General features: G+C 36.5%; 64 protein-coding genes and 1 pseudogene (1 of these 65 running past the window's edge). 18 read left to right on the top strand and 47 right to left on the bottom strand.

Annotated elements, in window-relative coordinates; translation table 11 throughout:
* Window positions 1–388: the 5' end (the start) of a zinc ABC transporter ATP-binding protein ZnuC gene (znuC, locus tag A1D26_RS02825; protein WP_157402580.1), read on the bottom strand. Its footprint begins 398 nt before the window's first position; the window shows 388 of its 786 coding nt (coding positions 1–388); its start codon is at window positions 386–388; the stop codon falls past the left edge of the window.
* Window positions 389–601: 213 nt separating this feature from the next.
* Here znuC and mepM point away from each other — a divergent pair, with 213 nt between their 5' ends.
* The 9 genes from mepM (at window position 602) to clpB (ending at window position 11862) form a co-directional block, all read left to right on the top strand.
* Window positions 602–2158 (top strand): murein DD-endopeptidase MepM, encoded by a 1557-nt coding sequence (mepM, locus tag A1D26_RS02820; RefSeq protein WP_198303071.1) that lies wholly within the window; start codon window positions 602–604, stop codon window positions 2156–2158.
* A gap of 11 nt (window positions 2159–2169) precedes the next feature.
* The gene (gene dsbC / locus A1D26_RS02815; protein ID WP_157402578.1) at window positions 2170–2856 is read left to right on the top strand and encodes a bifunctional protein-disulfide isomerase/oxidoreductase DsbC; all 687 of its coding nucleotides are present in this window, start codon (window positions 2170–2172) and stop codon (window positions 2854–2856) included.
* A 74-nt stretch (window positions 2857–2930) separates the two neighbouring features.
* On the top strand, window positions 2931–4646 hold the full coding sequence (recJ, locus tag A1D26_RS02810) for a single-stranded-DNA-specific exonuclease RecJ (RefSeq protein ID WP_157402577.1): 1716 nt from the start codon (window positions 2931–2933) through the stop codon (window positions 4644–4646).
* A gap of 138 nt (window positions 4647–4784) precedes the next feature.
* On the top strand, window positions 4785–5633 hold the full coding sequence (locus A1D26_RS02805; protein WP_157402576.1) for an OmpA family protein: 849 nt from the start codon (window positions 4785–4787) through the stop codon (window positions 5631–5633).
* A gap of 73 nt (window positions 5634–5706) precedes the next feature.
* A complete protein-coding gene (locus tag A1D26_RS02800; protein WP_157402575.1) occupies window positions 5707–6525 on the top strand; it encodes a pyridoxal phosphatase in 819 nt (272 codons plus the stop codon).
* A 12-nt stretch (window positions 6526–6537) separates the two neighbouring features.
* Entirely contained in the window at window positions 6538–7056 is a 519-nt protein-coding gene (locus A1D26_RS02795; protein WP_157402574.1) for a GNAT family N-acetyltransferase, read from the top strand.
* Window positions 7057–7169: 113 nt separating this feature from the next.
* On the top strand, window positions 7170–8057 hold the full coding sequence (gene dapA, locus A1D26_RS02790) for a 4-hydroxy-tetrahydrodipicolinate synthase (RefSeq protein ID WP_157402573.1): 888 nt from the start codon (window positions 7170–7172) through the stop codon (window positions 8055–8057).
* 350 nt (window positions 8058–8407) lie between these two features.
* Complete coding sequence (locus A1D26_RS02785) at window positions 8408–9160, top strand: TatD family hydrolase (RefSeq protein ID WP_157402572.1); 753 nt, start codon at window positions 8408–8410, stop codon at window positions 9158–9160.
* 128 nt (window positions 9161–9288) lie between these two features.
* Window positions 9289–11862 (top strand): ATP-dependent chaperone ClpB, encoded by a 2574-nt coding sequence (gene clpB / locus A1D26_RS02780; protein ID WP_157402571.1) that lies wholly within the window; start codon window positions 9289–9291, stop codon window positions 11860–11862.
* Window positions 11863–12389: 527 nt separating this feature from the next.
* On the opposite strand, the gene A1D26_RS09680 is transcribed toward clpB, so the two are convergent.
* Window positions 12390–13127, bottom strand: coding sequence for a tyrosine-type recombinase/integrase (locus A1D26_RS09680; protein ID WP_394370227.1), 738 nt, complete (start codon window positions 13125–13127; stop codon window positions 12390–12392).
* Between the two features lie 159 nt (window positions 13128–13286).
* Window positions 13287–15338, bottom strand: a complete 2052-nt coding sequence (gene mobH, locus A1D26_RS02770) for a MobH family relaxase (RefSeq protein ID WP_157402569.1) — start codon at window positions 15336–15338, stop codon at window positions 13287–13289.
* A gap of 130 nt (window positions 15339–15468) precedes the next feature.
* Here mobH and A1D26_RS02765 point away from each other — a divergent pair, with 130 nt between their 5' ends.
* Together A1D26_RS02765 and A1D26_RS02760 are read left to right on the top strand one after the other, a co-directional pair.
* Complete coding sequence (locus tag A1D26_RS02765; protein ID WP_157402568.1) at window positions 15469–16425, top strand: DUF6685 family protein; 957 nt, start codon at window positions 15469–15471, stop codon at window positions 16423–16425.
* Between the two features lie 147 nt (window positions 16426–16572).
* On the top strand, window positions 16573–17355 hold the full coding sequence (locus A1D26_RS02760; RefSeq protein ID WP_198303067.1) for an Abi family protein: 783 nt from the start codon (window positions 16573–16575) through the stop codon (window positions 17353–17355).
* Between the two features lie 105 nt (window positions 17356–17460).
* On the opposite strand, the gene A1D26_RS02755 is transcribed toward A1D26_RS02760, so the two are convergent.
* Window positions 17461–17751 carry a hypothetical protein gene (locus A1D26_RS02755; protein ID WP_198303058.1) on the bottom strand — a complete coding sequence of 97 codons (291 nt, stop codon included), beginning with the start codon at window positions 17749–17751 and terminating at the stop codon, window positions 17461–17463.
* A gap of 279 nt (window positions 17752–18030) precedes the next feature.
* Here A1D26_RS02755 and A1D26_RS02750 point away from each other — a divergent pair, with 279 nt between their 5' ends.
* Window positions 18031–18687 (top strand): recombinase family protein, encoded by a 657-nt coding sequence (locus A1D26_RS02750; protein ID WP_157402565.1) that lies wholly within the window; start codon window positions 18031–18033, stop codon window positions 18685–18687.
* Window positions 18688–19032: 345 nt separating this feature from the next.
* On the opposite strand, the gene A1D26_RS02745 is transcribed toward A1D26_RS02750, so the two are convergent.
* The 12 genes from A1D26_RS02745 to A1D26_RS02700 all read right to left on the bottom strand — a co-directional run bounded on the left by A1D26_RS02745 (window position 19033) and on the right by A1D26_RS02700 (window position 25844).
* Entirely contained in the window at window positions 19033–19617 is a 585-nt protein-coding gene (locus A1D26_RS02745; protein ID WP_157402564.1) for an HNH endonuclease family protein, read from the bottom strand.
* Window positions 19583–20926: an AAA family ATPase gene (locus A1D26_RS02740; protein WP_157402563.1), complete on the bottom strand. Its 1344-nt coding sequence runs from the start codon at window positions 20924–20926 to the stop codon at window positions 19583–19585. Before A1D26_RS02740 ends, A1D26_RS02745 begins: the two co-directional genes overlap by 35 nt.
* Before the next feature lie 324 nt (window positions 20927–21250).
* Window positions 21251–21895 carry a DUF1281 family ferredoxin-like fold protein gene (locus A1D26_RS02735; protein ID WP_232516789.1) on the bottom strand — a complete coding sequence of 215 codons (645 nt, stop codon included), beginning with the start codon at window positions 21893–21895 and terminating at the stop codon, window positions 21251–21253.
* 107 nt (window positions 21896–22002) lie between these two features.
* Entirely contained in the window at window positions 22003–22125 is a 123-nt protein-coding gene (locus A1D26_RS09670; protein ID WP_262508700.1) for a hypothetical protein, read from the bottom strand.
* Complete coding sequence (locus A1D26_RS02730) at window positions 22116–22358, bottom strand: hypothetical protein (RefSeq protein WP_157402562.1); 243 nt, start codon at window positions 22356–22358, stop codon at window positions 22116–22118. Before A1D26_RS02730 ends, A1D26_RS09670 begins: the two co-directional genes overlap by 10 nt.
* 74 nt (window positions 22359–22432) lie before the next feature.
* On the bottom strand, window positions 22433–22621 hold the full coding sequence (locus A1D26_RS02725; RefSeq protein ID WP_157402561.1) for a hypothetical protein: 189 nt from the start codon (window positions 22619–22621) through the stop codon (window positions 22433–22435).
* A gap of 82 nt (window positions 22622–22703) precedes the next feature.
* Entirely contained in the window at window positions 22704–23675 is a 972-nt protein-coding gene (locus tag A1D26_RS02720) for an ArdC family protein (RefSeq protein WP_157402560.1), read from the bottom strand.
* Between the two features lie 89 nt (window positions 23676–23764).
* Complete coding sequence (locus A1D26_RS02715) at window positions 23765–24649, bottom strand: hypothetical protein (RefSeq protein ID WP_198303056.1); 885 nt, start codon at window positions 24647–24649, stop codon at window positions 23765–23767.
* A gap of 122 nt (window positions 24650–24771) precedes the next feature.
* Entirely contained in the window at window positions 24772–24903 is a 132-nt protein-coding gene (locus A1D26_RS09665; protein ID WP_262508701.1) for a hypothetical protein, read from the bottom strand.
* Window positions 24904–24943: 40 nt separating this feature from the next.
* Window positions 24944–25180 carry a hypothetical protein gene (locus tag A1D26_RS02710; protein WP_157402559.1) on the bottom strand — a complete coding sequence of 79 codons (237 nt, stop codon included), beginning with the start codon at window positions 25178–25180 and terminating at the stop codon, window positions 24944–24946.
* Entirely contained in the window at window positions 25173–25427 is a 255-nt protein-coding gene (locus A1D26_RS02705; RefSeq protein WP_157402558.1) for a hemophilus-specific protein, read from the bottom strand. The genes A1D26_RS02710 and A1D26_RS02705 overlap by 8 nt, the downstream gene beginning before the upstream one ends.
* 72 nt (window positions 25428–25499) lie before the next feature.
* A complete protein-coding gene (locus tag A1D26_RS02700; RefSeq protein ID WP_157402557.1) occupies window positions 25500–25844 on the bottom strand; it encodes a hypothetical protein in 345 nt (114 codons plus the stop codon).
* Window positions 25845–26232: 388 nt separating this feature from the next.
* Between A1D26_RS02700 and A1D26_RS02695 the strand changes: the two genes are divergently transcribed.
* The 5 genes from A1D26_RS02695 (at window position 26233) to A1D26_RS02675 (ending at window position 30378) form a co-directional block, all read left to right on the top strand.
* Complete coding sequence (locus A1D26_RS02695) at window positions 26233–26658, top strand: TIGR03757 family integrating conjugative element protein (protein WP_157402556.1); 426 nt, start codon at window positions 26233–26235, stop codon at window positions 26656–26658.
* A 2-nt stretch (window positions 26659–26660) separates the two neighbouring features.
* The gene (locus A1D26_RS02690; RefSeq protein ID WP_157402555.1) at window positions 26661–27635 is read left to right on the top strand and encodes a TIGR03756 family integrating conjugative element protein; all 975 of its coding nucleotides are present in this window, start codon (window positions 26661–26663) and stop codon (window positions 27633–27635) included.
* An 18-nt stretch (window positions 27636–27653) separates the two neighbouring features.
* Window positions 27654–29624 carry an integrating conjugative element protein gene (locus A1D26_RS02685; RefSeq protein ID WP_157402554.1) on the top strand — a complete coding sequence of 657 codons (1971 nt, stop codon included), beginning with the start codon at window positions 27654–27656 and terminating at the stop codon, window positions 29622–29624.
* Between the two features lie 12 nt (window positions 29625–29636).
* A complete protein-coding gene (locus A1D26_RS02680) occupies window positions 29637–29990 on the top strand; it encodes a DUF4431 domain-containing protein (RefSeq protein WP_157402553.1) in 354 nt (117 codons plus the stop codon).
* A gap of 79 nt (window positions 29991–30069) precedes the next feature.
* A complete protein-coding gene (locus tag A1D26_RS02675; RefSeq protein ID WP_157402552.1) occupies window positions 30070–30378 on the top strand; it encodes a hypothetical protein in 309 nt (102 codons plus the stop codon).
* 53 nt (window positions 30379–30431) lie between these two features.
* On the opposite strand, the gene A1D26_RS02670 is transcribed toward A1D26_RS02675, so the two are convergent.
* The 26 genes and pseudogenes from A1D26_RS02670 to A1D26_RS02545 form a co-directional block, all read right to left on the bottom strand.
* Window positions 30432–31946 carry a conjugal transfer protein TraG N-terminal domain-containing protein gene (locus tag A1D26_RS02670; RefSeq protein ID WP_157402551.1) on the bottom strand — a complete coding sequence of 505 codons (1515 nt, stop codon included), beginning with the start codon at window positions 31944–31946 and terminating at the stop codon, window positions 30432–30434.
* Window positions 31946–32293: a hypothetical protein gene (locus A1D26_RS02665; RefSeq protein WP_157402550.1), complete on the bottom strand. Its 348-nt coding sequence runs from the start codon at window positions 32291–32293 to the stop codon at window positions 31946–31948. Before A1D26_RS02665 ends, A1D26_RS02670 begins: the two co-directional genes overlap by 1 nt.
* A gap of 54 nt (window positions 32294–32347) precedes the next feature.
* Window positions 32348–32722 carry a hypothetical protein gene (locus A1D26_RS02660; protein WP_157402549.1) on the bottom strand — a complete coding sequence of 125 codons (375 nt, stop codon included), beginning with the start codon at window positions 32720–32722 and terminating at the stop codon, window positions 32348–32350.
* Window positions 32723–32765: 43 nt separating this feature from the next.
* Entirely contained in the window at window positions 32766–35609 is a 2844-nt protein-coding gene (locus tag A1D26_RS02655; protein WP_232516788.1) for a conjugative transfer ATPase, read from the bottom strand.
* 12 nt (window positions 35610–35621) lie between these two features.
* Window positions 35622–36035 carry a TIGR03751 family conjugal transfer lipoprotein gene (locus tag A1D26_RS02650; protein ID WP_157402548.1) on the bottom strand — a complete coding sequence of 138 codons (414 nt, stop codon included), beginning with the start codon at window positions 36033–36035 and terminating at the stop codon, window positions 35622–35624.
* A 10-nt stretch (window positions 36036–36045) separates the two neighbouring features.
* Window positions 36046–37470 (bottom strand): TIGR03752 family integrating conjugative element protein, encoded by a 1425-nt coding sequence (locus A1D26_RS02645; protein ID WP_232516787.1) that lies wholly within the window; start codon window positions 37468–37470, stop codon window positions 36046–36048.
* A gap of 9 nt (window positions 37471–37479) precedes the next feature.
* Complete coding sequence (locus A1D26_RS02640) at window positions 37480–38319, bottom strand: TIGR03749 family integrating conjugative element protein (protein ID WP_157402547.1); 840 nt, start codon at window positions 38317–38319, stop codon at window positions 37480–37482.
* A gap of 6 nt (window positions 38320–38325) precedes the next feature.
* On the bottom strand, window positions 38326–38970 hold the full coding sequence (locus A1D26_RS02635; protein WP_157402546.1) for a PFL_4703 family integrating conjugative element protein: 645 nt from the start codon (window positions 38968–38970) through the stop codon (window positions 38326–38328).
* The gene (locus tag A1D26_RS02630) at window positions 38967–39344 is read right to left on the bottom strand and encodes a TIGR03750 family conjugal transfer protein (RefSeq protein ID WP_157402545.1); all 378 of its coding nucleotides are present in this window, start codon (window positions 39342–39344) and stop codon (window positions 38967–38969) included. Before A1D26_RS02630 ends, A1D26_RS02635 begins: the two co-directional genes overlap by 4 nt.
* Before the next feature lie 14 nt (window positions 39345–39358).
* Complete coding sequence (locus A1D26_RS02625; protein WP_198303054.1) at window positions 39359–39718, bottom strand: TIGR03745 family integrating conjugative element membrane protein; 360 nt, start codon at window positions 39716–39718, stop codon at window positions 39359–39361.
* Window positions 39719–39750: 32 nt separating this feature from the next.
* The gene (locus A1D26_RS09745) at window positions 39751–39987 is read right to left on the bottom strand and encodes a DUF3262 family protein (RefSeq protein WP_157402544.1); all 237 of its coding nucleotides are present in this window, start codon (window positions 39985–39987) and stop codon (window positions 39751–39753) included.
* A complete protein-coding gene (locus A1D26_RS02615; RefSeq protein ID WP_157402543.1) occupies window positions 39984–40310 on the bottom strand; it encodes an integrative conjugative element protein, RAQPRD family in 327 nt (108 codons plus the stop codon). The genes A1D26_RS09745 and A1D26_RS02615 overlap by 4 nt, the downstream gene beginning before the upstream one ends.
* A 326-nt stretch (window positions 40311–40636) precedes the next feature.
* Entirely contained in the window at window positions 40637–41377 is a 741-nt protein-coding gene (locus A1D26_RS02610; RefSeq protein WP_157402542.1) for a TIGR03747 family integrating conjugative element membrane protein, read from the bottom strand.
* Entirely contained in the window at window positions 41377–41712 is a 336-nt protein-coding gene (locus A1D26_RS02605) for a hypothetical protein (RefSeq protein ID WP_157402541.1), read from the bottom strand. Before A1D26_RS02605 ends, A1D26_RS02610 begins: the two co-directional genes overlap by 1 nt.
* Window positions 41693–43855, bottom strand: coding sequence for a type IV conjugative transfer system coupling protein TraD (gene traD / locus A1D26_RS02600; protein WP_157402540.1), 2163 nt, complete (start codon window positions 43853–43855; stop codon window positions 41693–41695). The genes A1D26_RS02605 and traD overlap by 20 nt, the downstream gene beginning before the upstream one ends.
* Complete coding sequence (locus A1D26_RS02595; protein ID WP_157402539.1) at window positions 43852–44358, bottom strand: integrating conjugative element protein; 507 nt, start codon at window positions 44356–44358, stop codon at window positions 43852–43854. The genes traD and A1D26_RS02595 overlap by 4 nt, the downstream gene beginning before the upstream one ends.
* Window positions 44359–44373: 15 nt before the next feature.
* Entirely contained in the window at window positions 44374–45210 is an 837-nt protein-coding gene (locus A1D26_RS02590) for a transglycosylase SLT domain-containing protein (protein ID WP_157402538.1), read from the bottom strand.
* Entirely contained in the window at window positions 45189–45938 is a 750-nt protein-coding gene (locus A1D26_RS02585) for a TIGR03759 family integrating conjugative element protein (RefSeq protein ID WP_157402537.1), read from the bottom strand. Before A1D26_RS02585 ends, A1D26_RS02590 begins: the two co-directional genes overlap by 22 nt.
* A 116-nt stretch (window positions 45939–46054) precedes the next feature.
* Window positions 46055–46633 (bottom strand): PFGI-1 class ICE element type IV pilus protein PilL2, encoded by a 579-nt coding sequence (pilL2, locus tag A1D26_RS02580; RefSeq protein WP_157402536.1) that lies wholly within the window; start codon window positions 46631–46633, stop codon window positions 46055–46057.
* A gap of 228 nt (window positions 46634–46861) precedes the next feature.
* Window positions 46862–47194: a type I restriction endonuclease subunit M gene (locus A1D26_RS02575; RefSeq protein WP_157402535.1), complete on the bottom strand. Its 333-nt coding sequence runs from the start codon at window positions 47192–47194 to the stop codon at window positions 46862–46864.
* A gap of 65 nt (window positions 47195–47259) precedes the next feature.
* A pseudogene (radC, locus tag A1D26_RS02570) lies at window positions 47260–47628 on the bottom strand (RadC family protein); the annotation flags it as partial.
* A gap of 483 nt (window positions 47629–48111) precedes the next feature.
* Window positions 48112–48450, bottom strand: coding sequence for a hypothetical protein (locus A1D26_RS02565; protein ID WP_157402533.1), 339 nt, complete (start codon window positions 48448–48450; stop codon window positions 48112–48114).
* A gap of 121 nt (window positions 48451–48571) precedes the next feature.
* The gene (locus A1D26_RS02560; protein WP_157402532.1) at window positions 48572–49189 is read right to left on the bottom strand and encodes a hypothetical protein; all 618 of its coding nucleotides are present in this window, start codon (window positions 49187–49189) and stop codon (window positions 48572–48574) included.
* A gap of 90 nt (window positions 49190–49279) precedes the next feature.
* Window positions 49280–49489, bottom strand: a complete 210-nt coding sequence (locus tag A1D26_RS02555; protein WP_198303052.1) for a hypothetical protein — start codon at window positions 49487–49489, stop codon at window positions 49280–49282.
* Window positions 49490–49540: 51 nt separating this feature from the next.
* Window positions 49541–49978, bottom strand: a complete 438-nt coding sequence (locus tag A1D26_RS02550) for an STY4534 family ICE replication protein (protein WP_157402531.1) — start codon at window positions 49976–49978, stop codon at window positions 49541–49543.
* Window positions 49979–51111: 1133 nt separating this feature from the next.
* Entirely contained in the window at window positions 51112–53142 is a 2031-nt protein-coding gene (locus A1D26_RS02545; RefSeq protein WP_157402530.1) for a DNA topoisomerase III, read from the bottom strand.
* 95 nt (window positions 53143–53237) lie between these two features.
* Between A1D26_RS02545 and A1D26_RS02540 the strand changes: the two genes are divergently transcribed.
* Window positions 53238–53474: a hypothetical protein gene (locus A1D26_RS02540; RefSeq protein ID WP_157402529.1), complete on the top strand. Its 237-nt coding sequence runs from the start codon at window positions 53238–53240 to the stop codon at window positions 53472–53474.
* Here A1D26_RS02540 and A1D26_RS02535 read toward each other — a convergent pair.
* From A1D26_RS02535 to A1D26_RS02515, 5 genes are all read right to left on the bottom strand, one after another.
* Entirely contained in the window at window positions 53449–54354 is a 906-nt protein-coding gene (locus A1D26_RS02535) for a hypothetical protein (RefSeq protein ID WP_157402528.1), read from the bottom strand. The genes A1D26_RS02540 and A1D26_RS02535 overlap by 26 nt on opposite strands.
* A 597-nt stretch (window positions 54355–54951) precedes the next feature.
* On the bottom strand, window positions 54952–55407 hold the full coding sequence (locus A1D26_RS02530; RefSeq protein WP_157402527.1) for a hypothetical protein: 456 nt from the start codon (window positions 55405–55407) through the stop codon (window positions 54952–54954).
* A gap of 70 nt (window positions 55408–55477) precedes the next feature.
* On the bottom strand, window positions 55478–55993 hold the full coding sequence (locus A1D26_RS02525) for a single-stranded DNA-binding protein (protein ID WP_157402526.1): 516 nt from the start codon (window positions 55991–55993) through the stop codon (window positions 55478–55480).
* Between the two features lie 327 nt (window positions 55994–56320).
* On the bottom strand, window positions 56321–56824 hold the full coding sequence (locus A1D26_RS02520; RefSeq protein WP_157402525.1) for a DUF3158 family protein: 504 nt from the start codon (window positions 56822–56824) through the stop codon (window positions 56321–56323).
* The gene (locus A1D26_RS02515; protein WP_157402524.1) at window positions 56817–57554 is read right to left on the bottom strand and encodes a PFL_4669 family integrating conjugative element protein; all 738 of its coding nucleotides are present in this window, start codon (window positions 57552–57554) and stop codon (window positions 56817–56819) included. The genes A1D26_RS02520 and A1D26_RS02515 overlap by 8 nt, the downstream gene beginning before the upstream one ends.
* Window positions 57555–57671 lie beyond the last annotated feature (117 nt).

The following is a 57671-nucleotide window of genomic DNA, read 5'->3' as shown; positions in this document are numbered from 1 at the left end:
TGCTATTTGTGGCTAAATGAGTAATTGAAAATAGGGCTAAAGCGTCATCTATTGATTGCTTTGTCGCATTTGGTTTGAGTGACAAAAATTTGTGTACGGTAATTGGGATTGAATGCTCTAAGTGCAATTTTTGTGGTACATAGCCAATTTTTAGGTTTTTATGATGAATGACTTCGCCACTGGTTGGCGGAAGGAGTTTGAGTAACACTTTCAATAAAGTGGATTTTCCCCCGCCATTAGGACCAACAATAGTGGTAATGGTATTGGGATAAATCTTCAAACTGACGTTTTGTAAGATAGATTGGCTGCCGAAGTTTATATTGATCGCTTTAAGAGTCACTAAAGCTTCAGTTGTATTCGAGAGCGATTTGATTTGTTTGATGTTCATTTTTACTGGGTTAAATAGAATAACCCGATAAAATTAACGGATTTTTTTTGCTTTGACAACAAGCAATAATGGAATTTTTATTTCGTTATTGAGTCTTAGCTAAATCATTGTGTAAATAAGTAATAAAGATAAGAAAAAACATAGGATAATATTTTGCAGTATGTTGTTTTTGCTCGTGATCGAAAGCGTAAAAAGAATCGAATAAAGTTTATTATGTTCTTAGCCGCTATGGCATCTATTTTTATAGGTATTGTTTTGATGTTAAAGCAACAAGAAATACCTAACAATCCTAGTAGCGTTAATGTGGTTACATCTGAGAACAATGGACAATCTATTATAGAACCCCAAAATACACTCGTGGCAGAATCGAGCACAGCTGAAGAAAAACCAAATTCTGCAGATGCTTCATTGGAAAAGCCAAATGTTACATCGGCATTAGAGCATATATCTCACTCTACTATTATGGCAAATGAAGAGCTTACTTATATTGATATTCAGGATGGAGAATTTGATGAGCCTGAATCAAATGAAACAACTGATGAGAATGCGACTTCTTATGAAGATGATTTTATTGCTCAAGATGACATTGATGATGAAACCATTGAACGTATTCAAAATGAAGCCGCTCAAAAAAATGCTCAACAAGAGAAATTAGACCCAGAAGCTGAATCTGCATTAGATAGTTTTTTAGATGTTGCTGATGAGGCGTTGCGTATTCAAAATCAATTTAGTTATACCGTCGCTCGTGGTGATAAATTGGCAGATGTGTTAGAACAGTCTGGGCTAAGCGCAAATACAGCAAAAGTTCTTGAGAAGAAATTTCCACAATTAGCCAATTTAAGCACAGGACAGCAATTTTATTGGGTACTAGATAAAGATGGCGAATTGGAATATATGAACTGGTTAGTCTCTGAAAAGGAGGAAAAGATTTTTGAGAGAAAGTCGAAAAATCAGTTTAGTGTACAAACGATACAAAAAGAAGGCGTTTGGAAACAGGATGTTGTAAAAGGCACTTTAAATGGTGATTTTACTTCAAGTTTGAAGGCTCAAGGCTTATCGAATCGTCAAATTAATCAGTTGGCTGCGGGTTTACAGTGGCAAATAGCAACGAATAAACTGAAAAAGGGCGATAAGTTTGTGATTTTGCTTAAACGTGAATACATCAATGGCAAAGTGACAGAGTTGGGTAATGTTGAGGCAATTCGAGTGGTAAGTGGTAAGAAGAGTTACTATGCTATTCAAGCGGATAATGGGCGTTATTACAGCTTACATGGTGAAACTTTAGGGCGTGGTTTTTCTCGCTACCCATTACAATTTACGCCGAGAGTATCTTCACCATTTAACCCAAGACGTTTGCACCCAGTTACTCGCCGAGTCGCACCACATAAAGGTGTCGATTTTGGTTTGCCTGTGGGTACTCCGATTATTGCACCCGCTGATGGCGTGGTCGAGCATGTTGCTTATCAAGCAAATGGGGCTGGGCGTTATATTAAATTACGCCACGGTGGGCAATATACAACCGTATATATGCACTTAAGTCGCCAGCTCGTTCGCCCTGGTCAAACAGTTAAAAAAGGGGAGCGTATTGGTTTATCAGGAAATACCGGTCGTTCAACAGGGCCACATTTACATTATGAATTTCATATCAATGGACGCCCAGTTAATCCAATGACTGTGAAATTACCTGGAACGGGTTCAGGAATGCCAGAGAAAGAGCGTAAAGCATTCTTGGTTAAAGCAAGAAAAATTGAAGCACAATTAAAACTTTAAGGAATATTAGAATGATTAAGAAAACAGCAATGGTGTTAGCAACATCACTTTTGGCTACTTCTGCATTAGCTGATAATGCGAACTTACAAAAACAATTAGAAAAAGTCGGTGCAACCAACGTCAAAATTTCAGACTCAGCCTTACCAGGCTTTAAAACAGCAACATCAGATCAAGGTATTGTACAAATTAGTCAAGATGGTCGTTTTATTATTCAAGGGAAAGTGTTTGAATTAAAAAATGGTCAAGTAGTTGATATTACAAATAATGCGTTACTTGCAGAATTAAATGCATTGAGTAATGAAATGATTGTATATCCAGCGAAAAATCCAAAGCATACAGTCACTGTATTTATGGATATTACTTGCCATTATTGCCATTTGTTGCACTCTAAAGTTAAAGAATATAATGATCTTGGTATTACCGTTCGTTATTTAGCTTTCCCGCGTGGTGGTATGGAAACACAAACAGCAAAACAAATGGAAGCGATTTGGACAGAAAAGGATAAAGCTTTCGCATTAAATGAAGCAGAAAAGGGCAATTTACCTAAAGAACTCAAAACGCCAAGCATTGTGAAAAAACATTATCAGCTAGGGTTAAAATTTGGAGTTAATGGTACGCCTAATATCGTGACTGAAACAGGAGAACTAATCCCTGGTTTTGTTGAGCCGAAAGAATTAGCAAAAATGTTAAGTGAATAGCATTAATTGTATTTTAAGCGGGTGGATTAGGTGAATTTTTTGCAAAATCTACCCGCTTTAATTTCTTATTGATTATGAAAAAATTGATTAAACGTCGTCCTATAACGACTACCGAAAAATTATCTGAACATCCATTACTAAATCGAATTTACCAAGCTCGTGGTGTTAGGTCTGCTCAGGAGTTAGATCTTTCACTTAAAGGAATACATCATCCAAATCAACTCGCTAATATTGAACAAGCGGTAGAATTGCTGTATCAAAGTTATCTCAAGCAAGATCGTATTATTATTGTTGGCGATTTTGATGCCGATGGCGCGACAAGTACTGCCTTAGCGATTTTAGCATTACGCCAATTTGGTTTTGAAAACGTGGACTATCTTATTCCAGATCGTTTTTCACAAGGTTATGGATTGAGTGTTGCCATAGCGGAAAATGTAATTGCTCAAGGAGCAGATTTAGTTGTCACTGTAGATAACGGTATTTCATCTTTTGATGGGATCAATCTTCTTAAGGCTCAAGGGATAAGGGTTTTAGTGACTGACCATCATTTACCCACAGAGAATTTGCCAAATGCAGATGCAATGATTAACCCTAATTTAGCTTTCTGTGGTTTTCCTTCTAAATCGCTTGCAGGTGTAGGTGTTATTTTTTATGTGATGGTAGCACTCAGAGCAAAATTAAGAGAGCATAATGCGTTTAATGGTAAAGAGCCAAATATTTCGGAATTGCTTGATTTAGTGGCATTAGGGACAGTCGCAGATGTTGTGCCTTTAGATCATAATAATCGTATTTTAGTCGCACAGGGATTAAAACGTATTAGAGCAGGGCAATGCCGAGTCGGTATTCAGGCATTGGCGGAAATTAGTAAAAGAGAATTATCTCGCCTACAAGCGGGTGATTTGGGCTTTGCTATTGCGCCACGTTTAAATGCGGCAGGGCGATTAGAAAATATGTCGTTAGGCGTAGATTTATTGATCTGTAATGATCTTGTTAAAGCAAGGCAACTCGCTCTGGAACTCGACTCTTTAAATCAGACCCGTAAAGAGTTTGAGCAAGAAATGAAAACAGAAGCTTTGGCTATTTGTGCTAAACTGCCTAACTTAGCGGATAACGAGCAAGTGGGTGGGATTGTGTTGTATCAAGCCGATTGGCACCAAGGCGTGATCGGTATTTTAGCTTCAAGAATCAAAGATCAATTTTACCGCCCTGTGATTGCTTTTGCACAAGATGATGAAGAAGGTAAATTATTACGTGGTTCAGCCCGCTCAATTTCAGGTTTACATATTCGTGATTTACTTGAGCGAATTGATTCACAATATCCAGATCTGATTGTTAAATTTGGTGGGCACGCAATGGCAGCTGGGCTTACTATTTATAGCGATAAATTTTTACAATTTCAGCAAGCATTTGATAAAACGATTAAAAAATTTATCCAACCAGAGCAATTACAAGGCATTGTTTACACGGATGGTGAATTATCTTCTGCGGAATTAACCTTACAAACCGCAGAATTATTGCAACAAGCGGGTCCTTGGGGGCAACATTTTACAGAACCTACTTTTGAAGGTGATTTTAATATTCTTCAACAACGTTTAGTGGGTGAAAAGCATTTAAAAATGTTAGTTGAAAATAATGATGGCATGTTATTTGATGCAATTTGGTTTAATGTAGATGTGAGACAATTCCCTGATATGTCTATAAAAAAGGCTAAGTTAGTCTATAAATTAGATATCAATGAATTTCGGGGTAATCGTAATATCCAATTATTTATCGAAGATTTATCGGTATAATTTATCGGTATAATTTGTATAAAAAACTAGAAGAATGTTATTTTATATTGTAGAATTCGCTAGAACTCTATGCCAATTTGGTTATCAGAGACATATCAATTATCTTTTAGATAAAATTTCACAAGGAATAACCTAAAAATGAAAGAAACTAAAATTTTTCGTGGCTTATTATTAACAAGTGTTGCATTAGCAGTTGCTGCTTGTGGTAACCTAAGCAAAGTATCTGATGAAGGTACAACAGAAAACCCAGTATTCCCCAAAATTTCTGAGTCAGAATTTAACCACGATGGTTCTCAATTTGGTTCTTGGCCAAACTGGGAAAATGTTCGTCAAATCGAACGTGGTATGAATAAAGACCAACTTTATAACCTAATCGGACGCCCACACTTTGAAGAAGGCTTATATGGCGTTCGTGAGTGGGATTATGCATTTAACTATCGTGAAAACGGCGTACACAAAATTTGTCAATACAAAATCTTATTTGACAAAAACATGAACGCACAAAGTTTCTTCTGGTATCCAAATGGTTGTAATGGTAACTCATCTTATAACTTAAGCGGTGACTTCTTATTTGATTTTGACAAAGATGTATTAACTGCAAAAGGTAAAGAAGTTGTTGATAGCGTTGCTGCACAATTAAAATCATCAGGTGCTCAACAAGCTAAAATTGCAGGTTATACAGACCGTTTAGGTTCAGAAGCATATAACTTAGATCTATCACAACGTCGTGCAAATACTGTAAAAGCGCGTTTAATTCAGCAAGGCGTAACAGCACAGTTAGATGCTGTTGGTTATGGTAAAGCAAGCCAAGTTAAAGCTTGTGATGGTGAGTCAGGCCAAGCGTTACGTGATTGCTTACGTCCAAACCGTCGTGTAGAAATTTCTGCAAATGGTGGCGTGTTAAAACAAAATGAAGGTGGTAATGTTGCGGGTCCAAATGGTCCAGCTCCACTTTATCAAACTCCTGCATACAACGGTAATAAATAATTACCGAAATTGGCAATGAAAGCGTAAAATAGAAAGGATGAGTAATCATCCTTTTTTATTTTGGGAGAATTATATGTCTTATCAAGCTATTGCTTTCGACTTAGATGGCACGTTGCTTTCTAGTCAAGGCACAATCTTAAACTCAAGCAAATTCGCAATCCAACAAGCTCAACAAAAAGGGCTTAAAGTTTTTATTGTAACAGGCAGACATCATACGGCAGTACGTCCTTATTATGCAGAGTTAGGATTAGATACGCCTGTTGTTTGTTGTAATGGTACTTACCTTTATGATTTCCAAAAAGACGAAGTGCTTGCTGCGAAACCATTAACAACAGAACAAGCTAGTTATCTTATTTCCTCTGCGAAGGCGGAGCATATTCATACTGCCGTTTATACTCGAGATAGTATGACTTATGAAGTACTAAATACCCATTTCAACAAATTACTCACTTGGGTAAATAGTTGTGATGAAAAGGTACGTCCTGATGTGCATCAGGTTTCTCGTTTTGAAGATTTTTTAGATGGAAATACACTTATTTGGAAGGTGTTGATTAGCGACCCAGATAGACAAAAAATGCAAAATTTTGTGGAAAAATTACCGCTTGATCAATTTAGTGCTGAGTGGTCTTGGGTGGATAGGGTAGATATTACAGCTCAAGGAAACAGTAAAGGTGCTTGTTTGGCAGAGTTGCTAAAACGAGAAGGTATTGATCCTAAAAATGTGATTGCATTTGGTGATAATTTTAATGATATCAGTATGTTGCAATTAGTGGGTATGGGAATTGCAATGGGTGAATCTGAATCAGAAGTTCAGCAAAGTGCGAAGAAAACGATTGGATCAAATAATGAAGACAGCATTGCTCGTGAATTAACTCAACTATTATCATTATAAGGATGATTTAACATGCAGATCCGTAAAGCCGTTCCATCGGATTTTGAAGCTATTTTAGCCATTTACAACCAGGCAATTCCCACTCATCAAGTCACTGCCGATCTCTATTTTGCGACAGTTGAAAGTCGCCAAGGATGGTTTGATTTTCATCTCAACAGCGAAAAATATCCACTTTGGACCGTAGTTGAAGATGAGAATGTCGTAGGTTGGTTTAGTTTTTCTCCTTTTTATGAACGCCCTGCGTTTGTGCATACATCTGAAATTAGTATTTACCTTGACCAAAGTGCCAAAGGCAAAGGCTACGGTTCTCAAATTATTCAGTATATGCAAGATCAGATGCTCTCTTGTGGCATCAATACCCTAATGGCTTATGTCTTTGAATTGAATCAAGTCAGTATGAATTTAATGAAGAAACATCAATTTGAGTGTTGGGGGCGTTTCCCAAATATTGCAAATATGGGGAAAGATGAACAAGGAAAAGATAAATGGCGAACGTTAGTGATGATGTCTTATCAAAAAGGGATTGAATAGCGGTAGAATTTGAGCAAAAATTCGCAAAAATCTAAGAAAATGCTTGCATATTTAAACTGAATTTTGCAAGCTACTCATAATTTTAAAACAATAAAAATATCCAGGAGCTACAAATGGCAAAACCACTTTTTTCAGGCAGTATTGTTGCACTGCTTACGCCAATGAATGAGGGTGAAATCAATTTCGATGAATTAAAAAATTTAATTGAATTTCATATTCAATCAGGCACTCACGCTATTGTTTCTGTCGGTACTACAGGGGAATCTACAACATTAAGTATTGATGAAAATGTTAAAGTGATTAAAAAAGCGGTGGAATATGCAGCAGGACGTATTCCGATTATTGCTGGGACAGGTTCTAATGCAACAAGCGAAGCGATTGTGATGACTAAATTATTAGCAGATAGTGGTGTTGCAGGCTGTTTAAGTGTAGTTCCTTATTACAATAAACCAACCCAAGAAGGAATGTACTTACACTATAAAGCAATTGCAGAAAGTACCGATTTACCACAACTCCTTTATAATGTTCCTAGTCGTACAGGAAGTGACTTAAAACCTGAAACAGTAGGGCGTTTGGCAAAAATTCCAAATATCGTTGGTATTAAAGAAGCAACGGGTGATTTAAGTCGCCTGCCGTTGATTAAACAGCTTGCAGGCGATGATTTTATTTTCTTAAGTGGCGATGATTCTACTGGGTTAGAGTCAATGAAACTTGGTGGACAAGGCGTTATTTCTGTTACAAATAATCTTGCAGCTGCGGATATGGCAAAAATGTGTAATTTAGCATTAGCAGGTGAGTTTGAAGAAGCAGAACAAATTAACCAGCGTTTAATGGCGTTACATCGCGATCTTTTTGTTGAAGCAAATCCAATTCCAGTGAAATGGGCTGCCTACAAAATGGGGCTAATTAGTCAGCCAACATTACGCTTACCATTAACTACGCTTTCTGAATCTGCTCAACCGAAAGTATTAGCAGCCTTACAGCAAGCAGGTTTAGTATAATTTCTAGTAATCGTATAAAGGCCGTTCAGTATCATACAGAACGGCCTTTATATTTGGATATTTATGTGACTAGTTTATGAAAAACTAAATTTTGTAAATTTGTGTGATTGTGTATTAAATAGATTATCATAACTAGCAATCGACATTAGCCACAAAATAATTCCTAAGCACAGTTCAATCGATTCAGGTGCTGTTATACCTGATTTATCGCTTACCGATAGCAGTGATGTGAATGATGATAAGCATTTAGAAAAATGTGATATAAATCAAAAATTTGAAAAGAAGTCTTAGAACAAATACGAATTAAATTTATACTAAGGATTACTTATTTTTAGAATGTAATTTAAACAATGTTTGATGGACATATTCATTTAGATCAATTTTCAGATGAACAAATTATTCAGATTTGTGCTAACCCCAATTTACAAGGGTTCATTGCTGTAGCAACGAATTTGGAAAGTAGCGAACGTTTGCTATCTTTAAAGAATCGTTTTCCACATATCTATTGCTGTGCTGGTTTTCACCCTGAACAAGATTTACCGACTGAAAATGAACAAAATCGCTTGTTCGATTGGATTGCGAAAAATCATCAATATCTGACCGCTTGTGGAGAAGTGGGGTTGCCTTACTATCTAAAACAAACACAACCAAATTTAGATTATCAGCCTTATATTGATTTATTTGAACAATTTATTCAGCTCAGTAAGCGGTATGATTTGCCACTAAATTTGCACATTGTATATGATGATACGGATATTGCTTTGTCCTTACTGAGTAAGTATCAAGTAAAGAAAGCTCATTTTCATTGGTTTAAAGCCAGTGATGAAATGTTAAATGAAGTTTTGCATACGCCGTATTACGTTAGCGTAACCCCAGATATTCTACATAATCCTAAAACACAAAGGGTGGTAAAGCAATTTCCCCTTTCTCGCCTAATGATTGAAACCGATGCGCCTTGGCTACATCAAGGTTTTGAGCCAATTGAAATTGAAAAACAGCTTAGGGCTGCTATTGAGCAAATTGCAAGATTAAAAGGTTTATCTGTTTTGTCTGTCATTAGCCAGACAAGATTGAATTTACTTGATTTTTATTCAATTAAATAAGATTTTGTGATCTTATTCACATTTTTACTTGAAATTGACTTGACAATCCCAATTTATTGTTTTGTTAAGAGAGGGTTCAATCTCTCAATGTCAGAATGTTCAACAACAGAAGAATTTTGAGGAAAAATATGAATATTGATAGATTTACCAGTAAATTCCAATCTGCGATTGCAGATGCACAGTCTATTGCAGTTGGAAAAGATAATGCCTACATTGAACCAGCACATTTATTGTTAGCATTATTAAAACAAAATGATGGTTCGGTTGCTCCGTTATTGAGTACATTAAATGTGGTACCAGCTAAATTGGCTCAAGAATTGGAAACGATTATACAGCGTTTTCCGCAAGTGGAAGGCACGAATATTCAGCCTTCACAGCAGCTTTTCCGCTTATTAAATCAATGCGATAAATTAGCTCAGCAATTTGGCGATAGTTTTGTATCGTCAGAGTTATTTGTCTTAGCTCTATTAGATGATAATGGCGAAGTAGGCAAATTATTCAAGCAGTATGGATTAACGAAAGAAAAAATTAGTTCGGCAATTAAACAAATTCGTGGGGGAGAAAACGTGAACAGTCAAAATGCAGAAGAAACTCGTCAAGCATTGCAAAAATATACAATTGATCTAACAGAAAGAGCAAAAAGTGGCAAGTTAGATCCTGTTATCGGACGCGATGAAGAAATTCGCCGAGCTGTTCAAGTTTTACAGCGTCGAACCAAAAATAATCCTGTGCTGATTGGTGAACCAGGGGTAGGTAAAACAGCGATTGTAGAAGGTTTGGCACAACGTATTGTGAATAATGAAGTGCCTGAAGGCTTAAAAAATAAACGAGTTCTCTCATTAGATATGGGCGCATTGATTGCAGGGGCAAAATATCGTGGTGAGTTTGAAGAGCGTCTAAAAGCGGTATTAAATGAATTAGCCAAAGAAGAAGGACAAGTTATTCTCTTTATTGATGAAATTCATACAATGGTGGGTGCAGGAAAAACCGATGGTGCAATGGACGCAGGCAATTTACTCAAGCCTTCTCTTGCTCGTGGAGAATTACACTGTGTTGGAGCGACAACACTTGATGAATATCGCCAATATATTGAGAAAGATGCGGCTCTTGAACGTCGTTTCCAGAAAGTGTTGGTTGATGAGCCGACAGTGGAAGATACCATCGCTATTTTGCGTGGATTAAAAGAACGCTATGAACTTCATCATCACGTTCAAATTACTGACCCTGCAATCGTAGCGGCTGCGACACTCTCGCATCGTTATATTTCAGATCGCCAGTTACCCGATAAAGCGATTGATTTAATTGATGAAGCGGCATCTAGCTTGCGTATGGAAATTGATTCTAAGCCTGAGCCATTAGATCGTTTGGAACGCCGTATTATCCAACTAAAATTAGAGCAACAAGCACTGCAAAAAGAAGATGATGAAGCCAGTCGCCAAAGACTTGCAAAATTAACCCAAGATCTCACCGCTCGTGAGCGTGAATATGCGGAATTAGAAGACGTTTGGAAAGCAGAAAAGTCTGCCTTATTAGGTACTCAGAATATTAAAGAGAAATTAGAAGATGCTCGTTTGAAAATGGAACAAGCTCGTCGTGAGAATAACTTTGAGAAAATGGCTGAACTGCAATATGGTGTTATTCCTGATTTGGAGAAACAGCTTGCAGAAGCACAAAAACGAGAAGATGAAAATGCGGAAAATCAGTTATTAAGAACCAAAGTAACTGATGAAGAAATTGCCGAAGTGCTTTCAAAAGCAACGGGTATTCCAGTCTCTAAAATGATGGAAGGAGAAAAAGAGAAACTGCTTAAAATGGAAGACGTTTTACATAAACGTGTGATTGGACAATCAGAAGCGGTAGATGCGGTAGCGAATGCGATTCGTCGTAGCCGAGCTGGACTGTCTGACCCAAATCGACCAATCGGATCTTTCTTATTCTTAGGGCCAACAGGTGTCGGTAAAACGGAACTCTGTAAAACCCTTGCTAACTTCTTATTTGATAGTGAAGATGCAATGGTGCGTATTGATATGTCAGAGTTTATGGAAAAGCATAGTGTATCTCGCTTAGTTGGAGCTCCACCAGGATATGTAGGTTATGAAGAAGGTGGATATTTAACTGAAGCTGTTCGTCGCCGTCCATATTCGGTTATCCTGCTTGATGAAGTAGAAAAAGCACACCCTGATGTATTTAACATTTTACTTCAGGTACTTGATGATGGGCGTTTAACCGATGGACAGGGTAGAACCGTTGATTTTCGCAATACTGTTGTCATTATGACATCAAATTTAGGGTCACATTTGATTCAAGAAAATGCAGAGAATATGAGCTATGACGAGATGAAAAATATCGTAATGAGTGTCGTCGGGCAACATTTCCGACCAGAGTTTATTAACCGTATTGATGAAACTGTGGTATTCCACCCACTAGATAAAGCGAATATTCGTGCAATTGCTCGAATTCAATTACAACGCTTAATTAAACGTATGGCGGAACGTGGTTATCACGTTACCGTAACAGATGCCGCAGTTGATCATATTGGTAATGCAGGCTTTGATCCTCTCTTTGGAGCAAGACCGCTTAAACGAGCTATTCAACAAGAAGTGGAAAACTCACTTGCACAGCAAATTCTATCAGGTAAATTGCTACCGAATAAAGATGTTGTAGTTGATTACCAAAATGGACAAATTATTGCGGTGCAGTAAGGGTTTAATATATAAGCTGTAGAGGATCGGTTCTGATCTTCTACAGATGAATTTTTTCATTATACTTAAATCAGCAGCTATTTTTTCCATTACACCACTAAAACACAAGTCAAAAATTTTGAAGGCTTTTGATTATTAGGAGATGTTATTTTTTACGAAAGGTCACGAAAAGCTAAAATAATGGGTTGGTGCCAGTGGTCGGACTCGAACCGACACGCTTTTAAGGGCGGCGGATTTTGAATCATCCGTCCAAGATACCAGGCTATATTAAAAAAAGGGATCGTGTTCAGAGTATTTTTCACTCTAAACAGGATCCATTCTACTCAGAAAAAACTTCGTGTAAAGCCTAGAAGACTAGAAAATTTTCGTTATGTGAATATTATCTCAATTTAATTACAAGACGCTTTGGTTTTGAAAATTTCTGTTGTGATTTTACAAGACTGGAAGAATGGTATAATTTTTATATAGATCAATAAAAATGTAGAAGGCTAACTCCAATTTAATCTCCTACATTTTGCTATAACCATCTATAATTTATCTACGCAAGATCTAAGCATATCACTATGATATTCAATATAGCTTAGCGTTACTTTGAGATCAGAATGCCCTAATAGTTGCTTTGTTATATATAAATTATCAGGATTCTTCATTAATTTAGTAGCTATGGTATGTCGAAAACGGTGAGATGAAACACGAAACCCTACTATCTTTGATATATGCCTGAAGATGTTTTCTAATTGATGCACTGACATATTTCGTTTACGGTTTAATGTTCTACGAGAAACAACATTTAAATTAAATAACTGATCTGTGCCAACCCGCTTACGTATTTTCATTTCATAAACCATTTTTTCCAAAAAAGGATATAAATGAGTGGATATAGGAATTTCGTGATAATTGTGATTTTTATTTGTTGTTGAGGAAATACAGATAACTCGTCTAGATAAGTCAATGTCTTGAATTTTTAAATTTACTAGCTGACTTTGACGCATACCTGTATATCGAAACACTTTGATTATTGCAGCTATAAACCACCTAGGGGAAAGATACCGATCAAGCCAGTACTCATTATCAAATAGACCGTCTATAACTTTTAATTCTGCATCAGTATACGTTTTCTTTTTCTCTTTACCCTCTCTCACAAAAAAGGCTTTGAAAGGATTCTTTCTAAATATCAATAGTTCATTTTCAATGCCAAAATTATAGATACTTCTCAGGTGACGAGCATAATTATTCCAACTAATGGGTTTTGCTTTCTGAAGCATAATATTTCGCCACTCAATGATATGTTCATCTGTAATTTCTTGCGGTTTTAAATTTGGATATTGATTCAATAATTGAGTAACTACATTTTTATAGCTTCTCACGGTATTAGGTCGCAAGTTCTTATATTTTAAAAAACATTTCTAGAAATTGGTCAAAAGTCATTTCAATTCTCCTCGTAATGTCAACCATTGGTTGTTTAAAAAAATCTTGTCCCCAATAAGTAATTTAGGATCCTGAATCAAAAAACCACTTAATTCTGATTTCTTATTAGGTCCAATCACTGAACATTTCCAAATATTTCGGCTATCCCCTTCAAGGTGCTGTCTACGGTGTATGCCTAGAGTTTGGAAACGCTTCTGTAGTAACTCCCATGATGCCGTATCAGTGCGCTTCACTACATCTCTCAAATATATCTTAAATATACTTGGCGTAACAAGAAATAGATGATCCTCTACCTTATGTATTACTGCATTTGGACGGTTCACAAAAAGACTACCTGAAATAATTCCAGCCTTTATCCAATCAATGAATTTTAGTGGATCTAACTCTGGGTTAGTATCATATTGCTCATTCGATATGTCTATATCTGTATTGGCTTTGGACACATTGGTTTTTGTTACTCTAGCTTTCTTTGAACTACCCTCTGATTTCAATTTTTGTTGTGGTCTTTGTTGCTCTGCTACTGTTTCATTATTAATAGTGGCAGCATCTATTACTGGCTCAATTATTACTGAAGTCTGATTTACTGACTCAGTATTTATACTTTCAATACCTGACACAGGGAACATATCTAGGACAAATTCTAAGGATGTATCTGTATTGATATTTTCTACTGGTTGTGATGTATGTTTAATCGCTATTCCACTCAACATCTCTACATTTTCTACTATAGGCGATTCAAAATCTGCCCCAGAGGATTCGGCTTGTGGAATATCTTCCATAATTGACACTGATTGATTAATATTTGGATCAATCTCACTATTGTTTTGTGTTGTTAAAGGTGGGGATGTTACATCCATATGAAGTAGTTCATTACCCCCTTGTGAGTCAACATTACCATTAAATTCAACTCTACCTTCAAATAGCGTTGGGCGATCATCAATACTTTCCCAAACTATATGGGCAGGTATTCTCAATAATGAAAAAGGCTTATCGTGTGTCCAGCCTTGATTAGAAGTTACTTTACAACTCCAAATCGCTTTTCCATCAGAAGTAATATCAATCAACTTATGCGTTTGTAACTCATCAAATAACTTCCCATTTTGACTAGGCACTGCAATGCCTTGTTTTATCAAAACAGCTCGAATATTATCAGCAGTGCTTTTACTCATTACCCATAGTCCATCATGCGTTAGCCAACCATCGCATCCTCCTTGTTGGGTATTGAATTTGTAGTTCTCAATAACCTGGCGTAAAGCAATTAATAATTGTTTGGCAAAAGACATTTGAGGTTTTTCTGCTAGCTTATTAGGATCACCGCCTAAAGCCATCGTAACACTAATTTGATCTGCTTTTTGTATAATTTCAGACAGAATCCCTGATTTATCAGTATGACCAGCAACAAAATACATTAGATCAGAGAAAGCCTTAGGAAACGGGGCAATCCAATCAAATGCTGATTTAGGGATAAGTAAGTTGGCAAAAAAACCACCTAACGCAGGGTGTAAATCATAATTTCTACCTTTTATATAACGAAAGTTATATGGCTGTTTTGGTATACCTTGCCAGGGAAACCATCTACTTCCATCCCTTAAAACAACTTCAATATCAACAGCACATTTGCCAATATCGTGTAGTAGTGCCGCATAAATAACAACTGCAGTCCACACATCTCGTTGCTTAGATTGTTCTTCAGGAATCGCATTCTGAGGCAGAATATAACTTTGTCTTAATTTTGCTGCTATAGATATGACTTCCAGACCGTGATCGAGCATTCCACCTATATGAGAATGATGGTGAGATTCTGATGCGGGCAATAACTGAACCATTTCAGCATACTTCTCTATTGGCTCCCTATAAAAAGTCTTAAACATTTCAGGCGTCATAGACACATTTTGCCAAATAGTCGATAAGTATTGCTGTCTAAGTGGTGTATTTAATAATTCTGCTGCAGGTAATGGTTGATGCCATCCTTCTGTAATTTCCTTAGTTTTAGACTCTGATATGTCTGATTTAGGTTTTTTGACAAGTTTTCTTATAATATTCAGCATAATATGTAATAGATGAAATAATCATTAATTCATTAAAACAAGTTTTAATGGGTGAAAAAAGAATAAATTAGTGAAACTAATTTATTAGTTCCTATAATACTGGTAATTCTCAAATATAGAGGTAAATCTGATGCGAAACTTTTTTAAACAAAGACCTTTTTTACGCAAAGTTTTAATACACTTCAAATATGAAGCCTTAGAAAGAGAAATGTTACAAGAATTACTCCAAACTGACTCCTTCAAGGTTAATATGAAAACTATTGGATTGGGATATAGGCGATTCTTTTGGAAACACTTGAGTAAACATTGCATTGAATGGCGTTTCCGTAAAAATGAAGGTATGGGTAGTTCATCTCGTAAAGATGAATTGGCACAGTTATTCAACAAATTAAGCTATGCACACACATATCCTAACCATAGGTTGGAATTACAAACTATCAACAACATTTCATCATCCAAATCTGATTTACTAGCAATAAATAGCCTAGATGAACTTGTTATTACCAATAGCCAAGATTTAATTCCTGAAATTACATTGGAGTGGCTCAACAAAAATTTATCTCATTACGAGAGTAAAATTTTCCACTGTAATGACCAAAATGTAACTTGTGATTTATGGAGCAGAGAATTCACTTGGCATAACGAGGGCGGTAGCCATCATTTCTGTGCTGCACGATATATTGCTAGATTGTTACAAAAACAAATTCCACTTACAGTTACATTAGAAGTGAATGGTATAGATGAGAAAGTTTATAACGAATTATTCAGCAAATATGAGGTTTTCTTAGTTTCTACCTCTGATGCAGATAAGAATAATCGCTTGCAGGATATACTTCTTAATCTAAGAATAACTTTTATATCAATTCCACTTGATTTCAATTACAACTCGGTAGATGAAACAGCAAGGAATTCAAAACTAATTGCTTTCTACAAAGATGATGTTAAAGCTAGAAGTATTGTTGAACTATTTAAACAATGTGAAATGCTAGACTGTAAAGAGTATTTCTCTGGGTTATTGGGTAAACAAACAGACAATCTCAATGATCTTAAAGAAATTTTGGAATTACAAGAAAAACAATTATACTAATAACATAAAGCATAAAGCCCCTAGTTGTGACACTAGAGGCTTTACTATCATCTTGTGCTAAAAGGGGTCCGAGCCTACTAATAAACATTAGTTTCTCATCTTCACATCCTTAAAGTCGGGGCTAATTCTATATCAATACCTAGATAGGTGCAACAAAAAAAAATGACAATTAAGTTAAATATTACGCATATTGAACCATTTATATCAACAGAACGTTGTGAAACATTCAAAGAACAGTATCCAAATCAATATACAGATAAAATGGATGCAGAAGATATCTTACGAATTGAGGAACACAATAAAGAGAAAGCATTACAGTTATATATCTGGAACAATCAGATGGCAGGTGCATTGCTATCACTCTTAGGTTTCTACGAAGTTGTCCTTAGAAATGCAATAATGAAAGTTATTGATTATAAGTATTACCCTTACAGTATCTTTAATAACCAGTTTATCTTTTCATTAAGTATGTCTACAGCTGAAAATTTCATCGAAACTATTAACTCATTGATTCCAAGTACACAAGAACCATATACATTAATAAATAACACAACGGGAACTCGAAATAATAAAGTCAATATTAGCGGTATTCCGAAAGGCAAAGTGGTTGCTAAAATGAATTTCGGCTTTTGGGAAGATCTACTTACAAAAAAACATAGCTCTCTATGGAAATATAATTACAAAAAGGCGTTTCCATATATGAATTCATCAGATACAATTGAAAAAGTGTACGATATAACTACATCATTAAGAAAACTTAGAAATCGGGTATGCCATAATGAGCCTATTTTTAAAAACAACATTGAACAAACAATAAAAGATATTAGGACTGTTTTGGGATATGTAGATCCAATATTAATCAATACTATCAATTTGTTAACTCCTTATCTATATAGTTTAGTACAAGAACGTTTTAAACAAGCCCTTTAGCCCTTTTTAAAGGCCCTTTCGGGTAGGGCCGCTCCGCCCTGCGGAGCGGTTTACCCTTGCCCCTTCTCCCCTTATAAAGCCTTTTCCCTTTATGAGTTTCCAGTTTTACTCATCGGATAAATCAGAGTCACCATAATCATAATATTCAATGACTTCATCAGTATCATTGTTTTCGGGTGTAATGTAAAAATCACTTTCTTCACTTTCTTCTGATCCGATTATTGTAGTTGGACGCTCATTTTCCCCATCTGGTAGAAATTGCCAAAAGTTACAAACCAACTCACCATCTTCATCACGCTCCCAAATACCTCCATAGTTATATTCAGAGTACATCGGATCAGCGTGACATAACGGCAACACATTTGCTTCAGCTAATGTTAAATCTGCCCATAACATTACAGAAAGTATACGTAGAATATTCCGAATCATTTTTTACAGCCATCAAGAAATTTTTTTCAGTGTTTTTAAATTTTTAGACTGCTTCAACCAAAAACTATAAATATTTTGCTAAGACTTAATTATTTTGAATTTCTGTGGGTTGTTGCAAAATGGGTACGGTCATTAGGGTATAGATAAATAACCCTATCAGATAAGTACTAAATGCTAGGGGTATATAGAAAGAATATAGACTTAAATGCCAGTGGCACAATTCACAGAGTTAAATGAAGGTAGTAAATGCTGACAGCAAGAATTTATATGAGAGTCTCTACGGATCAGCAAGATTTACAGCGACAGGAAAAACTTATCGAGGATACTCGAACTAAGGGATTTTATGTTGCAGCTGTTTATAGAGAAAAAATTTCTGGTGTGACTGAATGGGAGCAACGACCCGAATTGTATAGATTGATTGGTGATTTACAGCCAAACGATATTGTTGTTGCAGAAAGTATTGATCGACTAACAAGGTTGGAGCCGAAGAAAGCATTGGAGCTTATTGATGCTATTAGAGCTAAAGGGGCAAAAATACAAGTGCCAGAGGTATTTGATTTTGAAACAATATCAAAGGATTTAGGTCACTCATCGGAGAATTTTGACCCTGGCTTTCTTATGTCTGACTTATTCATAGCAATGCAAAATATGTTTTTTAAGTTGGCAGTTAGTATTGCACACGATGACTATCGCAAAAGAAAAATAAGGCAGCATCAAGGAATTGAATTAGCTAAACAGCAAGGGCGATATCGTGGTCGGCAGCCAAATGTAGAATTGCATAAGTCGATTATCCAGCATCGTAAGAATGGTATTTCAATAACTAAAACAGCAAAGGCTTTGAATGTTAGCGAAAGTACGGTTCAGCGTGTGTGGAGAAAGTTTAAAGATAACCAAAAGTATTAACTTTTGAATAAGGGGAAAATTATGGATATTTTGCTAATTGCCAAAATTTTTCTTTATATCGCTATTGGGAGTGCCTTATCATTTTTTTGATGGGAGATTTTGGGTGACTAAATCAGAAATACAACAACTGGAAGCGGAAATTCGCTGGGAGTTGAGATGAGATTATGGCGATATTTATTATGAAAGCCATGATGAAGAAATGAATATCCTTATTCAAGAAACTATCAGTGAATATTTATTGGAAAACACAGTTGAAAATATAAAATAATTTAGCCACCTTATTTCTAAGGTGGCTACTGTTTGTTAGTAAAATATTAGCTCATTATCATCAATAAGATAATGGGATTATATTAACTGCTGACGGACTGCTTCTTGATATACAAATGGGCTTCTAGCTCGTAATCCCGTGTCTGTAATTTCATTCCTTAAATATGCTGCATAGTGTTCCAGTCTTGCATTACATAAATCTTTATCATTTAATTTTAAGCGACTTATTGTCGAATCAAGCAAGCTCTTTATTGAAAGTGGATAGATATCATCGTAATAAAGTTCCCCTGTTGAAAAATCTAGCATAAATGTATTTATAGAGGGTAATTTTGTGGGGTCAATAACATCTAAATAATTGCCCTTTCTGCTATTTGCCTTAATAGATGAATATCTAAAATTTTCCCATTCATATGCTAAATGTGGGTATTTAGATTTAGGTAAATAATGATCTACAGTTTCTCCACCTGTAGCTCTTTCAATGAAAATTCCATAATAGCAACAAATGCCCTTATAAATCCTATTCAAGCCAGGTAAACATTTTACCCAATAGTCTCTATAATCTGCAGGTTTCGCATTTGGATGCTTTCTTAGCCATTGCTCTCCAGGTTGTCTAACTGTTATATCAAAATCAGTTGGTTCTTGAACTATAGATATCTTCAACACGCTTCAAGTATCCTTTCTTCTCGCAAATAGAACGCCAATAAAATAAAAACGGATCTGTGGGTTCTAGTGCATTGGCTAGCTTTTCTCTCATATTTTCTATTTGTTCGTTGGTTGGTCGCATATTTCTCCTAGAACTAATTAATTCTCTCGCCTCATCAATAAGTTGTTCATATTCTAGTGCATAACTCGATTGTAGGTTAAATGCTTCACTTTCTAACCAATTATTTACACTTCCTAATTTAGTAAATGGTTCTTGCCTTACTTCAATTTTTCCTTCCAGCAAATCAAAATCAATCCACAAATCTTGTGCTTTTTTAAATAAAGGCTCCAATGAAGCCATTATCAGAGGTGAATGTGTTGCCGTGACCAATTGGGTTGTTGCATTTTTAGATAAATCAGTCATTACTTTTAATATTGCAGGGATAATCTGCCTCTGCCATTTAGGGTGTAGATGGGCTTCTACTTCATCAATCAGAAAAGTAATTTGGTTAGTTGGTGTTTCTCCGATTAATTCAGCGTTCTCGCAGTGTTTTTTCCAAGCATGGACTAAAAAATAAGCTAAGGCGACTATTCGTTTTATTCCTGAGGAAGCGTGAGGAAGTAACACCTCCTGCCCATATGTTGTTTTTATAGTTGGATAAAGACGGTCGTCATCTAATGAAAATCGACGAAGTTTTCCTAGGACTAAGGGTTCTTCCCTAGTAGATAGTGATTTTAAGACAGATTGAAGCTGTAGAAAATACTCAGAGTTGCCAGATTGCCATAAAGCCCAATCGTACAATAATCCAGAGAAACGCTCTTTACCATTTTCACCAGCTGCACCTTCCCAAATCTCTAATTGAGAGTAAACATAGGCAGCAGGTCTAGATTTATCATTCATTCCCGAATCGTGATTAGATTCCCATATGTTGCGCCAATAATTTCTTGCTGGGTCCCATAAAGCAAAGCTTCCATCACTCATTGAGTAAATCACTAATCCAGGATTGATAGGTCTACCTGCTTTGCCAACCCAAATTTCATCTCTAGGAGAATAAGTTGCTTCGTAACTCTTTTCTCGTTGTGTTTTCCCTAAGAGAGAAAATCTAATTTCTGCGGGATTTTTTAAATCTATCGGTTTTGCTACATAACCATTTTGAATCTTTGGGTTGATATTTTGTGGCCAACTTCTTGTTAAAGACCACCACATAATATCAAGTAAAAATGACTTACCTAAACCATTATCTCCAGTAAGAATATTAAGACGGTTACCTAATTCCAAGTCTAGGTTAGGCATGGGTCCAACATTAACTAACTTTAACGATTTGATCATGTTTCCCTCAGTTTCTAATCAATAATTCTTGTAAAGCCTAGAAGTCAGTATATCAAAATATTTTGTGACAAAATAATAAATAATCAATAAGTTTTGACTTTTCAATTAGAAAAAAACGACACTTTGGTCGCTTTCTGTATAGTTAATAAAAAACACCATCTCTAAGGCTCATAAATACCGCACCAAGAAAATCATAGTATTTTTGCGTTAAGACACCACTGTTATTGATAGTAACCATCTAAGTTATTACCATAAGAATTCCTCATCAAAAACGTCCTCGGCAAATCTCTCAATATCATCCTCATCTATATAGATTTTGCTACATTAGCCATCTAAATTTGCAATATATTTACCTGCAAACCACATACCAGGCTCAAAAAATGAGAGGGTAAATTCAATATGAGGTAATGCTACACATAATGATTTAAACCAAGCGTGGGGAGGTTTCCACGGTGTATCAAATAAACAGAAAATGCTATCTTCTTCAAAAATAACTTCGCAGTTATCGGGATTAACATTACATTTACATCCCCAATTTCGAAGGGACCAGTCATACCAGTCCTTATAGCCATATTGTTTTATGTTTGATAAATACTGCTCTCCAAGCACTAAATCTAGCCACAACATTTGTTGCTCATCAGGACGTGTTTTAAGCCATTGAATAAAACTCCCAATGTTCCAACGTTGGCGTTTTACTTTGGCATAAATACGATCAACTTGTGATGGGTTAATGTAGTGTCTAAGCAACCAACGATCAATTCGCTTATTTTTTGAGAGCGTGAGAAAACGCATCGCTTTATCACAACTGCTACCACTTTCAATATAAAGAGAGCTAGGCATCGGCACAATGAGACTAAAATCTAATAACCATTGTCTATTATCACTTTGGGTAAATAGTTTGGTTTTAACTCGCTCAATCTGTTCTGGAGGGCAAGTGACCTGTAGTTTATTTTGACACCAATTTGGCATAATGTACTCCTAAATATAATGGGGGTACATTTGCCTTGGGGCAATGTACCCCAAGGGTTAAAAGATAATGCGACACTAATAACGTGCCACATTGAGTTTAAAAGGTGCTATTTTTTCGATTCTTTCAATGCTTTATGACGCTCTTCTTGCTCTTTTAATAAGCTATTAGCCCAAATAACAAGTGCAACACCGACAAAAGCAATAAACCAAAGACCTATTGTTAATCCCATTTTGTTTTCTCCTTATCAATAAATTGACGGATTTTTCTAGCTGCTAGTAAGAAGCCATAGGTTATCACCAATAAAGCGATAATATTCCCAACTTTGATACTAAGTGCGTAATTACTGTAAATCATCGGTGGAATTGCAATAAATGCAACTTTACCGACATCATCACAGAATTTAGACCAAGATTCAAGTGTTGAAAGCTCAATGGGTCGTCTAAACAAGTTTAAGTTAAACATTGTGTTCTCCATTTAAGTCAATAAAAGGGATACACAATGCCCACAGGGATTGAATATCCCTATGGGAAGACTGATTAATACCAGCCAAATTGTGGAATCACAGTTTCAATTGCTCCGTGTTTACCAACACATTTGTGTTTTTCCCGAAACAATCGAATGGCATTACGACGAGAATAGAATAAAAAACGTTCTTTATGTCGTATCCCATTACCATCTCTACCGATAATGAGCCAATTATTATGTCTGCGAGGTATAGTATTCATAGTATTCTCCAAAATGAGGGAGATACACTATGCCCTAGGGGAATAGGTATCCCCTAGGGAAATGCCTTTCGGCAATGATTAGTTATGCTGCATTAAGGCGTTCATATTGTTGCATCACTTTAAGTGTATCCAACATATAATCACACGCTTCACGAGCTTTACCCGATGCACGGAATATTGCTCGTTTATCCTCTTTTAATACCTTAATCCAGCTTTCAATATAACTTGCATTTTGTGGTACCGTATCAAAGCCAAGATAAGCACATAAAAATGCGCCGCCCATTTCAGCAACAAGTTCTTCAAATGCATAAATATCGTTACCGAATTTGGCTTTACCTGAAGTAATGCCTTCTCGATTGAGACGATCTTTATGCCCTGTCGAATGGGTCATCTCGTGTAAAAGGACACTGTAAAATCCCTCTTCTGAGTTGAATTGTTTCATCTCAGGCATCACTACAGTATCTACTTTGGGATGATAAAACGCTTTATTGCTCGGTTTCACCTCAACGGTTAAATTAATACCTTCAACAATTTGTCTAATCTCTGCAAATTTTTGATATTGCTGTTCAGGCTGAGATTGTGTTTCGTCAATTACATCATAATACTGAGCAGGTAAATTTTCACACTGTTCAATATTGAAGAGATAATGGTTTTTGATAAATGAAAAACGCACCATTTCTGGATTGCCTTGATCATCTAAGACAACATTACCATCTTCATCGAGTTTTTCTTTCTCAACAGGATTGTAATTAACTACTAGTGTAGCTTTCTCACCTTTGCGAATACGAGCCCCTAGATCGTTTGCCGCTTTCATCGTAATCCATTTAGATTGACGATATCCATTTTCAGCCGCAGCAAGCCACAGTAATAGCACATTTACACCATTATAATAACGGTTAGAAATCGCATTACGAGGTAAAGTTAATTTACTCTCTGTATTCGACCACGGTTTTAACCAAGGTGCAGTTCCTGTCTCAAGAGCCATAACGATTCTATCGGTTATGTTTTGGTATAGATCAAATTTAGTATTTTGTTGTGTAGTTTGATTATTCATAACGTGTTCTCCAAAGAAAAAGGGAACACGCATTCCCCATTAGGGACGGTATTCCCTATGGGGGTAGAAAACTGTTGCTTGGCAATCAGTTAGTTGACTGTATAAGGTTGTGAACTTTGAGTTTTTCTCATCAGCTGTGCTTGACGGCTAATTAAACCATCATCTGCTCTTGCTGCTTTAATAGCTTCTCGAATAAGAATTTGGCGATAACCTCTTAGAGATTTATCTTTAGGATCATATGTTAATGAACCAAAGTAATCCTCTCCTAAAGCAATTCCTGTTTTCTTATCCAATACCTGAGCATAAACATTAACGAAACGAACTCGTCCTTTTAAGGCTTCGCCACAAAGGGTTTCAATATTTTCAAAATCACAATCGTACATATGGGTTTCAAAATGATGATCGTAAAATGGAAGTGGATCAGTTATTAATTCGACTCGATAATTTTTCGTTTCAAATTTATAAGCTACCTCTGATTCATAAGGCGTAGCCTCAATAATTTGATACCCCTCGCTTTCTAAGCGTTTAGATAGGTCTCGAATATATTCTTCTAAATCAGTGATAAAATCATTCCATAGAGCTTGGTATTTATACACATTATCTGCAGAAAAATACCATTCCTTTTTAGCCTCTACATCATAAAAGAAACTGAGATTTTCAGCTTGTGGAGCATCAATCTCCATCGTGTTGAAATGGGCGTAACGATATCCAAATTGATTGCGATAGATTACAATCTTATGGTAATAATTTTCCCAATCTAAAATAGATTTCAATAGTCTCTCAAACATACGTTGTTTACGTTTTTGCTCTGGGTAGATTTTTTTAAATAAATCATTCCAATAGCTAGAATACAACGTACCATAAAATGCTACGCCATCACCTTGACAATAACTCAGAGACCAATTGATCTCAAGGTTATCAGGCAGGCCAGCATTAACTAATTGAGAGTTAAAATAAGTGGTTAAAATTTTCATTGTGTTTCTCCAAATAAAAATGGGGAAACACGTCCACGAGGAAATGTTTCCCCGTGGGATGATTAAAAACCTAATCAAATAATCCGATTGATTAGGTTTTTAGTGTAAAAATGAATGGTTGATTATCTTTTAGTCTCTTTTTTCCAGTCCCTAGTGATAATGTCCCAGTTTGCCCAATAGACAAGACCGACAAAGATCCCTGCAACTAAAGCTAATGAGCCTAATACAGCAATAACAAACTGTACTGGTGTCATAAGTTTTTCTCCTCTCCTATGTTATGTTCTTCTAGATGTATTACTGGTTAATACACTCAATCTTTTCTGCAGCATAGATACATAGATGTCCCATTATCCACATAAATAGACCTATTGCAATAATGACCCCACCTTCAGATGCCGAGACATCGTCAGATAAAATAATCATACCAGTCACACCTGCACCAACCAGTGATCCCCCTTGCCTTAAGTCATCACCAATACGTGATAGCACTTTGGGATTTAACTTATACAAAAAGTTCTTATATTTACCCATTATTGCCTCCTCTAGAAACTAATAATGAGCCATTTTCCTGCTCGGTAACTGTAAAGAATCGAAAATGTAAACCGTTCTGTTTTGGCATTTTATGCAAAAACCTTACCGTTTTTTCAAGCGGTTCACGATTTTTCCACGCATTTAATGCACTCTCTGTTAATTCAGATAAACAATCAGGTTTTTCTTTCCAGTTCTTTGGAAGAACATCTCCAATAGCGGAGAATAAAATGTTAATTTTTTTTGGCATTTTTCATTCCTTTAAATAAAAAAGGGGAAATGCCGCCCCATCGGGAAAAACATTTCCCCAATGGGTTAATAATTATTTTGTTAAAAGGAAGAACGCTCCCACAGCTCCGATACAAAATGATACCAGAGTGAGAATAAACGAAATCCAAAACCAACGTTTTTGACGTTGGCTAAGCTCTTGTTCAAATTCTTCCGCTTGTGCTTCAAGGTGAGAAAATATTTCAGCTTGAAGTTGTTCATCTTCTTCTGCAATACGTTGATTGATACCTTGGGTCATCTCTAGGTATTTTTTCGTTGCGAATTTTTTTGTCGAAACCGCAATACCGCCGAGTTTATTTCCCAATTTATTGAAGATAGATTTTGGTTGAGATTCAAATGGATCAAATAAATCCAAATTTTGAGTACGTGAATTGCTCATAAAGAGTTCTCCATTGATGTTAAAAAAACGTTCAAGGAGAAATTACCCACAGGGAATAATTTTTCCCTGAACAGGTTGGATGTGTAAAGTATGCGTTCCCGAATACTCGGAGTCCTTTTCAGAACGCTGAGGAACATTTGAGAGTTTGAGTCACTTTACCACCGTAAAGCGTAGTCTTGTAGACTCAGACTACCTGCTTTGCTATCCACGATAGCTAAAGTTAAGCCTATTATTATTGATTAGTATAAATGCACAATTAAAAAGTCTTTTCCCGCAATAGATAGTTTTTTCAAGCAAAAAATTATCCAAATTTTAAACAGATTTATCCCTACCATTTTTTCCATCAAATTTTTAAGGTAATGCTGAAAAATTCTCATTAGGAGAGATTATGCGTTACACCAAAACTCTTGCTCTGACATTATTCTCACCAATGATTTGGGCAACCCCACTACCATCTGATGTTAGTGTGACTGTGTTCACCACACAGAATTACCTTATTCAAGATTCTACGCTTGCTCATCACATTTATTATCTTGATGCCGTAGAAAATATTGAAGAAGGGCAAGGAGATGTATTTAGTACGATTCCTGAAAAAGCAGCTGAACAAGCTAAAAAATGGTTACATAGCCCCCAAGGTAAAAAATTTCAGAGCGATTTACAACAAGCATACATAGGTATTATTGAGGGATGGAAACTAGGGGTAATGAAAGTACCAGCTATAGTCTTTCAGCATAGTCGTAAAGAGCCAATGGTTGTATATGGAAGTACTGACATAAATAAAGCCATTCTGATTTATAAAAATGCTTCGGAGTAGATATGTTTTCTAAAAAGATTCATCACTTTTATTCTTATCTTATATTAAGTTGTTCACTCCCACTATATCTCACACCTAGTACTACGCAAGCCATCGGAAATGAGATAAATGGAGCAACGATAGCTAGTGCAATTGGTGATAACTCGTGTATGAACTATCAAGTGGTTGGAGTGTGTTTTTGGCTCAAATGTACCTATTGGAAATGTAGCGTAAAAACCTCGACTAAAATTTCTCACTTCATTCCTGAAGTGGTTGTGTCTACATATAATCACGATAATCATAGCCCCTGGACAGAAGTACAACAGCTAAATAAGGGAGCAATGGGGGGGCAACATCAAACACCAAGTAAGATGTATACACAATATACATTCAAAAATGGGGAGGCTATTGGTCATCCAGGCGGATTTGTTTTACAAGCAATTGGTAGTAGTGGATACACTTGTGAAAGTCAAACAACAGGATATGTACCTTATTTTCTGAGCAGCTTAGATTTCTTTGCTTGGAACCTCGGTATGCCAGAAATGTTTTATCCTGAATCAACTACTCCTACGATGAGGGAAGTTAAAGCAAATGGAGACTTATGGGGAAACATCTATCCAAGATCAGGTAGTGTTACTCAAACTCACGACTATAAAGCAGCGGCAGTCGTAGCACAACGCATCGCTGATATTATCAGTCGTAATGGTCAATTACATATTTACTACCCACTGACAAAGAAAAATAGTCGTGATGGTAAGTGGTATCCTAAAGAGGTTGAGGAAGGTAATAAAAAGACACATAGATGGCAAATGTTAAGCCCTAAAACAGAAAATAGTTGTTCTATTTTCCCTGATGGAGGCGCGTCTAGTACCTATAGTGACAAACTCTCAAGTAAAGAAAATTACAGCTGGGCACTATGGAGACCTTACGCTTGTTGTAAAAAACGTGGACAGGTCTTTCTAGGTAATACTGATTGGATTAGCACACATACTCAATAGATATAAACGAGGAATACTATGAAATTAAAGACAAAATTACATACGCTTACAGTTTGTCTGACAATTGGTTTTGCTTGTACATACAGCCAAGCTAATACAGATTACGTTCAAGGAACAGTTCTTTCTGACAAAGTATTTTATCAAATAGGTGGTGGTTCAGCTGTAATGCCCCCACCTAGTCGCAGACGTCCTAATGAGCTAGCCTTAGGCTTTGGTTGGAAATCAAATTTAACTTGCGGTAATTTCGATATTAAAACAACGGTAAAAAACCAATTAAATGGAATTACGGAGGGATTTAAAGATCTCTATAGCAACGTTATTCAATCAGCAACAGGAGCTGTAGCAAGCTTGCCAGCAATGATCATTCAACGGGCTAATCCCCAATTATATGATTTACTATCTAATGGTATGTACCAAGCCAAACTCGATTTTGACTCACTTAAAACTAGCTGTGAGGAAATGTCTGAAAAACTAGCTGACTATGTAATGGATAGTAAATGGGCTAAAGCTGCTGGTTTAGAAAACTACAAAGATATTACCGCTAATGAACCAGACGCTAAAAAAGCTAAAAAGCAGTTAGAAAAAGAACAGGGAGAAAAAGGGATTACTTGGATAGGTGGTGAAAAACATGGAGGTAAAGGGCAAAAGCCCATTGAGATTCTCAAAGATGTTATTAGTGCTGGATTTAATATGTCTGTTGGGCGTAAAGCAACCGAGAAAAGTGCCATCACGCAATGTGACGGACGTTTATGTACAGAATGGACATCACCAGAAGATGCTGCAGAATATGGGCGTAAAATTCTAGGTGATAGGACGCTAACCACCTGTGATGATTGCGGAGCCCCTACCAAATCTCAACCTGGTACAGGACTTGCTCCAGAGATAGAATCTAGAACCATTGAAAAAATGAAAAAACTGGAAGAAACCCTTAATGCTAATACTATTACCGCAGAACAACTAAACTCATTAAGTACATCAACTATTGCTGTAACTCGAGGTTTAATCGAATCGTTACGGGAATCTCCTGACGCTACAATTTTAGGTGCTCGTTTGGCACAAGAATTAGCCATATCACACGAGCTTGAAAAAGCCTTAGTTCTACGTCGAGTTATTCTAGTTGGGATGAAAGAACCAAATGTAGCATCTAATGAAGAAGCTCAAAAAGATCTTGAAGTCTCATTAAAAAGGCTTGATCAAGAGATTGAACAAATTAGAATGGAAATGGATCTGCAAAAATTTATTTCAACGAATACAGCTATTGCCATTATTAATAACCGTGTATCTGAGCAACAACAAGTACTAGATAGTAATGCCTCTGATAATGGAAAGCTGTTAGGTCATTTATCTGAGCTTGCAGGTAGTGATGCCCTAGATAATAGTAACCAAGGTGGATTTAGTGCGAAGGATACTTACATTTACTTACCAATTCCCGAATCGTCTGGTGGTCTAGGACATTTGAATGGCAAGTATTCCGTTGGAAATAATATATCTAATACAAGCTCTAATACAAACCTATCTCCATCATTACAAAAATTCCAATCTAAAGACGCATATGCCGATGGAAGAGCTACAATATACCGAACTTCAGATGGCAAACTTGTTAAAAGAGAAGGTGGTACTTTAGCTTGGAGAAATAATAACCCTGGTAATATCAGAATGAGTGATTGGGCAAAAGCTAATGGTGCTATTGGAGTTGGCCCTAGCGGTTTCGCTATATTCCCTACTCCCGAAATTGGTAAGCAAGCAATAGTTAATTTATTGAAAGAGGGCAAGTATTATCGTAATAATACTATTGAAGGAGCAATATCTAGATATGCACCTCCATCCGAAAATAATACCGCCGCTTATATTTCTTTTGTTACAAATAAATTAGGCTTGCCTGCTAGTACAAAAATGAGTAGTCTAACTGATAATCAACGAGCAGTTATTGTTGATGCAATAACAAAAAAAGAGGGTTGGAAAGAAGGTACAACAACCAATATTAATTAGGAGAGTAACACTATGAGAAAATTGCTAGTTTCTTTATTTTTACTGGGTTCATTCGGAACAGTATCATTTGCAATGAATCCCAATAAGGTAGAATACGATACTCCAGTAACGCTACAAGGTACAATTCAAAAAGAAAATGGCTATCCCATGCTTCTACTTACCAAGCCTATTTCTACTGTATTAGGGACTGATTCAGATGGAACATATAGCCCTGTAGAACGAGCACAGAAAATACAAATTGTATGGACAAAAGAAAAGCTTCCCCTCGGTTGCGTTGAAGTTAAAGGGCAACTATTTGGAGCTCATACAGCGCATCATAAAACAGATGTGTTAATTGAGTTAGAGTCCTATAAAAAGTGTAAGTAAATAGCCTAGGTTACGATAGGTAATCACTACTACTTCTAGTTATTACCTATCACTAAAATTATACTTTATGAGGTGAAATATGCCAATTAAGGATAAATTAACTAAATTAAAAAATCGTTATAGTGAGCTTCTTGCAGAAACTCAAGAAAGTAATAACACTTGGGGAGATGAATTTTACGATGAGAAGGCAGCTCAAGAATCTTGGGAATGCGCTAAAACATTTATGGTAAGCTGTGTTTCTAAGGTAACTCTTGAACTGGCGTCAAGATTTTTGAGTCGCAGTTCATCTCGTATATATGATGATTCTAAAGACGGTTGGGAGAATGGTTATTCTGGTTTTGGATTCTACGTAAATGGGGTCAAAGTTGACGATGATGACGATTTTTAATAGAAAAAGGCGTAGTTCGTAGTTTATACCAGCTACGCCTGATTATGACTAAATTACTTTATTGTTTTATCAACAACCTTTTGAGTTCCATCTTGAACACCCTTGACACCAGCGTTTATTAGATTATTTAACCCATTTCCTGCTTTCAATCCCGCCCAACCCAGCATCAAAAACCATAATGTTGGCAATACAAGAAACATTGTGGCAACAACCAGTTTTAAGATACCATCATCCGCATCATTCATTATGCCAGCAAAATTAAATTTTGAATGAGTATCACTGTTATAGAGTGTTTCCAACATCCAAGTATCAATCCAACGAGCTAATTCCCACCAGAATGAGAGGAAGAAGAAAGAAAACTGAGCAAATGTAAGTGTCACAATCGCTTTCACACTATATCCACTGAATATTGTGACTAATGGAATACCGATAACCACTGCGAGTAATATCAGTCCTTGTACCATTGGTAATGCCTGTTTGATCGTATCAAATGCGGGAGCTAATAATGCACCGCCTGCCGTTGCACCTAAAGCACCGGCTCCAAAAGTAACAAACCCTGGTACATTCTCTAATATATCTGGACTATTCCAGAATTGACTACTCGCACCATATCCACCATATACACGACCAGAAGAAACCGCAATATTCTGTGGACTTACTAATCTGCGTATAACTAAATCAGTATAATCTCCGTCACTTTTCCATATTTTTTGAATCTTGGTAAGTGTATCAGGATTGACCTGTTCCAGTAATCGAGATTTGAGTCCAACACTACTGTCTGTCCACCATTCTCGACACGATGGAAACCCTCCATTTCCTGTATTGGGTAGTCCTACATCTCTATTAGGATCATATGCCCAATGTGTTCTTGGTAATTTTGAGCGATAAATATCATAGAATCCAGGGGTATTAATAAATAACGTTGAGCCAATCCAGTCAATATCCCGAGATTGTACCTCATCTAACTCTATTTGCTGACGTTTTACTTTGGCTCTTGCAGGAATAAAGCATTGCTCTACAAAATCTTGTATTTCTCTTCGTAACACAGGATTTGTGATTTGAGTATTTTGCACTTCAAAACGAATCTGACGTAAGTCAGGTTTACAAGGTATTGCCGCTATCGCACCGTGGGTGATTCCTTTACCTAAACTATATGTAAATGCCCACCAAATAGGTAATACTGCATTTTTTCCGCTTAGTTCTGACGATATTCCCGCAATGGTTGTATCTTGAGGTTTATAAACAGATACCCCACACTCTTTCATTCGCTCTGTATTGAGTTGCAAGGTGGAATAAGAGACTTTGAATACAGGTAAGCAAGTGAAGATAATAACTAACAAACTGAGATAAATACTGTTCTCAATTCTTGTCGCTAGTAATCGCCCTTTATTACCTTCATCATCCCCTTCTTCTCGAACTTTGAGGAACAAACTAGCAATATTAAATAAGAATGGTAATGCAAAGACGCCTGTGTGCGTCAATAAATCCCATAATTCATTATGGATAACCCAAGCTGATAGTGTGAGAAAAAACTCAAAATAGGTATCTACGGTCAATGAAATATCCATTATTCCCCCAGTAATTGTGCAAGGTTAATTGATTCAATGACTAACACACTAATAATTGCAGCCTTAACCAATCTTTTATATTCAGACGGTATGTTACCTTTGGTACGTCGATAAATATAGAACAATAAGAAAGCGCCTAAGCCATAAATAACAAAGCGAATGAATAGCCAAATGAGCCAATGAGTACGAACACTACTTACTAAACTTTCGATTTTTACCCCATATTGCAATGCAATATAAGCAAACAAGAATATGATCAAAAGAAATAACACTGACATAGTGATAACTTTAATACTGGATAATAATACCTTTATCACATTACTGTTCGTTTTTTCAACACCACTCAAAATAGCCACCTATAATAAATAAAATCAATACACTAGCTAATTCATTCAACAGTTTCACACTGACTTATCCACAACAGACGTGCATAATTTATGTTTAACATATTGAACGAACCAATAAGCATCGGTTGCATCACTCAAATTAATGTGTAATCGTGAAAGTATTTCTGGAATTTCAGGGAATTCTATATATCCTGAAAGTTCAATCGTAAGGTAAAACTGTCCTAGCTCCCCATCAAAACGTACTTTAAGATAGTTAACTCGATTTACCCGATAAGGATGCAAATGAAAGGATTGTACCTGTCCTAATTTCTGCTTTAGCGCCATAATAATCATCTGCATAGGCTCGTTATAGACCGATGACAGATATTTTTGGATTTCATCCACTTCGATAGATGAAGATGAAATCGTAAATAAGGAATGTTGTTTCATTAATACCTCTTTTGCTTTACAACAGTGATCATAGAGAACATTTTTAAGCTGCAATACCTCTTGCTTGGTCAATATTCGCAGCAACTTTAATTGCAGCATCAAGCTCAGAGATATTGAACTCTCTCATCAATGCTGCTCGCTCCGCTTTTTCCTCTGGCTCAGTCATTGCTAATGCTAAATATAAACTCGGTGGCACAACTCTAAATAATGCTTCCATTTTGCTTGATAACACAACGCCTTCAGTATATTTACGGTTTTCCTTACGGACAGATGTCACCAGAAATATCTGCTCTGGTGTAAGTTGTTTAAATCGGCTGACTTGTTCAACCTCATCTTTTTCAAGACATAGCAACTCCCACCATTCAAGCATTGAAAGCAATTTCGATGCATCACCAGGGAAGTCTTTCAAGTTTTGGGTAGCCAACCATAGCCAAATACCCAATTTACGCCACATCTTACCAGCCTTAGTCAAGAAACGAGCAAGCATTGCATTGACTGTAATAATGTGAGCCTCATCGGTAATATTCACAATGGGTCGCCCAGAAAATTGGTGTTTCTCACCTAATGAATTGATATGGTTGATTAATGAAATATACGCAATGGCCAACTGAGCTTCATATCCCTCTCGAGCTAAAGTTGCTAAGTCGACAAGGGTAATATCTGCATCTGGCCAAATTTCACCCTCTCGGTTAAAGAGTTCTGCTTCAAAACTACCAGGCAAACAAAACATTCCGATGGCTTCACCCATTTCATAAGCTCGAGTACGACGAGCCTCTGGTAATGATTCATCTTGACTTAAATCATAGAATGCATCACGAATATCCTGAGTAAGTGTGGTACGGCCAGCCTCATATGTCTTTTGTGCAGCTAATAAAATCGCTTTACGGATCATTGCCTTATCAGGACGAGTGAGTTTTTCATCTTCCTTAACTTCCCCACCTGTAATCATTAAGCGAGCGGCAATCTCCATTTCCCCAAGAATATCACGTTGATCATCACCTTCCTCTTCATCTACATTTTCTTTGATAGGGGAGTCTTCTAAATTGTTACTTTGAATTTCTTTTAATAACTCACTTTGTGTTTTAGACAACTCAGGATCTGCAACTAGGCGATGGCAATCAGCAAATAAAGGTAGTGACACACCTCCACCAGGTTTCAATGTGATTCGGTTAACCGTCAAACCGTAACGTTCAGCATATTCTGACATTAAACCAAAAGAGTTCCCTGCTTCAATAACGAATAGCCTTGGGCGATGTATAGCCATTAGCTGTGCAATTTTACCATTCAGCGTTGCAGACTTACCTGCTCCTGTTGGTCCAAGGATTAGGCAATGACCACTTTTAGCCCTATCATCTTTATTAAGAGGATCAAAATCTAAAGGGGCACCACCTCGATTAAAATAAGTGATACCAGGATGACGAGTACCTGTTGCACGTCCAAATACAGGTAATAAATTTGCAATATGTTGTACAAAATTGAATTTTGTATAAAGATTATTGCGATCTTCAGCAGGATTAAAACACATTGGCAACCAACGGATATAACTACTTAATGGAGCTATTTCCATTCCTTCTTTAACCGCAATTAGCCCTGTAGATTGTAATGTTGTACGTAAACGACGAGAGCGTCTTTTTAATTCATCAGGCGTTTTAGCTCTCACATAAAAGGCAAGTGAGGAGCGATATAACTTATGCTTATCTTTCAAATATTCTTTGACTCGTTCACAGTCTTTTTTGGCATAGATGGATTCTGTATTTTCCCCTAAAGCACCATCACTAATTCCTTGAATGTGAGTTTCAAGTAAATCCTGTGGATAGACTACAATAGTAGATACCATCACAGTATTTTCAGGTAATAAATCAAATAAACTATTAACATTGTCGCCACGTTTCACTTCCCCTGTCAGATGACCAACTTCGGGAGATCGACGTAATGAATCAACAACAATGACTTCGTGCGGGCAGTCATCAAAATACCAATAACTTCCCTCTGTTTTGGGTGTGTCAACCAATAGTGTTTCAGAGAAATCATTCATTAAGTAGAGATCATCGGGCTTGCCTGTTTCTTTAATTGTATAATGGCAAGTCTTATAGAATTCCTCGGGATTTTCATAATCTCTAGGAGAAGGATTAAACCAACGTAAAAGCCACTGATGGATTGTATTGCCATCTAATCGTTTAGAGCGAATACCTGCACCTAACAGAGAATTAGTGACACTATCACAGGTTGCATTCAGATCTTCCAATGCTTGATCTAAAGCGATATGTTTTTCAACATAACGGTAAACTACCATTCGAGTACGACGCTGTTGCCCTCTCCATTGTGTCCCTGTTACTGCCTTATCTTCAAATAATCCACCTGGTTTAGATACATCTTTTAAGTGCTTGCTCATAATACTGAGCCACTGTTCTGTGAATTCTGAGCCTTGAGCATTGGGTTTTACATAACTACGTAAAATATCTTCATACTCCATAGACATCTCATCATCTTGACAATAAAACTGCACAACCCAAGGTGAACTATCTAATTCAGCAAAACTATCTTGAATGGCATTACAAACTTGTGTTCTGACGTTCGCTAAGTAGTCAGCGGAACGACCTTCTGTCCCGATAACGCCTAATTCAAATACTGCACCAACAGAACGACCATCTTCAAGTAGTAAGGCTTTATGTTCATCTAAAAACTCGACCCAAGGTAATTTGTCAACAAATGATGGTTGAGCTTGATACTGGTATAAATGTTCTTTACGAGTGTAATTACCTTGTCGTTTTAAGAACATTGGAGTAGATTTTTCCTCCATAGCCTTGCTCTCATTTAACAATATGACACTTTCAGATAAAGGCTCTTTTATTGCTGTTCTAGACTTCCCGAATAATCGTCCAAACATACTACCTCCTTGTTAATAATCTCGAGTTCGCTCACCAGGTTGAGCATATTGTACTCGCCCATAAAAAGGAAATACGGTGGTATATCCAGGGACTGGAACAGGTTCTAATGTATCGGTAAGATGTGGAAATACATACATTACTAAGTCAGGATTTGGTAAACGAGGAAACAAATTTGTTGCCTCATTTGCAGCAGTTCTCGTGTAATGTTTATTTTCCTCTCCATTTGCTAATGCACTATTAATGGGGCGAACAAATTGCAATGCATTTCTAGCTTCGATAATAGATGATTGACTACCATTACCACCTTGCTCCCAAATTTCTTTCATAGAAAGATCGCCAGGAGGCAGAAGTTCATCCTGTGAGGTTGAACACGCAGTCAATGCAAGAGTGAATGGCAATAACAGTATTAATGTTTTAAATTTCATTTTGAACTCCTTAATCTAAGCGACGAGTAGCACTAGAATGTTGATATTTCACCTTACGTCCGCTCGGGTTATAGTCAATCTTTAATTCTTGAGAGATATTCACTACAACTGCTTGACCTGGTGGAACATAGACGGCATCAAAAGTTTGACCATAACGTTGTCTAAACCAATCTGCTGTTTCTTGTAAGCCTCCTCCCAGTGCCTGGCCAAGAATAAATTTACCTTGATTCCCCGTTACTGCTCCAATTACCGAGCCATTGTCGACGACAGTTGTTGTTTGACCTTGCGCTAAACCTTGTGCTGCAGCACTAGCGCCAGACAATAAAAACTGACTCGCTAAGTATTCAGGTGCATTAGTTTTACGCTCTCCTGAAATACACGGAACACCGTTTGGATTTGATAACCAACCGATCCCAACTTTACCATTTTGTCCATTTTTGGTATTTTGAGCATTAGCAATACGTCCATCACTAAATACAAAAGTGATACTTTCCACATTACCTTTCACACAAGATAGCGTCCAATCACCTGTTGCCGTTCCAGATACAATAGCACCTTCAACATCAGGTAATTCAATTCCATTTGCAATCAAGTTATCTTGACCAATTTTTATTTTGAACGGGTAAGGATCTGTGACGTTACCATCAATAGGCACACGACCAATCAATGCTGTCATTGATATTGAACCAAGTAAGGTTGAATTTTCTGGTATCGTGAAAAATGGAGTGATATTACTTTTTCTCTCTGAGCTAGGATTGCTTTGAATTTGTTTAGCGGACTCACCAACAGCTGATTCATCTAAAGCCTTGAAGGGATTAGGAAAAGTCGATGTAGCACTAGGGTCAGAAGAATCAATAATTTTACCATTTCTATCTTTATAAACAGCATCGCTTGGCTCAACCCATTTTGTTCCTTCTCGTATACTTTGAATCGTTTTTGGGGATGATTCACTTCCTAATCCAATTGGATAATTTTGCTCAGGAACAGCAACTGTATTTGAACTATTTTCTTGAGATACTATCGGAGAACTTGCCACTTCTCGACGTATTGATTCAATTTTTTGCTCAAACTCAAATTGTTTTTGTTCTAATGCGTCAGAAATTTGCTGTGAAATGTTATTAGCATTATTCTTTAACGCATTATTTTCCTGCTTTAATTTTTCATTCTGCTCCCTAACTGCTTTTACCTCTGCTCGAGTATCTTTTACAGCACCCAATAGGGTTTTAAGTGTATCGTGAGGAGTATCTCCAGCAGTTAGACCAAGCTCCTGTTGTTCTGATTCTGTTAAATCATATACAACGGTTGATGGCTGAGTATTAAGTGGTTCAGGATTTTGTTGCTTACCTTTTAATGCATAGACCCCGACAAAGATTGCTAACCCTACAATAATAAATACAATGAATTTAGTCATTCCATTCGCTTTTAATGCAGCCATTTTCCCCTCCTAACGCTTAGATTTATTTTTTGATTTGACGTTCTTTACAGCGGGTACAATTGCTTTATTTGGAGCTCCCAAAGTCACTAGATATACTGTTGTCGTATCTTCAGGTGTACCATACTCACCCAACCAATTGTGTTGGAAGGTCGCTGAGTAGAAATTACCCTGTAAATATCTCGGATCTAGGTTCACTCTCCGTTTTTCTAAGTGTCTAATACGTACTGCAGTCACTACATACCCATCCATTCCCCAGCTTTCAAGTGGCGTAGCTTGAACTGATAAATTGGGGAGCAATGTCGGCAGTGACTTGGGTAATTTCATTGCAACACGTTGAATTCCTGGTAACGGTTCAACTGTACGAAGCGGTGCGTATAGAGATTGAGCAGCATAACGAGTAATGGCAGCAGGAATTGGCAGTGCATTTTTAATTGGTGCAACCTCTTCATCAGATACAGAAGTTTGATCGACTTTTTCTGCATTACTGGCGACTTTCTCATCAAAAATAATACGAATTGCCTCTAACTTTTCTTTTCCTGCCTTACTTTTTAAATCAATTAGGATAATTTGCCCTGTTTCGATATCTCGTAACTGCAAACGATTTACCGAAAACTCTTTTTTAGCTTTAAGATAAACTGCACCGCCGACACTTTGAACATCTAATTTATTATCTAACTCTGACGGTACACCGACTTGTACATTCTTATCTAGGAACAAAATTCGTTCCTGACCAATATGTAGATCGATTCTTAAAGGAATGCGTTGCCACTGCATTAATAGTTCGGCTGAACTGATTGAGCTAATACATAACGCAAGAGAGCTAATTAAATACTTTGTGAGATTCTTCATACTTACCTACTTATGTTCTGATTCTGCTTTTGATTGAAGTTCTAAACGTTGTGGCGTTGAACGATAACAATTGAGAGCCAATCCCCAAGGGTTAGCTTCTGGATTAACATCATAACGAACCACGTGCAATGGATAACGAACCAAGACCCGTTTTACTGGGTTATCTAAATAATATTCGTCCGTACTTAAATCTAAAGTGACATCCCAATCATCTTGGCTATTGACCTTAACTCTATCTTGACTAAAACCACGACCAGGAATTTCATACACGCCACGGACACGGTCACGAAGTTCGCCTAATAAATCACGTTGATCATAGTCTTTAAGTAAAAATTGATAACATTGAGGTGTTAAGTATGGAGATAGTGCTTCAATATTGCGTTTATAGTCCTTCTCACCATCCTGAGGCCAGCGATTTAATTGCTGGAATATATAAAAAGTAAAACCATAAACAGAAGATGTTGGGACTTCCCACCACGCTCGAGTTGATCCTGTGCGAAGATCGGGTGGGTTATGAATAGTGAGATATTTTGGAGCAGAATACCAACCATAGCCTAAAATGGCACAAATAATAGTTAGTAAAAAAATAACAATTCTGAGACTTTGGATGTGAAAGCGGTCACTTCGTAGTGCATTATTGTATTTACTCATTTTCTTTTTGCCTTTTTAACCGTACGTTTAATTGACCAATAATGTGACGTAGTAATGAATTTAGAGGGGTGAGTTTTAAATTCGACAAAACGGTCTAACCAAGTATCTGGCTTACCACGTTTTAGGCGAGAAATGTAAGCACCGCCGAATCGCATTGCTAAATAGCCAATAGCTAACATCCCCATTGGAATTGCATACCAATCAACAGGAAAAAGGAGTATCACCAACAACCCTAATAGGGCACCTAATGCGGCACCAATAAACATCACCAAAACCAACTCAAAAAAGGTCATTCCTCTAAATACCGCTGGACGACGATTAAGTCGTTCAGGGATGAACGTGATAGTTTCTGTTGTTGATGCTCCTTCTTTCATAAAACAGTCCTTTCTTATAGGATTTTGCTTGCTTCGGTAACTAACCAAATGATAACAACTAATAAAATAGCACCGACTAATGCAAGCATTCCTAAGTCACCCCATTTCTTACGTCCAGCTTGAACTTCACCAAATTCAGAAATGAGAGAGCCAGCGACTTTCATAAATGCAAATGCACCAAGTAACAAACCACCTAAAATTAATGCATCATATGCGTGGTTTTTAATCGTATCCATAATACCCGAACCTTCACCACGACTAGGTGCCTGCATTTTGGGTAAATCAGCAAATGCAGGGGCAGATAAAACAAAAATAATGGTCGCTGAAACAGCAGTTTTGATTGTGTTTTTAAGATTGGAAATCATCTTTTTCATAATAAGATCCTTTAAATATAGAGATTAAGTACTTAATGCAATAAGAAATAGCTTAGAATGCAGATGAAACAGAAAACTCTAACGCAAATCATTAGAAATTTATTCAGCTTTAGATTGCCTGATTTAACTTCCTCAAATAGCTTGAGTAAAATATATGCACAGACTAAAAATAGAAATGCAAATACCCCAGCAACAACTAAGTTACTCACATCGGTAGCATTACTATTGGAACCAATATTGAATGCTTCTGTTGTTTTAGCTATGCTCATTTTTGTCGAACTCTAGTTTTTTCATAGTCACCTGTTAATGTACGTACATCCCCAGGATTACGAGGTTGAGCTCTATCATTATTAAGATAGTAATGAATGCCTGAACGAACCATATCAATCTCTTTTCTTGCTTTGGCATAATCAAAGTAGAAACGAGTTTTAATATTTGTGGATTTAGCTTGACTTTGAGCTCTCACTAAGGCTTGCTTTGCTGATTCTAGTTGCCGAATAGCTTGCTCAAGCTCTGCTTGCTCATCAGCAAAGGTATTAGCTGATAGCAAACCTGCAGACAAAAAAAGAAAAATCGGGAAATGTTTTAGCATCGTCTTCTCCAAGATAATTATTTACTTACTGCGAAGAAATAATGCAAAAATCGGCTTTGAAATGTAATGAAAAAGTCTATGTAAAAATAAGAGAGTTTTATGAAAAAGCGATATAGGACTCGGCTTAACAAAGAAATAAAAAGGGAGGATACAAGGAATTTAAAATTTACCTTTTTAAGAGTGAAATGAAAGGGCTTACTCTTTCTTGTATTTATTGTATGTCCGCCCCTATTATTTTTCAAGCACACCTTTGGGTGAATTACCGCATAAGAATTATTAATTTTATGCGGTAATGTTCACATTATGTGATTAACGATAGGAATATATTATAAGTATTTTTTGAAATTTGATGCAGTAAGTGAAATCATTATCCCGAACAAAAGTGCTGCTGGAATTAATATCAAATTAGGATGAATAGAAAATGGCAATGATAAATAAACTATCCAAGCAATAAACATCACAGGGACAACCGCTCTTTTGGCGTGATGATATTTAAAGGCTGATTCTCGACCAACACCAAACCGACGTAGATCTCGATTAACAAGGCCATCAACTAATCCGACAAGCCCAGCAAGCAGAAACACGGGACTGGTTAACACGATGATCATTAATCGAATAACAAAGACGATGATGACATATAAAGTCGATTCTATGTAGGCTCTTACATAAAACATTGCATAAGCTAACCAATCTGTATTTTTGACTGTATCCCAATTCATTTGACGGAAATTAATATCAGAAACGTGATCGATGGGGGTATTTAATAATTGCTGAATACCTGTCTTAACAAATAACCAGTGATGAAGAAACTGAATAATCTGCTCAGCAAGTGTCACAGGATAACTATAAATGAGGCTTTGCTGGAACTCAGCTGAAAGCCACCCTAACTCATCTTGCATTACTTGCTTACTGTGTAAATGTCCTTGTTCAGGCCATACAAACGTAATACATAACCATTCAACAATGATGCTTAAAATAAGTGAGATAATCAATGTAGTCACAATACGACAAGGCAAACTTGATTCTTTTCTCGCTGGGGACGAATTTTCTTGTTGATTTTGAGCCATTAATGCACACTCTCTTTACGAAATAATTCACATTGTACTAAGATCCTACCTGGATATTTGCTATTGAACCTGATGTCAAAGGCAAACTCCATATTTTTAGAGAGCTGAACATCATTAGCCGTCCATAACTCAATATCAAATTGTGTCAAATACTCAGCTAGTCCGTGCAATGAACAACGAGTTTCATCCCAGTATGGATAAATAGTACTGGCAAAGAAGTCCAATCTTTCCTGAGCGAATTTACCCGTACTCGAACATAAGAAGTTCTCGCTATCAAGTAATACATACATATCGGGAATTTGAGTTAATAATACGTTAGTTATTTTCGGGTTCATCTTGTAGTTTTCCTATTGGGAATCGAGATTTATTTAATTCATCAAAACTTGCCATTACTTCTGCGTTAGGTTGATAATTATTCACACCCTCCCACCAGTTTTCGCCAGTGCGATAGTTTGCTCGCATATTATTGGCTAATTCTTGTAAACTTGCTGGCATCATATCATCTTTATCTTCTACTGGGAGCGGCATACGGATTTTCCATAATTGACCACCTTCAATCATTGCAAATGCTTGCCCCTTAGGTAAGTTCATAATCGTTGCTACCGAAAGCATCTCAGCATCTTTCACGATAACACGATCTCCCGTATTAGAGCCAAAGTCTTTATCTGATGTCGGGTCATTACTATCCGTCGTACTTGAGATGGCCATCACTTCTAAAATACTTGTTTTGGGTAAATTTTTAGTCAGTAATTCAGCCGTAGCGGGTTCTTTTACTCTCAGCATTACCATAGTATTAAAGTTCCCGACAATCTGTCCTGCTTTTGATGCATCCTGAGTACGAGCTTGGATATCAGAAACCGTCTGTGTATAGGCGGTAATCTGCATACCTGCACCACCCCCTTTATTGATAAGAGGGATAAACTCATCGCCGATCAACTCGTTGAACTCATCACAATGTACATTAATCGAAATTTTAGATTGCTTTGTCCCAGGTTGATGAGGTAAACCGTCATTAATACCAAATTTATAAATATGACCAGCCATCGAAACTAAGTCAGCAAACATTGAATTACCCACAGCAGATGCCACAGTCAAATCAGACAGTGCATCTAAACCGACATAAACAATCCCTTTTTTACGAATCACTTCTTCCCAATCAAAAATAGGGCGAGTATCCGCAATATCTGCATAATTAGGCGATAATAACTCAGCAACTTTACCTGATGTTAATTTTTCTAATAACGGTAAAAGCGAGGCAACAATTTTATCAAAGTATGTTTTGTCGTAACGCACCGCACTACACAACCCATCTAGTACGGGATCGAAAATCTTTTCGTCTCGAATATATTGCTCAACAGCGACAACCATTGGATTTCGACCTTTCATCGCAAAAGACAAATTTTTCTGATCGATATTAGCAGCCGCTTGTGCAATAGCTCCCCACAGGTCGGGATTTTGCCTGTCGAAATAGACTTTAGCATATTCTAAAAAGAGCGAATCAATGCTGCGTACATATCTAGCAATCTGTTCATAATCAGGTCGATAGCCTAGTTCGACCAAAGCTCTAGCAATGATATTCACAAATCGCCAAGCAAATTCTTTAAATGCAGCTGAATTACCAGCACCGCTTAATTGCCCTGAAATACGAGAAGCAACCTCTGTAATTTTATTAAAGCGACCAACGGCATTATAGCGAGCTGAAATATCGGGCCATCCTAAATGGAAACAGTAGAATTCATTTTCTCGCCCCGCTCGTTTTGCCTCTGCATACATTCTTTTCAGAATATCGGCATCGCCCTTAGGATCGAAGAAAATAACTACTTCTCGTTCTTCAAATGTCTTTCCACGATTAATATCTTGAGTAATGAGCAATTCAGCTAATCGGGTTTTACCGACACGAGTTGTGCCAAGCACTAACATATGTCCAACACGACTGGATAACGGTACAGTCACATTTTCCTCATTGAGTTCTACACCGTGAATAGCAGGATTACCTTCAACAGGTGGCAAAGGTCGAAATGGATTTAGAGGGTGATCTTTAGAGGTTAAACGACTTAAAAAATGATCTTCGTGTTTTTTCTCAAATGCTTTGACCCAAGAATACAGTGCGGACGGAGTAACATATTTTTCACCGTACTGTTGAAAACAGTCGTGCAAACGCTGTGTATGACGAGGAGTCCAGCGGAAACCTTGTCCCAAGAATAGGTATTTTTTGCCTACTGGTACTTGTTTACTAGACATTGTATAGCGAGATAATCGCTTTAAATTACGCTGATAGCGAATAATTTTCCAACCTTGCTTAGCCCGAACTAGAGCTAATATCGCAAACCCAGCCCCAAGTCCGTGACCAACAGTTGGATTTAATGCCAATGCCCAAGGGGCACCAATGCATAAAGCGGCGGCACTAGCACTGGCAATAGAGGTATAAAATTCAACAGGGGGTCTAAGTAATGATTCAATCAGATATTTGTTACTCATTGTGAAATGCCCTCCGCTGTCAATAACAGTGGATAATGAAAGATACCTAATCGTTCTGCTAAGGTATCTGCAGGTGATGGCATCAACGTTAATTGAGGTACAATGTTTCGTAAGATATTCATTTCATCAACGGTATTCACATTAATCACCAATCCCATTGCATTCATTTTGACTAAATCATCTCGATGTTGGCTAAGCCACTGGCGAGATGTTTCATCTGCACCAATTAAGAACATTGGTAATGCACCAGGCAAATTCAACGATTTTGCTTGCACTTTTCCTACCGACCATTTATGAGAAACCACAGGTAATAACTGTTCTTCAGTCACTTGTGATGGAATAGCATTGGGATGTTTTGGAGCAGTTTCTGAATGGACAGGTTGAATAGGTTCATAGAAACGTACTGCACTTTCCCCCCCGAGATCAGCGATGACTTTTAATTCAGCGGAGATATTTATAGAGAAAATCCCCAGACAAAGTAATGTAAATACATTCTGTTTCATTATTTATCTATTCCTTTAAAGTTTCTGCACTGGATTAACCCAAACCACTTGCTTATCACTAGGTTGGATCCAACGCAATTTAGGTTGTTCTCGTTTAATGTAAGATTGACTCGCCGAAGAAATAACATTTTGAATAGGTAGTTTTGTAGCAGTCAGAGCATCATCCATCCTAGACTTTGTTTTTTTAGGAATGTCTCTTTTTGCCTCATTTTGAGCAGTAAAGGGCTTGTTATCGTTTGAATAAAGTGATTTAGAGGGAATCGCATTAGCAATCTGTTTATTGCTGTTATAACGATTTTTTTGATAAGTGAGGAAATCATTCACACTCATCCATCGTTTCATACCATTACGTCTCATATTACGAATATCATCAGCATTTGCTCGACCTTGTAATGCACGGTGAAAGCCATCTAACCCAATATTATGAGCCATATATAAATTCTCATCTGAGCTTTTAATCCCTCGCTCTGCAAATTGTTGAATATGTAATCTAGCGAGTAATCCTGTCGCTAAAGTATTGACTCTTTTATTTAGTCTAGGATCTGCATAAGTACCACGAGTTCGTTGAGAAATAGGTTTCATCCCAATCGCTTTTCCCTCGGGCATAGTAGCTAGCCAATTCCAAGTACGGAAAGTAAATTGTCCAACCCCTGTAGCACCAGTTGGAGAAATATTATTTGTCCAACCATTTTCCATTTTGACTAATCCTCGTAGCATCTCCCTAGGGATTTGATAACGTTTAGCTGCTTCATCAATATAGGTGTCAACATCAAAACCGAATCCATTGAATGCAATTGCTGAATGGACTGAGCCTAATAGGATGGCTGAAATTAGTAGACGAGAGATTGCCATTCACCATTTCCTTGAATAATAAATGCAGCTGGCATCTTACCATTCGCATAATGTAGCCAATATCCACTATCGTGATTTAGGGTAATTTGGCGATTTTTAACTTTATTAATATCAATTCGGTTTTTTACTGCCCATTGCTGAATCTTATTGTCATCTTGCATACTATCGACGATATAAATATCAACAGGATTATTTCCTGCACGGCTCCATAATCGAGTGAGATGATCTACGCATTTATCACAATCTGTGCGAGTAAAATAGATGATACGACCTATCGCAGCTGAAGTAGTAGATACACTTTCGGATTTAAACGGTAAAACATTAGGATATAAGCGTTCAAATGCTCTGTTGTAAGCAATTTGAAAAGCAAATTCTTTTTCTACTCTTTGGAATTCTTTTTTAGCAAGTAGTTCTGCGTAGCGATCACGCTCAGTATCACTACGAGCTTCAATGCCTAATGTTGTTAAGGGGTCTAAACTAGGAGACCAAATGCCACGAGCCCCTTTTTTCAAGAGTTCATAACGACTCCAATCATCACGAGTTAACCCCCATTCTGACCATTTATCTTCTGAATTTGAAACATTAAGATTTTGCTCCACAGATTGTTGCATCGTATTGGATTGATTTAAGGTGTTGACTATAGAAGATTGGGAGGTGTTTGCCAAAATAGATGGGCTTGGAAATACCAGTATCATTCCAAGCATCATCGGAAGAATTTTAGAAGTCATAACATAGCCTATTAAGATAATAAACAATGAAATGACTATGCCAAAAAATAAAATTGAGAGTAATGAAAAAGTCTATTATTTTTTAATATGATTTAGAAATAGATTTTTCAGCTTTATTATAATTGTCCTTCTGATTGACTGGTTTCGACTTGAATCATCGGTGCAGTCATTTTCGGTACTGAATTCCTACGTTCAAAACAAACCTGACGAAGAGTATCATTAACCGTTAGCTCATACGCCTCGCCTGATAGCATTTGTAGTGCTTCCCTTAAACGCATCGGCCCAAACTCATAATGTACTTTAGGTAACTGATGATTAAAGAGACTTCTTACTTCTGGGCTGGGTACACTGCATAATGTGAATCCAGTGTTTTTCAATGTATTCCAAATTCCTTGTTCGACAGTAAGCGTATACTGTTTCTTTTTTCCTTTCATATTCACTTGGACTAGCTGTTCAAGGAGATATTTTTGCCCACCGATAGGAGAACTACTGACTAGTGTATAGCGACCATAGCGAACGACGTCGGGATGCTCTTGATAAGTTGAAGTATAAATATCTTCTTCTATTTTACGTCCGTGTTCAATGGGAACTGGTTTTAATACTGTTGTATTAACTTCCGATGAATTAAGCTCGCTAATTTGCATATCTTTAGGTAATGGATTACCTGGAGGCAAAGAATTGTCTGCATTATCCATATTTTGTTTTGAATGGTTAACACATCCCAAGAGCCCTAGGCTAAAAAATACAGAAAAGAGAAGTGATTTTTTCATAATTTTTCCTTAGTACAATTAAACGCTAGAAAGACGGAATAACTATGCAAAAAATCGCCTTAATTTGTAATAAAAAACACAATCTTGAAATTGAATAATTTTTATCAAAAAAATAGGCATTCCTATATTGCGATAGGAATGCCTTTGAGAAATTTAATATTCGTAAGCCATCATAATTGTGGTGTAACTGCGATCTGACCCAGTAATCACAAATACAGTTTCATTTTCAATGCGATAACTCGAAATAACTCGCTCTCCCATCAATAATGCCTGTTCGTTTTGATACCAATCCAGTTCGTCAATATCTCCCCAATCTTTACGCATATGTCGTCGAAGTAGGTTAAGCACATTGTCTTTCCCTAATATCGAGAATACGGTTGAGGTTGCATTCACTTGACCTAACTCTACCGTTTTCTTCATACCATAAATAGCTTGATTTTGTCGAATTTGTGCCAAATGCTCAGCACTCAGTTTAGTTTCTAACATATGAAAATATCTCCTAAATGGGATACTTTCACCATACAGGGAAGTATCCCTATATGGGTTAATGATTACAATATAAAATTTTCTACAAAACTAAATGTATCCTTCAGCGTGACAACAAAATGGTCTAATACACGAATATCAAATAATTCTGCAGCTTGCTTAATTTTAAATGTAATATTTTTGTCTGCTTCACTTGGTGTTGATTTTCCTGATGGATGATTATGTGCAAGAATCAATGCTCCCGCATTTAATTCTAAAGCACGTTTTATAATCTCTCTAGGATAAACCGCACTAGTATTAAAGGTACCTTGAAACAAAACCTCAGATGAAATCAGTTTATGTTGGTTATCTAAAAATAGCACAACAAAATTCTCTCTATCATCTGTAGCGATTTTCATCCGTAGGTAATCTCGCACAATCTCAGGATTTGAAAATTGTGGGGTATCACCATAACTCGGATGTTGTTCCATAATTTTCTCTAACAATAATAGTGCTTGTTCTAATACCAAATTTTCAGACGACGTTAAAAAATTACACATAACAAGTTTCTCCTAAAAAAAAGGGAAACTTGCTTCCCCTAGAGAAAACAATGTTTCCCTAGGGGGGGTAATTAATCGGGCAAATATAGGTTATGCCCAAAGTACAGTTATTCATTTATAAGCTTTATTTGCTTCCACAATACAATTAAAAACATTGTTTTTAGCACAGAAAGCAATAATGAATGGGTTGTAGAGTCATTTAAATACCAGAGTGTTATAATTTTGATAATATTTGCCAAAATTATCACTCCAAATAAGATATACAACGTTTTGAATGAAAATAAAGTGTTGAAAGAAAACATAGTATTTCTCCAAATAAGATGGGGAAATACGATCTCCAAGGGGATAGTATTTCCCCTTAGGGTTTAAATATTAAAGTTACTGTGTATAGGTTATGCGATATTTTTCGACACAACCCCAATAATCTTCTTCTGTACAAATATCCCACTCATTAATAACCAAGTGGGTATCAATTGAATTGACATAGTAAAACAGCGTTAAATCTGATTCATCTTTTCCTGTTTCCTCGCAGAAATGGGATAAGATGCGATCTAGCACTAATCGTTGGTAAATATTTCCTAAGATAGGTAGTTCCTCCGATTGTCTAGCAATCTCCCAGACTTCATCATCTGCAACCCAATCATTGTAATGAGAAAGAATATCTTCCCAAGCCTCACATTTACGGGAACAATTAAGAGGGATGTTAAAAAATGACATAATGTGTCTCCTAAAGAAGAAATGGGAAACACTGCCTTATCTAATAGGGAAGTGTCCCCATTGGGTAAATGTTAAAAAATGAAAGAAACAGACCGCTAGCGAGGTCTGTTATATGGTTAAGTTATTGCAGATGAAGTTGCTTTGCTGTAGCGTATTTAAACTCAATTAAGTTCCACCATTCGTGTAACAAGGAATGTTCTACTTCTATGACTGATTCAATATTTGAATCAAAATCTAAAAGAGCCTGACATTTTTCAATCACACTGCGAATATCAGCAATACAAAAATCAAACTGATAAATGTCTGAACGAGTCATCGCAATCGCTTGATATTTCCATTTTGTGATTTCATTCACGAGTTTTTCTGCAACCACTTTAATGAGTTTGATATCACTTATACCAAACTTATGTGCAAGAGGTTGTGCAAAACGAAATATTTCGTGGCTACCATCAAGTAAACGTTCACAATGTGAAATGAATTCCTGATTTTTCAAAGTATTAACTCTAAGCTCACCGCCGAGTTCGATGCAAGAAAATTCATTCCATAGATTACAAAACATCTCATCTTTCGAAAGCGTTTTTAAAGCATTCTCATAATTTCTAACTGATTTGAGTAGCCTCATTTCAGGTGAGCGTTTCAATTTAAAATTGAACAACGCAACACGTTGTTGAAAGGTCTCATAAATACGGTCAAAAATTTCGTTAGCTTGTACGACATCATCTAAAGTTAAAATAGACATAGTGTTTCTCCTAAAAAAAAGTGAAGGGAAACACACCACAGGGAGCATTTCCCTAATGGGGCTAAATATTCGGTACCTAAGTAAAACAGATTATTTACCTTTCGATGCCATAAATGCGAGATAGCCTATACTATTTTGCATTGGATCTTTGTTATATTTCAGAGCGTATAGGATTTTTAAAATCCGTTCACTCTCTTGAATACGAGTTCTAGCAATTTCATCGGTTTCTTCACTTTGGTACCAAGCTGTATAGCGTTGATCTAGGCGTAAAAATTCGTCTTGAATATATTTATCCAACATAAAAATATCCTCTAAAAATAAAGCCCAACAATATTGCTGGGCTAAGGTTGATTAAGCATCAACTTCATCTTGTTTTTTAGACTCTTGGTATTTTACTTCGCCATCAATTTTAATCATTTTGATACGAATTAAACGACCTTTAAGCGTAACACCAGTATCGCCTTTTTTGTGATACTTGCTATCTGCAGTATAAGTGAAAGTATCCACCCATAAATCAGACATAACAAATGAAATTAATACCTTTTTCTTTGCTTCAACTGCTTCTTGACATTTTTTGATGAGTGTTTCGGTCTCTTTACCAATAACATTCATATCAAAATATCTGTACTCAGGGGAGCCAGATTCGCCAACAAGTGCAGCAACACGACAAGCATAAAAAGGATTTCCTTTTTTAGGCTCTACTAAACGAATATCGTTTAGGTAACCAAAACCTGTTGTGTGTAAATTGAAGTAATTTTTTTGAGTTTGAGTAGAAGTTTGAGTAGTCATAGTTTGTTTCTCCAAAGAATAAAAAAGCGGAGAAACATCCTTGCCCAACACGGGAAAAATGTTTCCCGCCTAGGGTTAAAATTGGTTGTGAAGTAAACGATCCCAATAAATTGGAGTCCTTTTCAGATCGCCGAGGAACATTTGGGAGAGTTCATTCTATCCACCGATAGAATTATCGCTTTCAGAACTCTACGATATTTAAGTGCTATCAACGATAGCGGCTTAATGCATAAATCATAAGCAAAAAATTAATGTTTTATAACATTAAATTCTATTTTGAATTTAGAGATTTAATCCCGATACACCTAAATACAGCAGACAAACACCGAAGGAAAAATGAATGATTGTGCGTATATATTCTTTAGGTTGGCTAAAAAAGTAGAGAATTCCCATTAATGTGTTTATACCACACAAAATAATGAGAAATATGCTTAACAGAATCATATAAATCACCCACAATTAATCTTTTGTGGCTATTATAACGATAAAGTTAAAAGGTTAAATTAATGAAATGTAACTGAACTTATTACCGTTATAGCAATCATTATTGAGAAAAAAGAAAAGCCCTAGAACTTCCGCTCCAGGGCATTGAATAAAAATTTGATAATAATCACGATTAAATATATAGACTAAATCAAGATAAGTTGGACCATATAATACAAACGCTGAAAATAGTGTTTGTTCTCGTCAAGACATTAACTACTTTCTTTTTGCATTATCCGATAACAAAGTGGTCATTTATCGGCAGTAACACGCACCAAATATGGCACAAAGGGCACCTCTTTTTTCACCAGGAGGCTCTGGGATGGATAGAGTTTGCGTATTGCAAGGACAGCAATATTCTCATAGGCAAAAATATTCCTGTCCTTACAATACCCTAATGGAGTAGGATGGGGTCGCCCTACGATCCCTTAATGTAGTTTGACCCGATAGAAGAGTAAACACCCCTAGTTATAGAACTAGAGCCCTTTTCTGGGTGCTGAGGGACATTTAGGAATGTAGTCAGAGCTAGTAGAGACCCTCTGCTACATCAGACTATTTGATGACCGACAAATAGCCAAAACGGCTTTTAAGACCTGATTCTAGCACGTTAAAGCATAAAGATCCAAATTTAGACTGAATAAATCAAAACATCAGGATAATATTTTACCTCTAACTTGCTCAGAAATAGATAATGGTTTACTACCTGCTTTTGAGCGACCTTTTGCTTTGCTAGTAATATTCTCTATAGCATCACACTGAGGATACTTTGAACATCCCCAAAATGCCCCATTTTTACCCGTTCGTTTTACCATTGGTGAGCTACATTTAGGGCATTTTTTGATCTCAATTTTCCCTAGTTTCATACCTTGTTTAAGACACATTTGCATCAAATGACGGATAAAACCTTCTTGTTTCTGCATAAAATCCTCTAACGAAAGTGTTCGCTCTGCAATCTGGTTTAAGGCCTGCTCCCACAATGCGGTCAATCCTGGATTTTTTAAAAGTTCAGGTAAGTTATCAGCTAAAGCACATCCTTCAGCCGTTGCTATTAAAGATTTACCTTTTTTCTTAATAAATCCCTTATTTAGCAATGTTTCAATCACACTAGCTCGAGTAGCTTCCGTTCCAAGTCCTTCTGTTTCACGCAATCGTTTTTTTAGCTCCTCATCGGTAACAAATCTCGCCGCATTTTTCATTGCTGCAAGTAAAGTACCTTCCGTGTAATGGCTCGGTGGTGAAGTTTTGAGAGATTTGAGTTCAATATTTTGAATATGGCATTGTTGATTTACCGAGAGAGGGGGTAATCCTTGAGTTTCTTCATCATCTTCAGTACTTTTACCAAATAATATTTTCCATCCTGTAGCAATTACAACCTGTCCTTTCGCAATTAAGGTATGTCCAGCACAACTTAGTGTGACGATTGTTTTATCTGATTCAAAATAAGGTAAAAATTGAGCCAAATAACGACGACGAATGAGATCATAAACTTTAAATTCATCGGAGCCTAATTTAGCTAAATTACCTCTTGAAACAGTAGGAATAATACCGTGGTGAGCAGTAATTTTCTTATCATTCCAAACTCTAGATTTTTGTCGCAAATTAAGATTGGGAAGCAATTTTTTCAGATTAGCATCTACTGAACACAATGATTGAATAACACTTTCGACATCAGAAAATTGAGATTCAGGTAAATAGCCACAATCTGTACGAGGGTATGTGGTAAGTTTATGAACCTCATACAGTGATTGGGCAATATCTAATACTTGTTGAGCCCCCATACCATACAAGCGGTTACATTCGCCTTGAAGATCACTTAATGCAAAGAGAAGCGGATGACTTATTTTTTCTCTTTTTGTACTCACATCCAAGACTTGAGCCACTTTTGCTTGTTGTACTTGTTGATGAACTTGCTGTACCAAAGCCAGATTAAGGCAACGCCGCTCTTCATCACAATACTGCTCAGGAGGAACCCAACCTGCAATAAACGATTGATTTGCAGTAGAATTAAGTTGGACGCTTAAAGCATAATGAGACACAGGCACGAAATTAGCAATATCCCTATCTCGGTTGACGACCATTGCGAGTACGGGACTCTGTACTCGGCCAACCGATAGTGGAGGACCTTGATATCCTTGTTGTTGAGCCAATAATGTAAATAGACGAGAGAAATTCATCCCAATCAACCAGTCTGCTCGGCTTCTACCTAAACCAGCATAATACAAAGGCAGGGTTTCTTGATTTGATTTTAAAGAGCTTAACGCTTGGCGAATACTGGCATCATCTAAAGCGGATAGCCATAACCGTTGAATTTGTCCTTGATAGGAAGCAATATCTAATAACTCACGGGCTATCATTTCGCCCTCACGGTCAGCATCAGTAGCAATAACCAAATGCTTAGCTTGTTTAATGAGTTTAATTACAATGTTATATTGCTTTTTTGTTTCTTTTTTAGGTGCAACACCCCAATGTTTAGGAATAATCGGCAATGTCTCAAATGACCAGCGTTTATATGCAGGATCATAATCTTCTGGCTGAAATTGTTCGACTAAATGCCCAACCCCCCAAGTAACACAAATGGCATTATCAGTAGTAGCTAAATAGCCATCACCATTTCGATTAGCCCCTAAAATTCTAGCAATATCTCGACCCTGTGATGGTTTTTCGCAAAGAAAGAGCCTCATAGTATTTCCTTCATAACGCTTATTGATTTTTTCATTTAAAAATAAATTTATTCTCATATTATCTATATAAGAATCACGTTATAAGGTTTTTTGCTATGAAAAAAAATAATAAAATACTGAGCAACAATGCTAAATTATTTGCTGCTAATAACTCACAATGTAATCAATGTGATGAAACTCTAATTTTTGCAATGCAGGATCAGTATCATCAATTCTCAATCGGGATTACAACAATATTAGAATGCTTGAAATTCGCAGAATCACAGAACGCAATTCCAAAAATTTCAGAAGACTGGTGGGATCAAATTAGAGAGCGCTTTCACCTACCATAAAACCAAATTCTTGTGCAATCTGAAAAGCGGAGTTTCGTAACATATTTCTATGTTCTTTCTGCTTTTCAGTTTCATTTAATGGTTTATACTGAAACAAACGGCGACAATATATCGGGTCGAATTCTATTTCTTTCTCATAAACATTTTCTATTTTTCCCATTTCATTTCTCCAAGCAACAGAGAAAATAAGTTTTTCCTGCAAATTATGTTCGTCAATAAGAGAAATAGAATGGTTTCTAAAACAAAATGAAAGATCACAATGGGTATGTAATTTATTTTCTGAAAATGATACAAATTTTTTAGTTTTTAAAGACTCTTTGAGGGATTCAGAAAAAATAATCCGCCCATTTAAGTGATATGTTCCTGAAAAATAGGCAAACATCAATGGTACGTTTAACAATGTTGATCCTGGGTATAAATAGCCTTTAGATGTAAAATAATAGTTCAACATATCTTTTGCAAGGCGAACGCTAATGTATATATCTATACTTTTTTGAACAAAATAAATGACTTTATCAAAATTTTCTATCAATACTCGAATTATAGCTAGCACACTAGAATCAACTTTTTGCTTTCTTACTTTAGCACTATAGGATTGATGTTTTCTCTTCAATGGGCAGAAATCATAATTTTCTTGTAAATATTCTACGAGTCCAGGAATGTTATTTTTATAGTGACGAGCATATGGTTTATGAGCAGTGTATAAACCAATAATTTGGATAGGGTTACTGCAAGCAGGACATACTGCAAATTGTGAAAAATCATCCGAATCTTTTCTTGAACGGTAGTAAGGGTACTTTTTCTCAGTTTTGTACTCAACAATATTTTTGTCTATATCGTAGTATGTGCTATCTGAGGGACTTAGCTTGAAAATATACATAATTCACATCTCCTTGCTTTATTTTTAAGCATTTTAGAAGAAATCTAAAATATTTTCAAACGTATATAACATGGACATTCTGAAGAATGCTAAGCCCAATAAATAACATCTTTAGATTTAAGGGGTGATGAGCAATATGATAGTTCACCCGATATATTCAGTAATAGACTCCTCAAGTTTATTTTAATAATTTACGTAGTTTTATTAGAAACCATAAAACATATCCCAATAAAGAGATAATGATAGAAACCCTAATTAAAGGATATGTCATCTCATAGTAATTGCTATTTATTGCATTTACATTTAAGAACACAATAAGGGAGATGATGGTAAATGAAACAGAAAAAAGAAGGAATGCGACTAAAATATCTTTAAGAAAATGACTCAATGTACTTGAAGTAGCAGGAACCAATAATTTTAATATATCTTTATGCATAAAATCTCCACTTAGCATCTAAAAAAATGGCACCTTAAAGGTGCCTAATCTATCTTCGTTTTTCGCCTTTTTGTTGTAATTCGGAAATATAACGTAGCGATGCCATTTTAGCGGTTAAAGCAATAATAGATATAATAATTACAAATTACATATAAAAGACTTTATTTAATTGCTTTCACCAATCGTTTTTCTAATCTTTGAGCGTATTCTTCTGTCGCATAAATTTCCCAACGGACAATCGTTTTTTTACCCTCTTTTTCTAATATCACTGAAGTTGTGTAATATTTAGGAAAAATTTTCGGCTCTGATTCAGCTAATTCCAATTTGTAATAAACGTTTGGCACAGCTTCTCTTGTCTTTAGATTTAGTTCACGTTTAAGTCTAACAAATAGGTTATCTATATTGCTTTGAGATTTATAGCTATCACTATAATTATTAAAAGTTACTTGCTCAATTCTAGTGTTAGTTGTGTTGCTTGTGGTATTTTGCTGGCCATCACGAATTTCAATCATTTTACCCGCCCATTCACCAACTTGTTGATTCACTTCGGCAAGTTCAGCACAACCAGACACAATACTGGCACAAAAGATAGGGATAATAAATTGTTTCAGTTTCATAAGGGATCTCCTGAATAACACAGATATGTGGGCAGTTATTTTACTACGTAGCCCATACGTAGCCAACTAGCTAAATAGAATAAATGGTTATTTTACTGTGGCTATGATGAACGGGAGCAAAAGGGATATCATCATCAAAATTATTTAATGTTGGTTCCCCACCATGTGGTTGGGATGCTGGTTTTGCTTGAGACATATTAGAAGATGAAGGAGATTGCTCTGCACCATAATTATTCCCTTGATTATTAGCATTACGGCTACCTAGCATTTGTAACACATCACCTTGAATTTCAGTTGTATAGCGATCTTGTCCATTTTGATCTTGCCATTTACGTGTACGTAAACGACCTTCTATATAGACTTGTGAACCTTTATGGAGATATTGACCAACGACTTCAGCTTGACGGCGATAAAATACAATACGATGCCATTCAGTAATCTCTCGACGCTCGCCCGTATTTTTATCAGTCCAGCTTTCACTTGTTGCAACGCTAATATTAGCCACAGCCTCACCATTTGGCATAGTACGCATCTCAGGTTCATTACCGAGATATCCAACAATAATTACTTTATTTACACTGGCCATTATTTTACTCCTTCAATGAATTAAATTAGGATTATTAAACTTGATTTCATAAACAAAAAAATCATTTAATTAAAAATTCCATCAGATGAATTTCTAAGATATGAGTCGCTTATTCATGTTGAATAATAACCTCGCCGTCTATTTCAACACTGAATGTCATTTTCACATTTGCCATCATTTTCTCCTCAATAGTAAAGGCTTTTTCTCGTCAAAGGTAAGGGGCTTCGCCCCCTTACCTTTAAAAGGCCTTTTAGTCTAGGCTTTGCATACGCACTTACTTCTAGGGTTTGCATACGCAACATTTCTAAGCTTTGCATACACAAAATTTTATTCATTTTCTTCCTGCGCCAACATTTCAATTTGCTGGATTTTATCGCTACACTCTCTAAGCTGGCGAACAATATGAGTGAGAATAGCCATCTGCATATTTAGTGTAATTCTTTCTTTTTCAATTTGAACCAAGGAATCCTTTACTATCTTTGGTTGATTAGGTGATAGAAGTATCTCACGCCAAGCATTTTCTCCTGATTTAGAATTCCGCAGATTTCGCCATCTGAGATAACAAGCCTCTGATCTGCTAGCTGTATCTCTAACAAAGAGTAAAGGTAGAACCCCCATTACATTGTCGGTTTTAATACCATCTACCATTCTATCTTGCAATTCAGATAAAGACTGACGCACCTCTTTGATTTGATCACTGATATATTGATACTGTTCAATGTCATCAATTGGGCTAAATAACAATCTTAATATCCCATTAAGATTATGTTTCTGCGTCAAATCTTTATACATTCCTTCAGGAATCAAACGATAAATTTTAGATTTATTCATTTCCTTCACCACTAATTACTTGTTCATCTGGGTCAGTTTGTTGTGTTCGAATCATTGGTGCAAACATTGCTCGTTTTTCACCAGCGAGAACATCTGCTGGCAATTCTAACTGAAGTCGCTTAACAGCCTCTTGGTAGCGAGAGCTATTTTCTCTTACGTCTTGGCGAGTGATGCCAGAATGACGATAAGAACTGGTCACACCAAAACATTTACGTAATAAACTTGCTCCAGCTTCTAGCCATTCGTGAGATTCTGCTCGGCTCATTAAAGCAATATGGCAAGCAGTCATAGTAGAGCGGGCTAACATATCGAATTCTGATAGTAGGTAGATTAGCTTGTAGCCAAGTTGGGAATTGACAAAGATAGGGATAGTGACAGGATTGATATTTGCACAGCGAGAAATATCAATATTCTCAGGTAATTGATCTTGGTAAATATCAATTAATTTCACAATGAGTTCTTTCATATCTTCAGTATGTTTTTGCACCTTTTCTTCAAATTGAATCAGATACCAATCTGCATAAGGGTCATCACCTGCGGCATCCTTTTGAATTTGAGATAAGATTGCGAGGCAATTTGGCATACTAGGAATTTGAGGCTTAACAACATTATCGGTGAGTTCATCACGAAGAATGGGTCTGCCATTCCATAGTTTCAAAGCATACTGCGAATGTAGTGTAAGTGTAATTTCACTACGTAATGCTCCAAGTTCCTGATTATATTGAGTCATAATTACTCCTTTTCATAATGTTTTTAAGTTATACAAACTGCCACCTGGGGCGGCACTTAGTTCAAAATTCACACAAACTGTCGCCAGTGGCGACACTTAGTTCAAAATTCATACAAA

Origin of the sequence: Ursidibacter maritimus, from assembly GCF_009761395.1 — a bacterium.
Lineage (GTDB): Bacteria > Pseudomonadota > Gammaproteobacteria > Enterobacterales > Pasteurellaceae > Ursidibacter > Ursidibacter maritimus.
The sequence above is the reverse complement of the archived record's forward strand: the minus strand, read 5'-3'. Positions and strand labels throughout refer to the sequence as shown.

Excerpts from the sequence above, each read along its gene's own strand:
- mepM (WP_198303071.1), top strand. The coding sequence starts at position 602 with ATGTTCTTAGCCGCTATGGCATCTATTTTTATAGGTATTGTTTTGATG.
- dsbC (WP_157402578.1), top strand. The coding sequence starts at position 2,170 with ATGATTAAGAAAACAGCAATGGTGTTAGCAACATCACTTTTGGCTACT.
- recJ (WP_157402577.1), top strand. The coding sequence starts at position 2,931 with ATGAAAAAATTGATTAAACGTCGTCCTATAACGACTACCGAAAAATTA.
- A1D26_RS02805 (WP_157402576.1), top strand. The coding sequence starts at position 4,785 with ATGAAAGAAACTAAAATTTTTCGTGGCTTATTATTAACAAGTGTTGCA.
- A1D26_RS02800 (WP_157402575.1), top strand. The coding sequence starts at position 5,707 with ATGTCTTATCAAGCTATTGCTTTCGACTTAGATGGCACGTTGCTTTCT.
- A1D26_RS02795 (WP_157402574.1), top strand. The coding sequence starts at position 6,538 with ATGCAGATCCGTAAAGCCGTTCCATCGGATTTTGAAGCTATTTTAGCC.
- dapA (WP_157402573.1), top strand. The coding sequence starts at position 7,170 with ATGGCAAAACCACTTTTTTCAGGCAGTATTGTTGCACTGCTTACGCCA.
- A1D26_RS02785 (WP_157402572.1), top strand. The coding sequence starts at position 8,408 with ATGTTTGATGGACATATTCATTTAGATCAATTTTCAGATGAACAAATT.
- clpB (WP_157402571.1), top strand. The coding sequence starts at position 9,289 with ATGAATATTGATAGATTTACCAGTAAATTCCAATCTGCGATTGCAGAT.
- A1D26_RS09680 (WP_394370227.1), bottom strand. The coding sequence starts at position 13,127 with ATGCTTCAGAAAGCAAAACCCATTAGTTGGAATAATTATGCTCGTCAC.
- mobH (WP_157402569.1), bottom strand. The coding sequence starts at position 15,338 with ATGCTGAATATTATAAGAAAACTTGTCAAAAAACCTAAATCAGACATA.
- A1D26_RS02765 (WP_157402568.1), top strand. The coding sequence starts at position 15,469 with ATGCGAAACTTTTTTAAACAAAGACCTTTTTTACGCAAAGTTTTAATA.
- A1D26_RS02755 (WP_198303058.1), bottom strand. The coding sequence starts at position 17,751 with ATGTTATGGGCAGATTTAACATTAGCTGAAGCAAATGTGTTGCCGTTA.
- A1D26_RS02750 (WP_157402565.1), top strand. The coding sequence starts at position 18,031 with ATGCTGACAGCAAGAATTTATATGAGAGTCTCTACGGATCAGCAAGAT.
- A1D26_RS02740 (WP_157402563.1), bottom strand. The coding sequence starts at position 20,926 with ATGATCAAATCGTTAAAGTTAGTTAATGTTGGACCCATGCCTAACCTA.
- A1D26_RS02735 (WP_232516789.1), bottom strand. The coding sequence starts at position 21,895 with ATGCCAAATTGGTGTCAAAATAAACTACAGGTCACTTGCCCTCCAGAA.
- A1D26_RS09670 (WP_262508700.1), bottom strand. The coding sequence starts at position 22,125 with ATGGGATTAACAATAGGTCTTTGGTTTATTGCTTTTGTCGGTGTTGCA.
- A1D26_RS02730 (WP_157402562.1), bottom strand. The coding sequence starts at position 22,358 with ATGTTTAACTTAAACTTGTTTAGACGACCCATTGAGCTTTCAACACTT.
- A1D26_RS02725 (WP_157402561.1), bottom strand. The coding sequence starts at position 22,621 with ATGAATACTATACCTCGCAGACATAATAATTGGCTCATTATCGGTAGA.
- A1D26_RS02720 (WP_157402560.1), bottom strand. The coding sequence starts at position 23,675 with ATGAATAATCAAACTACACAACAAAATACTAAATTTGATCTATACCAA.
- A1D26_RS02715 (WP_198303056.1), bottom strand. The coding sequence starts at position 24,649 with ATGAAAATTTTAACCACTTATTTTAACTCTCAATTAGTTAATGCTGGC.
- A1D26_RS09665 (WP_262508701.1), bottom strand. The coding sequence starts at position 24,903 with ATGACACCAGTACAGTTTGTTATTGCTGTATTAGGCTCATTAGCTTTA.
- A1D26_RS02710 (WP_157402559.1), bottom strand. The coding sequence starts at position 25,180 with ATGGGTAAATATAAGAACTTTTTGTATAAGTTAAATCCCAAAGTGCTA.
- A1D26_RS02705 (WP_157402558.1), bottom strand. The coding sequence starts at position 25,427 with ATGCCAAAAAAAATTAACATTTTATTCTCCGCTATTGGAGATGTTCTT.
- A1D26_RS02700 (WP_157402557.1), bottom strand. The coding sequence starts at position 25,844 with ATGAGCAATTCACGTACTCAAAATTTGGATTTATTTGATCCATTTGAA.
- A1D26_RS02695 (WP_157402556.1), top strand. The coding sequence starts at position 26,233 with ATGCGTTACACCAAAACTCTTGCTCTGACATTATTCTCACCAATGATT.
- A1D26_RS02690 (WP_157402555.1), top strand. The coding sequence starts at position 26,661 with ATGTTTTCTAAAAAGATTCATCACTTTTATTCTTATCTTATATTAAGT.
- A1D26_RS02685 (WP_157402554.1), top strand. The coding sequence starts at position 27,654 with ATGAAATTAAAGACAAAATTACATACGCTTACAGTTTGTCTGACAATT.
- A1D26_RS02680 (WP_157402553.1), top strand. The coding sequence starts at position 29,637 with ATGAGAAAATTGCTAGTTTCTTTATTTTTACTGGGTTCATTCGGAACA.
- A1D26_RS02675 (WP_157402552.1), top strand. The coding sequence starts at position 30,070 with ATGCCAATTAAGGATAAATTAACTAAATTAAAAAATCGTTATAGTGAG.
- A1D26_RS02670 (WP_157402551.1), bottom strand. The coding sequence starts at position 31,946 with ATGGATATTTCATTGACCGTAGATACCTATTTTGAGTTTTTTCTCACA.
- A1D26_RS02660 (WP_157402549.1), bottom strand. The coding sequence starts at position 32,722 with ATGAAACAACATTCCTTATTTACGATTTCATCTTCATCTATCGAAGTG.
- A1D26_RS02655 (WP_232516788.1), bottom strand. The coding sequence starts at position 35,609 with ATGTTTGGACGATTATTCGGGAAGTCTAGAACAGCAATAAAAGAGCCT.
- A1D26_RS02650 (WP_157402548.1), bottom strand. The coding sequence starts at position 36,035 with ATGAAATTTAAAACATTAATACTGTTATTGCCATTCACTCTTGCATTG.
- A1D26_RS02645 (WP_232516787.1), bottom strand. The coding sequence starts at position 37,470 with ATGGCTGCATTAAAAGCGAATGGAATGACTAAATTCATTGTATTTATT.
- A1D26_RS02640 (WP_157402547.1), bottom strand. The coding sequence starts at position 38,319 with ATGAAGAATCTCACAAAGTATTTAATTAGCTCTCTTGCGTTATGTATT.
- A1D26_RS02635 (WP_157402546.1), bottom strand. The coding sequence starts at position 38,970 with ATGAGTAAATACAATAATGCACTACGAAGTGACCGCTTTCACATCCAA.
- A1D26_RS02630 (WP_157402545.1), bottom strand. The coding sequence starts at position 39,344 with ATGAAAGAAGGAGCATCAACAACAGAAACTATCACGTTCATCCCTGAA.
- A1D26_RS02625 (WP_198303054.1), bottom strand. The coding sequence starts at position 39,718 with ATGAAAAAGATGATTTCCAATCTTAAAAACACAATCAAAACTGCTGTT.
- A1D26_RS09745 (WP_157402544.1), bottom strand. The coding sequence starts at position 39,987 with ATGAGCATAGCTAAAACAACAGAAGCATTCAATATTGGTTCCAATAGT.
- A1D26_RS02615 (WP_157402543.1), bottom strand. The coding sequence starts at position 40,310 with ATGCTAAAACATTTCCCGATTTTTCTTTTTTTGTCTGCAGGTTTGCTA.
- A1D26_RS02610 (WP_157402542.1), bottom strand. The coding sequence starts at position 41,377 with ATGGCTCAAAATCAACAAGAAAATTCGTCCCCAGCGAGAAAAGAATCA.
- A1D26_RS02605 (WP_157402541.1), bottom strand. The coding sequence starts at position 41,712 with ATGAACCCGAAAATAACTAACGTATTATTAACTCAAATTCCCGATATG.
- traD (WP_157402540.1), bottom strand. The coding sequence starts at position 43,855 with ATGAGTAACAAATATCTGATTGAATCATTACTTAGACCCCCTGTTGAA.
- A1D26_RS02595 (WP_157402539.1), bottom strand. The coding sequence starts at position 44,358 with ATGAAACAGAATGTATTTACATTACTTTGTCTGGGGATTTTCTCTATA.
- A1D26_RS02590 (WP_157402538.1), bottom strand. The coding sequence starts at position 45,210 with ATGGCAATCTCTCGTCTACTAATTTCAGCCATCCTATTAGGCTCAGTC.
- A1D26_RS02585 (WP_157402537.1), bottom strand. The coding sequence starts at position 45,938 with ATGACTTCTAAAATTCTTCCGATGATGCTTGGAATGATACTGGTATTT.
- pilL2 (WP_157402536.1), bottom strand. The coding sequence starts at position 46,633 with ATGGATAATGCAGACAATTCTTTGCCTCCAGGTAATCCATTACCTAAA.
- A1D26_RS02575 (WP_157402535.1), bottom strand. The coding sequence starts at position 47,194 with ATGTTAGAAACTAAACTGAGTGCTGAGCATTTGGCACAAATTCGACAA.
- A1D26_RS02565 (WP_157402533.1), bottom strand. The coding sequence starts at position 48,450 with ATGTCATTTTTTAACATCCCTCTTAATTGTTCCCGTAAATGTGAGGCT.
- A1D26_RS02560 (WP_157402532.1), bottom strand. The coding sequence starts at position 49,189 with ATGTCTATTTTAACTTTAGATGATGTCGTACAAGCTAACGAAATTTTT.
- A1D26_RS02555 (WP_198303052.1), bottom strand. The coding sequence starts at position 49,489 with ATGTTGGATAAATATATTCAAGACGAATTTTTACGCCTAGATCAACGC.
- A1D26_RS02550 (WP_157402531.1), bottom strand. The coding sequence starts at position 49,978 with ATGACTACTCAAACTTCTACTCAAACTCAAAAAAATTACTTCAATTTA.
- A1D26_RS02545 (WP_157402530.1), bottom strand. The coding sequence starts at position 53,142 with ATGAGGCTCTTTCTTTGCGAAAAACCATCACAGGGTCGAGATATTGCT.
- A1D26_RS02540 (WP_157402529.1), top strand. The coding sequence starts at position 53,238 with ATGAAAAAAAATAATAAAATACTGAGCAACAATGCTAAATTATTTGCT.
- A1D26_RS02535 (WP_157402528.1), bottom strand. The coding sequence starts at position 54,354 with ATGTATATTTTCAAGCTAAGTCCCTCAGATAGCACATACTACGATATA.
- A1D26_RS02530 (WP_157402527.1), bottom strand. The coding sequence starts at position 55,407 with ATGAAACTGAAACAATTTATTATCCCTATCTTTTGTGCCAGTATTGTG.
- A1D26_RS02525 (WP_157402526.1), bottom strand. The coding sequence starts at position 55,993 with ATGGCCAGTGTAAATAAAGTAATTATTGTTGGATATCTCGGTAATGAA.
- A1D26_RS02520 (WP_157402525.1), bottom strand. The coding sequence starts at position 56,824 with ATGAATAAATCTAAAATTTATCGTTTGATTCCTGAAGGAATGTATAAA.
- A1D26_RS02515 (WP_157402524.1), bottom strand. The coding sequence starts at position 57,554 with ATGACTCAATATAATCAGGAACTTGGAGCATTACGTAGTGAAATTACA.